General features: G+C 59.8%; 41 protein-coding genes (2 of these 41 only partly in view). 14 read left to right on the top strand and 27 right to left on the bottom strand.

Annotated features, from left to right (window positions below):
* Window positions 1-1527, top strand: the final stretch of a protein-coding gene (locus D8U73_RS20890; protein WP_056855520.1) for an NAD-glutamate dehydrogenase. The gene continues 3369 nt to the left of window position 1, outside the view; the window shows 1527 of its 4896 coding nt (coding positions 3370-4896); its start codon lies beyond the left edge, outside the window; the stop codon is at window positions 1525-1527.
* Window positions 1528-1692: 165 nt separating this feature from the next.
* Here D8U73_RS20890 and D8U73_RS20885 read toward each other — a convergent pair whose 3' ends face one another.
* The 4 genes from D8U73_RS20885 to D8U73_RS20870 all read right to left on the bottom strand — a co-directional run bounded on the left by D8U73_RS20885 (window position 1693) and on the right by D8U73_RS20870 (window position 5079).
* Window positions 1693-2406, bottom strand: a complete 714-nt coding sequence (locus D8U73_RS20885) for an ATPase (protein WP_130905657.1) — start codon at window positions 2404-2406, stop codon at window positions 1693-1695.
* Between the two features lie 228 nt (window positions 2407-2634).
* Window positions 2635-3045 carry a cupin domain-containing protein gene (locus D8U73_RS20880; protein ID WP_130905656.1) on the bottom strand — a complete coding sequence of 137 codons (411 nt, stop codon included), beginning with the start codon at window positions 3043-3045 and terminating at the stop codon, window positions 2635-2637.
* A gap of 182 nt (window positions 3046-3227) precedes the next feature.
* Window positions 3228-3521, bottom strand: coding sequence for an antibiotic biosynthesis monooxygenase family protein (locus tag D8U73_RS20875; RefSeq protein WP_056855518.1), 294 nt, complete (start codon window positions 3519-3521; stop codon window positions 3228-3230).
* A gap of 124 nt (window positions 3522-3645) precedes the next feature.
* On the bottom strand, window positions 3646-5079 hold the full coding sequence (locus tag D8U73_RS20870) for a PLP-dependent aminotransferase family protein (protein WP_130905655.1): 1434 nt from the start codon (window positions 5077-5079) through the stop codon (window positions 3646-3648).
* 205 nt (window positions 5080-5284) lie between these two features.
* Between D8U73_RS20870 and D8U73_RS20865 the strand changes: the two genes are divergently transcribed.
* A complete protein-coding gene (locus D8U73_RS20865; RefSeq protein WP_130905654.1) occupies window positions 5285-5725 on the top strand; it encodes a carboxymuconolactone decarboxylase family protein in 441 nt (146 codons plus the stop codon).
* Between the two features lie 95 nt (window positions 5726-5820).
* Window positions 5821-6315 carry a hypothetical protein gene (locus D8U73_RS20860; protein ID WP_056855515.1) on the top strand — a complete coding sequence of 165 codons (495 nt, stop codon included), beginning with the start codon at window positions 5821-5823 and terminating at the stop codon, window positions 6313-6315.
* Between the two features lie 137 nt (window positions 6316-6452).
* On the opposite strand, the gene D8U73_RS20855 is transcribed toward D8U73_RS20860, so the two are convergent.
* The 16 genes from D8U73_RS20855 to D8U73_RS20780 all read right to left on the bottom strand — a co-directional run bounded on the left by D8U73_RS20855 (window position 6453) and on the right by D8U73_RS20780 (window position 27035).
* Window positions 6453-8819 carry a tetratricopeptide repeat protein gene (locus tag D8U73_RS20855; RefSeq protein ID WP_130905653.1) on the bottom strand — a complete coding sequence of 789 codons (2367 nt, stop codon included), beginning with the start codon at window positions 8817-8819 and terminating at the stop codon, window positions 6453-6455.
* 227 nt (window positions 8820-9046) lie between these two features.
* The gene (locus tag D8U73_RS20850; RefSeq protein WP_130905652.1) at window positions 9047-11560 is read right to left on the bottom strand and encodes a fused MFS/spermidine synthase; all 2514 of its coding nucleotides are present in this window, start codon (window positions 11558-11560) and stop codon (window positions 9047-9049) included.
* Window positions 11561-11747: 187 nt separating this feature from the next.
* Entirely contained in the window at window positions 11748-13328 is a 1581-nt protein-coding gene (locus tag D8U73_RS20845; RefSeq protein WP_130905651.1) for an arylsulfatase, read from the bottom strand.
* A 70-nt stretch (window positions 13329-13398) separates the two neighbouring features.
* Window positions 13399-14427, bottom strand: a complete 1029-nt coding sequence (locus D8U73_RS20840; RefSeq protein WP_056855511.1) for an HAD family hydrolase — start codon at window positions 14425-14427, stop codon at window positions 13399-13401.
* The gene (locus D8U73_RS20835) at window positions 14424-15872 is read right to left on the bottom strand and encodes a BatD family protein (RefSeq protein ID WP_130905650.1); all 1449 of its coding nucleotides are present in this window, start codon (window positions 15870-15872) and stop codon (window positions 14424-14426) included. Before D8U73_RS20835 ends, D8U73_RS20840 begins: the two co-directional genes overlap by 4 nt.
* Entirely contained in the window at window positions 15869-17449 is a 1581-nt protein-coding gene (locus D8U73_RS20830; RefSeq protein ID WP_130905649.1) for a VWA domain-containing protein, read from the bottom strand. Before D8U73_RS20830 ends, D8U73_RS20835 begins: the two co-directional genes overlap by 4 nt.
* A gap of 1 nt (window position 17450) precedes the next feature.
* Window positions 17451-18443, bottom strand: a complete 993-nt coding sequence (locus D8U73_RS20825; protein WP_130905648.1) for a VWA domain-containing protein — start codon at window positions 18441-18443, stop codon at window positions 17451-17453.
* The gene (locus tag D8U73_RS20820; protein WP_130905647.1) at window positions 18430-19011 is read right to left on the bottom strand and encodes a DUF4381 domain-containing protein; all 582 of its coding nucleotides are present in this window, start codon (window positions 19009-19011) and stop codon (window positions 18430-18432) included. Before D8U73_RS20820 ends, D8U73_RS20825 begins: the two co-directional genes overlap by 14 nt.
* Window positions 19008-19943 (bottom strand): DUF58 domain-containing protein, encoded by a 936-nt coding sequence (locus tag D8U73_RS20815; RefSeq protein ID WP_130905646.1) that lies wholly within the window; start codon window positions 19941-19943, stop codon window positions 19008-19010. Before D8U73_RS20815 ends, D8U73_RS20820 begins: the two co-directional genes overlap by 4 nt.
* Window positions 19940-20920, bottom strand: coding sequence for a MoxR family ATPase (locus tag D8U73_RS20810; protein ID WP_130905645.1), 981 nt, complete (start codon window positions 20918-20920; stop codon window positions 19940-19942). The genes D8U73_RS20815 and D8U73_RS20810 overlap by 4 nt, the downstream gene beginning before the upstream one ends.
* 8 nt (window positions 20921-20928) lie before the next feature.
* Entirely contained in the window at window positions 20929-21873 is a 945-nt protein-coding gene (locus D8U73_RS20805; RefSeq protein WP_130905644.1) for a transporter, read from the bottom strand.
* A gap of 12 nt (window positions 21874-21885) precedes the next feature.
* Window positions 21886-23292, bottom strand: a complete 1407-nt coding sequence (locus D8U73_RS20800) for a DUF1254 domain-containing protein (RefSeq protein WP_056855503.1) — start codon at window positions 23290-23292, stop codon at window positions 21886-21888.
* Between the two features lie 27 nt (window positions 23293-23319).
* A complete protein-coding gene (locus D8U73_RS20795; protein WP_130905643.1) occupies window positions 23320-24771 on the bottom strand; it encodes a DUF1254 domain-containing protein in 1452 nt (483 codons plus the stop codon).
* 10 nt (window positions 24772-24781) lie between these two features.
* A complete protein-coding gene (locus tag D8U73_RS20790) occupies window positions 24782-25573 on the bottom strand; it encodes a hypothetical protein (protein WP_056855502.1) in 792 nt (263 codons plus the stop codon).
* Window positions 25574-25871: 298 nt separating this feature from the next.
* The gene (locus D8U73_RS20785) at window positions 25872-26150 is read right to left on the bottom strand and encodes a DUF6124 family protein (RefSeq protein ID WP_130905642.1); all 279 of its coding nucleotides are present in this window, start codon (window positions 26148-26150) and stop codon (window positions 25872-25874) included.
* A gap of 459 nt (window positions 26151-26609) precedes the next feature.
* Entirely contained in the window at window positions 26610-27035 is a 426-nt protein-coding gene (locus tag D8U73_RS20780) for a YciI family protein (RefSeq protein ID WP_130905641.1), read from the bottom strand.
* A gap of 360 nt (window positions 27036-27395) precedes the next feature.
* Here D8U73_RS20780 and tpx point away from each other — a divergent pair, with 360 nt between their 5' ends.
* The 7 genes from tpx (at window position 27396) to D8U73_RS20745 (ending at window position 40479) form a co-directional block, all read left to right on the top strand.
* A complete protein-coding gene (gene tpx / locus D8U73_RS20775) occupies window positions 27396-27896 on the top strand; it encodes a thiol peroxidase (RefSeq protein WP_056855499.1) in 501 nt (166 codons plus the stop codon).
* A 371-nt stretch (window positions 27897-28267) separates the two neighbouring features.
* Entirely contained in the window at window positions 28268-29584 is a 1317-nt protein-coding gene (locus D8U73_RS20770) for an MdtA/MuxA family multidrug efflux RND transporter periplasmic adaptor subunit (RefSeq protein WP_130905640.1), read from the top strand.
* Window positions 29581-32685 carry an MdtB/MuxB family multidrug efflux RND transporter permease subunit gene (locus D8U73_RS20765; protein ID WP_130905639.1) on the top strand — a complete coding sequence of 1035 codons (3105 nt, stop codon included), beginning with the start codon at window positions 29581-29583 and terminating at the stop codon, window positions 32683-32685. Before D8U73_RS20770 ends, D8U73_RS20765 begins: the two co-directional genes overlap by 4 nt.
* On the top strand, window positions 32682-35789 hold the full coding sequence (locus D8U73_RS20760) for an efflux RND transporter permease subunit (protein ID WP_130905638.1): 3108 nt from the start codon (window positions 32682-32684) through the stop codon (window positions 35787-35789). Before D8U73_RS20765 ends, D8U73_RS20760 begins: the two co-directional genes overlap by 4 nt.
* Entirely contained in the window at window positions 35786-37264 is a 1479-nt protein-coding gene (locus D8U73_RS20755; protein WP_130905637.1) for an efflux transporter outer membrane subunit, read from the top strand. Before D8U73_RS20760 ends, D8U73_RS20755 begins: the two co-directional genes overlap by 4 nt.
* 194 nt (window positions 37265-37458) lie before the next feature.
* Window positions 37459-39540 (top strand): EAL domain-containing protein, encoded by a 2082-nt coding sequence (locus tag D8U73_RS20750; RefSeq protein ID WP_130905636.1) that lies wholly within the window; start codon window positions 37459-37461, stop codon window positions 39538-39540.
* Between the two features lie 192 nt (window positions 39541-39732).
* Entirely contained in the window at window positions 39733-40479 is a 747-nt protein-coding gene (locus D8U73_RS20745) for an SDR family oxidoreductase (protein WP_056855600.1), read from the top strand.
* A gap of 126 nt (window positions 40480-40605) precedes the next feature.
* On the opposite strand, the gene mapR is transcribed toward D8U73_RS20745, so the two are convergent.
* The 3 genes from mapR to D8U73_RS20730 all read right to left on the bottom strand — a co-directional run bounded on the left by mapR (window position 40606) and on the right by D8U73_RS20730 (window position 43999).
* Entirely contained in the window at window positions 40606-42015 is a 1410-nt protein-coding gene (mapR, locus tag D8U73_RS20740; RefSeq protein WP_056855493.1) for a GntR family transcriptional regulator MpaR, read from the bottom strand.
* 143 nt (window positions 42016-42158) lie between these two features.
* Complete coding sequence (ccoG, locus tag D8U73_RS20735; protein WP_130905635.1) at window positions 42159-43571, bottom strand: cytochrome c oxidase accessory protein CcoG; 1413 nt, start codon at window positions 43569-43571, stop codon at window positions 42159-42161.
* Between the two features lie 194 nt (window positions 43572-43765).
* Complete coding sequence (locus tag D8U73_RS20730) at window positions 43766-43999, bottom strand: DUF3203 family protein (protein ID WP_056855491.1); 234 nt, start codon at window positions 43997-43999, stop codon at window positions 43766-43768.
* Window positions 44000-44124: 125 nt separating this feature from the next.
* On the opposite strand from D8U73_RS20730, the gene D8U73_RS20725 reads away from it, so the two are divergent.
* On the top strand, window positions 44125-44640 hold the full coding sequence (locus D8U73_RS20725) for an MgtC/SapB family protein (protein ID WP_056855490.1): 516 nt from the start codon (window positions 44125-44127) through the stop codon (window positions 44638-44640).
* Window positions 44641-44760: 120 nt separating this feature from the next.
* Here the strand turns inward: D8U73_RS20725 and D8U73_RS29250 are convergent, their stop codons facing one another.
* Window positions 44761-44928, bottom strand: a complete 168-nt coding sequence (locus tag D8U73_RS29250) for a hypothetical protein (protein ID WP_177336591.1) — start codon at window positions 44926-44928, stop codon at window positions 44761-44763.
* A gap of 204 nt (window positions 44929-45132) precedes the next feature.
* On the opposite strand from D8U73_RS29250, the gene D8U73_RS20720 reads away from it, so the two are divergent.
* The 3 genes from D8U73_RS20720 (at window position 45133) to glgB (ending at window position 52852) form a co-directional block, all read left to right on the top strand.
* Window positions 45133-47127, top strand: coding sequence for an alpha-1,4-glucan--maltose-1-phosphate maltosyltransferase (locus D8U73_RS20720; RefSeq protein ID WP_056855489.1), 1995 nt, complete (start codon window positions 45133-45135; stop codon window positions 47125-47127).
* Window positions 47128-47273: 146 nt separating this feature from the next.
* Window positions 47274-50615, top strand: a complete 3342-nt coding sequence (gene treS, locus D8U73_RS20715; protein WP_130905634.1) for a maltose alpha-D-glucosyltransferase — start codon at window positions 47274-47276, stop codon at window positions 50613-50615.
* A 2-nt stretch (window positions 50616-50617) separates the two neighbouring features.
* Window positions 50618-52852 carry a 1,4-alpha-glucan branching protein GlgB gene (glgB, locus tag D8U73_RS20710; protein ID WP_130905633.1) on the top strand — a complete coding sequence of 745 codons (2235 nt, stop codon included), beginning with the start codon at window positions 50618-50620 and terminating at the stop codon, window positions 52850-52852.
* A gap of 124 nt (window positions 52853-52976) precedes the next feature.
* Here glgB and D8U73_RS20705 read toward each other — a convergent pair whose 3' ends face one another.
* From D8U73_RS20705 to D8U73_RS20695, 3 genes are all read right to left on the bottom strand, one after another.
* Window positions 52977-54044 carry an autotransporter outer membrane beta-barrel domain-containing protein gene (locus D8U73_RS20705; RefSeq protein ID WP_130905632.1) on the bottom strand — a complete coding sequence of 356 codons (1068 nt, stop codon included), beginning with the start codon at window positions 54042-54044 and terminating at the stop codon, window positions 52977-52979.
* Window positions 54045-54356: 312 nt separating this feature from the next.
* Entirely contained in the window at window positions 54357-56906 is a 2550-nt protein-coding gene (locus tag D8U73_RS20700; protein WP_130905631.1) for an autotransporter outer membrane beta-barrel domain-containing protein, read from the bottom strand.
* Window positions 56907-57028: 122 nt separating this feature from the next.
* On the bottom strand, window positions 57029-57671 hold the 3' portion of the coding sequence (locus D8U73_RS20695; RefSeq protein ID WP_056855599.1) for an endonuclease/exonuclease/phosphatase family protein. It continues 158 nt past the right edge of the window; 643 of the gene's 801 nt are visible here — the last part of the coding sequence; its start codon lies off the right edge, out of view; the stop codon is at window positions 57029-57031.

Here is a 57671-nt window from a genome sequence, read left to right as displayed (position 1 = left end):
GATGCACTGCGCGTGAACGGCAACGAACTGCGCTGCAAAGTCGTGGGCGAGGGCGGTAACCTCGGCATGACCCAACTGGGTCGTGTGGAATTCGGTCTCAATGGCGGCGGTTCCAACACCGACTTCATCGACAACGCCGGTGGCGTGGACTGCTCCGACCACGAAGTGAACATCAAGATCCTGCTGAACGAAGTGGTTCAGGCGGGCGACATGACCGACAAGCAACGTAACCAGTTGCTGGCGAGCATGACCGACGAAGTCGGTGGTCTGGTGCTGGGCAACAACTACAAGCAGACTCAGGCATTGTCCCTGGCAGCCCGTCGTGCCTTGCCGCGGATCGCCGAATACAAGCGTCTGATGAACGATCTGGAAGGTCGCGGCAAGCTGGACCGTGCAATTGAGTTCCTGCCGTCCGAAGAAGCCATCAACGAACGCATCGCCGAAGGCCATGGCCTGACCCGTGCCGAGTTGTCGGTGCTGATCTCCTACAGCAAGATCGACCTCAAGGAACAGCTGCTCAATTCGCTGGTCCCGGATGACGACTACCTGACCCGCGACATGGAAACCGCTTTCCCGCCGACCCTGGTGAGCAAGTTCTCCGAAGCCATGCGCCGTCACCGTCTGAAGCGCGAAATCGTCAGCACCCAGATTGCCAACGACCTGGTCAACCACATGGGTATCACCTTCGTTCAGCGACTCAAAGAGTCCACCGGCATGAGCCCGGCGAACGTGGCTGGCGCTTATGTGATCGTGCGCGACATTTTCCATCTCCCGCACTGGTTCCGTCAGATCGAAGCCCTGGATTATCAGGTTTCCGCTGATGTGCAACTGGAGCTGATGGACGAGCTGATGCGTCTGGGCCGTCGCGCCACGCGCTGGTTCCTGCGTGCCCGCCGCAACGAGCAGAACGCTGCCCGTGATGTGGCGCACTTCGGTCCGCATTTGAAGGAACTGGGGCTCAAGCTCGACGAGTTGCTCAGTGGCGAGATCCGCGAAACCTGGCAGACCCGTTACCAGGCTTACGTCGCAGCCGGTGTACCGGAGTTGCTGGCGCGCATGGTGGCTGGCACTTCGCACCTGTACACCCTGCTGCCGATCATCGAGGCTTCCGACGTGACCGGCCAGGACCCGGCCGAGGTGGCCAAGGCTTACTTCGCCGTGGGCAGTGCGCTGGACATCACCTGGTACATGCAACAGATCAGCGCTCTGCCGGTTGAAAACAACTGGCAGGCCCTGGCCCGTGAAGCGTTCCGTGATGATGTGGACTGGCAGCAACGCGCGATCACCATCTCGGTCCTGCAACAGGGCGACGGCACTCAGGACGTGGAAACACGCCTGTCGCTGTGGATGGCGCAGCACGACAGCATGATCGAACGCTGGCGTGCCATGCTGGTGGAAATCCGTGCCGCCAGCGGCACCGACTACGCCATGTACGCAGTGGCCAACCGTGAACTGCTGGACCTGGCGTTGAGCGGGCAAGCGGTAGTGCCTGCTGCTGTCGCGGTAGAACTGGAACCGGCTGCCTGATCAGGCGCTGAATGAAAAAGCCCCGCATTGAGAGATGCGGGGTTTTTTTTGTCCCAAGGTTTTGTGGTGTCAGGTCAGGCCTCATCGCCAGCAAGCCGGCTCCTACGGTGATGTGTTGTTGCAAAACCTGTAGGAGCCGGCTTGCTGGCGATGAGGCCATTCGACTTAATACAATTTCATATTCGGAATGTTGTTTATCATCGACACATTACTTGTCGGGCTAGTCAATAAATTATTGAGCGACTGGTCAAACTTCTGCAATGCCCTTACTTGCACGTTTTGTTGTTCGTTAATGTCAGCAACAATCTCTTCGCTGCGTTTATAGTCGGCCCACACCGGGCTGAGCGCTCTGGCGTCATAGCCTTTCGCGGTGCCGATATAATTGAACTGGTTGTCATAGAAATCGGCACTGACTCTGGATTCGACGTCCGAACTGCGCGAGGTGATCAATTGGCTGCGGCTGTCGATGACGGCCACCACATCCGGTTTCGCAGCCTTGAGGCTTTGCATGTCCGGGTACACCGTGACCGAGCCAAACTGACGCTGTAACGAGGCTTTGACCCAATCCACGGCGAGGTCGGGCTTGGAGGTGGCGACGTAGGCATCGTGGATCTCCTGCACCAACAGGCTCTGGCCGAAACCGGTGCCGGCATTGGCCTGATAATCCTGCAGGTATTCACGGTTGGCCTGGGTGTTGCGGCTGTACACCACGCCCAGGGCAACCTGGCTGCCGTTGGGTATGCGAGTCACATTGCTGCGGCCAACCGGTTGCGTGAAGATTCCGTCCAGCGAGGAAACCGCCGAAGGTGCGGTGGGAACCGAGCAGCCAGACAAAAGAGCAGTTGTAAGGGTTAACGTACTGACAAGTGCAAGTTTCATTGTGTTACTCCAGTGAAACAACATCAGTAAGGAAGTGCAGTGTCCGGCATTGGCCGGCAGTTGTTCCAGACTAAACCGGGAAGCGCAGAAGGAAATAGCCAATATCCATGGTTATTGACAGGCCGCTAGTATTGTTTGGTTTAAACACAGAAAGTTAATTGCTCGAGGAAATAAAAACACCCGAATAGAATTTTTGGACGTTTTTATTTATGGCTATACGCTCAGCGATCAGTTTTTCAAGGGGACCAGCACTTCTTCATCCGGCGACAGCACCATGAACACCAGCAACTTTGCAGGCTCGGTAGCGCTGGCGTTTTTCGAGACCAGGTGCTCGGAGCCGGCCGCTTCGTACCAGTATTCGCCCGCCTTGTAGGTCACTGCTTTCTCGCCTTTGACCTGGGAAGTAATCGACCCGGAAAGGACATAGGCCATGGCCGTACCGTCGTGCCTGTGGGCGATGGACGATTGGCCGGGCTTGTAATCGACTTCGATCATCAATGCTTTTTTGCCCGGTACGTTTTTCAGCATCTGCTCTTGCAGCACCGTGACCTTTTCCGAAGGGTCATGGGCAAAGGCTGAGGCGGAAAAGGCCAGGGCCAGGGCAGCAAGAGGAGTGGCACACAAGCGCAAAACATTCATGTTCATGACCTTCTAAGAGTGGTTGTCGGGATCACAATAAGCTGCGCATCCGGACTGGAAAACAGCCAATTTTCCGGAAGGTCAGGGGACCAATCCTGGGTCTTGAAAGCAAAAAAATCGCAGCCTGCGTCAGCTCCTACTTTGTAGGATCTGCCGCAGGCTGCGATTTTTCGATCTGGCTTTTAGCGAATCGGAAAGCTGTTGAAGTCGACGGCATTGGCCAGTTGGCAGTCGATCAGGTCGATGAAACCCTGCACCTGAGGGCTGTTGAAGTGCGACTGCATGGCCGCTTCCGATTGCCAATGGGCGCTGACGGTCCAGCGATTACTGTCCTCAGGGCAGCGGTCGACCATGTAGGAGTCACAGCCCGGTAGTTCGCGCAGGGTGTCGACAATCTTTTGCAGTTGCTTACCCAGTTCTTCCGAGCGGCCGGCGACGGCCTGCACCTTAACGGTATTGATCACTTTGTAGGACATTGGCTCAGACTCCTGAATCAGGCCGGACGAATCCTGCTCATTGAGGGATAACGCCTATGCAGGATAGGCCTGCCCCCCTGGACAACCAATAGCCAATCGCCGGATAAAGCCGCAGACCAATCCGTCAGGCGACTTGCTGCAAAATGTCCCGCAGCCGGTCCAGAGCGGGGTCGATGTCCAGGGTTTCGATGGCGCCAAAGCCCATGAGCAAGCCGGCCCGTGGCGCTTGCTGGTGGAAAAAGCCTTCGATGGAGTAAAGCCCCACTTCCACTTTTTTCGCCAGTTCGATGACCAGGGGAATATCAATCGGCACTTTGCACATGACCGCCATGTGAAAACCTGCCGTGCTCGGGATCGCTTCGAGCCAGGGCGACAGGTCACCGGCCATGCGCGCCAGTATGCGGTCGCGCCGACCGGCATAAATCGTATGGCAGCGACGGATGTGCTTGAGCAGGCAGCCCTCAGCAATGAATTTGGCCAGCGCCCATTGGGGCAGGGTGGAGGTGTGCAGGTCGGTCAGTTGTTTGGCGCGAACCACCGCCTCGTGGATCGCCGGCGGCAAAATCGCATACCCCAGGCGCAGCTCTGGCAACAGGGTTTTCGAGAACGTCCCGACGTAGGCAACGATCCCGCGCTCATCCATGCTTTGCAGCGAGTCCGTAGGGCGGCCTTCGTAGCGGAATTCGCTGTCGTAGTCGTCTTCAATGATAATCGCCCCCAGTTCATGGGCCTTGGCCAGCAGGGCGACCCGACGCGCCTGGCTCATGGGCATGCCCAGCGGAAACTGATGTGACGGGGTGACGTAAATCAACCGCGTGCCGAGGGGGATCTTGTCCACCTGAATGCCTTCGGCATCCACGGGTACGCCTACCACTGTCGCGCCGTGGGTGCCGAACAGCAGGCGCGCGGGCGGATAGCCGGGGTCTTCCATGGCCACGATACTGCCGGGGCGGGTCAACACCCGGGAAATCAGGTCCAGCGCCTGCTGAGCGCCATTGCACACCACCACGTCTTCGTCCTGACAATTGACCCCACGGGAGAACGCGATGTGTCGGGCGATGGCATTGCGCAGCGCCGGCAAGCCTTCGGGCAGGCTGTAGAAACCCTTGGACGCGGCAATCTGGCGCAAGGCGTGAGCGGTGCAGCGTCGCCAGTCATCCTGCGGAAACTGGCCCTTGCTGGTGGCGCCACCAATGAAGTCATAACGCAACGAACCTTCCAGCGTCGGATGGCGCAGAAACACCGGCAAGTTGCGCCAGGACTCGATCACCTCAAAGCCTGCCAATTCCGTATGGCTTTGCTTGCGCTCGATCTTGGAGGCCCGTGCATTGACGTAGGTACCTTTACCGATCACCCCAGTGAGGAAGTTTTCGTAGGTCAGTTGCGCGTAGGTATCGGAAATGGTCTTGCGTGAAATGCCCAGTTGCTCGGCCAGCAAGCGGCTGGGCGGAAGCTGTGTGCCCGCTGCCAGGCGGCCCGATTCGATGGCGCTGCGCAGTTGGTTGTACAGCTGGCCCGCCAGGTCCTTGCGGCCATTGATGACAACATGAAGTTCCATACCGGCGAGGCTCCGGAGCAGTTGAGGCGCGTGTGCGTGGCGCCAGATTACCCTCATCGGGTGCGGGTGCAGTAGTTGCGTGCTGGAAAAACCGTTAATTGGTCTGGCATCCAGTGGTCCACGGAATTTCCGCAGAATTGGACCTGTAACGCGCACGCAGCAGCGACTACCTTGAAAGGAACATCTCCGCTGCACGAGGCCCGCCATGACCCCCCGCCTGGATTACTACAGTGCTTCACCCAAAGCGATGAAGGCGATGATCGCCATGGAGGCCCTGACCAGCAGCCTGAGCATCGAAGCGCCGTTGCTGCACCTGATCAAGATTCGCGCCTCGCAACTCAATGGCTGCGCGTTCTGCACCGACATGCATTCGGTGGACGCCCGGCGCCTGGGCGAAACCGACAGGCGCTTGTATTCAATCGTGGTCTGGCGCGACAGTAACTTCTTCAACCCGCGCGAGCGCGCAGCCCTGGCCTGGACCGAAGCGGTGACGCTGCTTTCGCAAAATAATGTGCCCGATGACGTCTATGAACAGGCACGGACGCAGTTCAGTGAGGGTGAACTGGTCGACCTGACCATTGCAGTCACCACCATCAACAGCTGGAATCGACTGGCGGTGAGTTTTCGCCAAAGCCCTAATGCGTGATTGCCTGCACCGTTCGCGCTTTTAGTCGTACATCGGCAACGCGCATCTGCCATGCTCAATGTCCGCAGCACCGCTTCAATCAAAGGAACAATGCAATGGACGACGTACAGCAACTGGGCGAGATGCTTCGTCACTACGCAGAAAGCGAAGCGCACAAGAAGCAGTTGTTCGAAGCGCAATCGGCCGAGTGGGCCAAGCGCATTGGTGAACTGTTCGATCAGATCCAGCAGTGGCTCGAACCGGTGCAGGCACCACATCTGTTGGAGGTCAGCCGCGCAGCGTATGTCGCGTCAGGGCCGAGCGTTGCGCTCGAGACTTCGACGTTCAAGACGCAAAAGCTGAGCATCCTGATTGCCGGTAGGCCGGTGGAGTTTGTGCCGGAGGTGATGGGCGCTGGCGGGCAGATTTCGGTGGCGGTGCTGGGCTTTACTGCTGCGCGTGTCGGCAGTGTGTCGCTGGTGTGCCTGCCGCCGGCTTCGAACTGGCAGTGGCGCAAGACCAATGGCCTGAAAGACCCGGACACTTTTGCATTTGATGCGAACTTCCTGGCGCAGCAGTTGCAGAGCCTGATTCCCCGCGATCGCGGCTGAAGCAAGTCTCCCCTGTAGGAGTGAGCCCTGCTCGCGATGCACGCAAGGACGCCGCAGGGGTGTCAGGCTGCCAGCGTTATCGTTGACGTCCATCGCGAGCAGGGCTCACTCCTACAGGGATCTTCAGCGACCAGCGATCACTTCAACGCCGGGTCGCCCATGTTCATTTTCTTCCAGCCTTGCAGCAGCACTTGGGCCTTGGGCTCCTGGCCGTTATTCAGGTAGTACTGAATCAGCGCCAACCGAGCGTTGCGGTTGGCGGGCTGCACTTTCAACAGCCTTTCCAGTTCCTCGCAGGCTTGATCAACCTTGCCGCTGTCGTGAAGCGCCACGGCCAGCACGTAACCGTACTGGGCACTTTGTGGCTCCAGTTGCGCGGCTTTGCGCAGGAACGGCATGGCCTGTTCGGTTTTGCGCGCACGCACCAGCGACAGGCCCTGAGTGTGCTGCAAAAGGGCGGCATTCGGGTGGTCTTTCAGGCTTTGCGCCAGGAGTGCCTGAGCTTCCTGACCACGGCCATTGGCCTCCAGCCATTGCACCAGCGTCACCAGCGCCGGGTAGAAGTCCGGATCGCGCTTGAGCGCAGTACGCAGCAGCCCTTCGACTTCGCCGCCGCGGCCATCGGCCTGGTACAGCATGGCCAGATTGAGGTTGGCTTCGGCACGTTCGGCAAGGCTCTTTTGCACTGCTTCGTACTCGCCAATGGCAGTGTTCCAGCTGTCCTGAGCCGTGCCCATACCGCTGCGCGCCACGCTTAACAAGTCGCGGGCGGCGGCAATGCGCACGGCTTTGACAGGGTCGCTGAGCAACGGCGTCAACAGTGGGGCTCGCTCCGGTGGTGGCAGGAAGGCACTGATCGCACGGATGGCACTTTCGCGCACTTGCGGCGCCGGATTGGCCAAGTCCTTGGTGGCCAGTTTCAGTGCCTGTTCGCTCGGGTACAGAGGCAATTCGCCCAGTAGCGTCGCTCGTTGAATCGCCGGCAGGTTGTTGCGTTGCAGCTGCTCGTACAGCGCTTGCGCTGCACCGGGCTGGCCATTGCGGATCAGCCACAGGTTTTCATCGTAACGCGGGGCCTGCGGCGCACTGGCGTTGGCGGTGTTCCAGAGCTTGAACTGCTCGGTGACCTTGTCACCGGCCTTGCCCTGATGACAGGTCAGGCAGGCGTCCGGGGTGCCGAGTTTTTTCGCTCGCTCCGGGTTGGGAATGCTGAAGCTGTGGTCATGCCGGAAATCGTTGCCCATGTAGAACTTGCCGGGCATATGACAATCGATGCACTGCGAACCCGGCTGGCCCGAGGTGTGGCGAGTGTGTTCGATGGAATCGTAGTTTTTCGCTTGCAGGCCTTTGCCGTCGACACCTTCCACCGGAGTCTTGCCGGCGGTGTTGTGGCATTGCAGGCAGACACCGTTGCCCGGCGCCTTGAGTTCGCTGCTGTGCGGGTTGTGGCAGTTGCTGCAGCGCACGCCTTTGTCGAACATCTTGCTTTGGGCGAAAGAGCCGTGCTCGAACACTTCGTCCTTGATCTTGCCGTCCAGGGCGTACAGCTCGCGGGTCAGGGGGCTTGGCAGGTAATCATCCATCAGTCGGTTACCGGCGCTGAAACCATCACCCAGCGGCGCGCGACGGGAGTGGCAACGAGCGCAGGTTTCGATTTCAACGGTGGCGTCCTTGTCCTTGAGGTCGACGGCAAACCCGGCATGAATCAGGTCGGTTTTCTTTGCTGTCCATTCCAGATGATTGGATGCTGGACCGTGGCAGGCCTGACAGCCGACGCCGAGGCTGTTCCACTGGCTGTCGAAGGTGTTTTTTGCCGTATTAAAGTTACGTTTATAACCAGTGGTGTGGCACTCGACGCACATGAAATTGGCGTTCTGGCTCGGTTTGCTCCAGTGCAACGGGTCCTTGAAGGTCACGCCCTGGCCCGGATAGAGATGAAACCAGCGCTGTTTCTCGGTATCCCAGGCGATGCCGAGCGCTTGCAAGCGACCGTCTCCGACCTCGATCAGGTATTGCTGCAATGGCGCTATGCCAAAGGTGTAGGCGACTTTGAAGTCTGCGTTCTTGCCGTCGATTCCAGGCGTATTGACCCAGAACCCATCGTCCTTGCGCGAGAAACGGGTGGTTTCGTTTTCTGCCTTGAACGTGACGTTGTTGAAGTCACCGAGCAGGGTATCGGCGTTGGCCGGTTGCATCGCCAATTGGTGATGGGAGCCTTGCCAATCCTTGACCTGGGCACTGTGGCAGCCTTGGCATTGCTGTTCGTCGACCATTGTTGCCGGCGCCGTGGCCAGCGGTTTTGGCTGCGGTTTGGCAGGTTGCACGGCGGGCGTGCTGACGGGCGCATAGGTCGTCGGCGCGGGGTTGCTGGCAAACAGGAACCAGCCGATAGCTGCGACCGCCAGGAGCAGGATGCCGATGGTGACGGGGAACAGATAACGATGAATCAGCGTGGGCCGTGAATCAGGACCAGGGTTTACTGCTTTGTTTTTATGTTTCGGCATTGCGACTTCCGTGGTCCAGGTGCGTTTGCCGTCAGGCGTGCGTTCATGCTGGGTGCAGCTTTGCCGTAAGGCCGGCGTGTGTCAAATGATGGTTGTGGTGAATCGGATCGCCCCATCGCTGGCAAGCCAGCTCCCACAGGATTTGCATCGGTCACAACATTCCGGCACGACACAACACCTGTGGGAGCTGGCTTGTCGGGTCGCCGCATCGCAGCGATAGCGATCTCTCATTCCCCGACAAACCACCGGTAATACGGATTGCCGCCATCGCCACGCATGACTTCGCGGATATCCCGGCTCCAGGCGTCGCGATCGCCCTCATAGGCATGCAGGCTGGCCCGGTAGAACTGCATCAGGCGTTGTTGATGAGTGTTCATCCGCTCGGTAAACCCTTGGTCGGCATTCAACAACGGTGGCGCGGTGTGCAGGTCCAGCAGCGTCGGCAAGACACGGGTGATTTCCTTGGCCCGTACCCACGGCGCGTATTCGATTCGTGGTTGATCGTCGGTCACCGGTGGCGCACTCGCGGCGAATCGCTCAAGCCCGGCGCGATCTGTGACCCAGGTGGCCAGCAGCGCGGCCGCCGAGCCGATGCCCACGTCCTGTAATGTGCTGCGTACACTGTTCTGTTGGAAGCGTTCGCTGATTTTTGCCGCGTCCAGTTCCATCGGTTCCATGGAACCTACCAGCAGCATTTCATGAAACTCACTGGTCCACAGGCTGGCGTAGGGGTAAACGTCGAGGAAGCTGCGTACCAGCGAGCGCGAATCGTCGATGTTTTGGGTCGGCAATGGCAGCCATTGTGCGACCAGGCCTTGTTTGTTCAACCGACTGGCAGCCAGTTGGTAGAAGTCGCGGGAGTACAGATTCACTACGCCGGCCGCGGAGGGTGGGGGCGGCTCGAGGGTAATGAGGTCATAGCGTTGCGGGTTGCGCAGCAGTTCCTGGCGACCGTCGCGCAGCCGGACGTCGACGGCGGGATTGGCTGCCGCGTTGAAGTTGCCCTTGAACAACGGTGCCGCCTTGACCACCGCGGGCAGCAACTCGGCGACCACCCGATGCTCAAGACCCGGGTACTGCGTCAACGCGCCCGCGGTAATGCCAGTGCCGAAGCCGATCACCAAGGCCGAGCGGGGTTCACCGTTGTGGATGAGCAACGGCAGCAGCGCCTGAATCCGCATGTAACGCAGGGAGGGCATGGCGTCGCCGGTATTGGATACGCCCTGGATATACAAACGCTCGAAGGTCCTTTGTCCCTTGCCTTGGGTGACCACGGCAACGGTGCCGCCGCGGCCTTCCTCGTAGTACGCCAGCGTGCCGTTACGCGCGCCGGGAAGTAGGCTGGCCAGTTTGTCTATCGGTGTCAGCAGTGCCAGAGCCAGCGAAATCAGACCGACAGCAATCACCCCCTGACGCCGACCTTTCTTCACGCCGTGACCCTTGCGCACCGCAAAGTAGCCAATCGCGGCAGCGATAATCGCCAGCAACCCAAGGGTTCGCACCAGGCCCAGCAGCGGGATCAGCACGAAACCGCAGAGCATGACGCCGACGATCCCGCCCAGGGTATTGAACGCCACCACTTCACCGACGTTGCGCCCCACGTGATCGTGTCCGACGCTCAAACGCAGCGCCACGGGAAACGCCGCGCCGAGCAGTACGGTCGGCACGAACACGATGCACACGGCCGCCACTGCGAAGCGTGCGCTCATGCCCAGCAATTCGCTGGCTCCCAACGACAGCACCCAGGCTTCGACAACGCTTTGGGCGAGTACCAGCCAGCGCCCGAGCAAGGCAATTTCCAGTAGCGCGATCAGCCCGGCCCCGGCGATCAGCAGACCAAACACTCCCCAGGGATCGCGCAAGCGATCAACCCGACGGGAGAGCAAGGCGCTACCCAAAAACAAACCGGTGAGGTAGGTCGCCAACACCACGGCGAAGGCGTAGGTGCGCGTACTCATGAATTGCACGATGGATTGCGACCAGACCACTTCATAACCGAGGGCCACGCCACCGGCGATTGAATAGAGCCACAAAGCGAGGCGATCCGGCGCTGTTTTAGTGTGGTGTGTGACGGCCGTTTCCACGGACTGCGAACAATGGCGCTGGAACCACAAGGCACCCGCAGCGGCCAGCAGATTCAGCATCGCAGCGGCCAGGGCGCTGCCGCGTACACCGAGGGTGGCAATCAACACGAAAGCGGCGAGCAGGGTGCCCGCGATGGCGCCCGCGGTGTTTGCCGCATACAGGTGCCCGCCAGACTTGCCCAGGTGCTGCGGATCGGTTGCAAGGGAACGCACCAACACCGGCAACGTGCCGCCCATCAGCAACGCCGGAATACCCACCAGTGCAAACGGCAACACCCAGGCCAGCAGACCGACATGCTGCTCCAGCCAGGCAAACGGACTGGCCGCCAGACTCATGGCGAACGTAGCGCCAACGCCCAGTACGGCAACCAGCACTTCCAGCCCTGCATACAGCAGAACCGGTTGTTGCAGGCGATCCGCCCAACGACCGAACAGCAAGCCACCCAATGCCAACCCGGCAAAGAATGCACTGATCCCGGCAGTAATGGCATACACCTCGACGCCCACCACCAGTGACAGTTGTTTGATCCATAGCACCTGATACACCAGCGCTGCGGCACCGGAAACGAACAGCAACAGGGCAGGGATCAACAGTGCCGGAGAGGCGACTTGCGGGGCAGGCATGGCCGACGACTTGCTGGCGACACGTGAGGACATTGCGAATTGCCTTGTACAAAATTCGAATTGAACGACCTGATCGTTCCCACGCTTTGCGTGGGAATGCCTCAATGGACGCTCCGCGTCCACTTCGGCAGGGGACGCGGAGCGTCCCTGGTTGCATTCCCACGCAAAGCGTGGGAACGATCGCCGCTCGCCGATAAAGGCGAGCGGCGCGACAGCGGTCTTACTGTGCAGCTTTTGCTTTTTCAGCGATCTTGGCATCTACCGCAGCACGGATCTGGTCAATGCTGAAGCTTGCCGGTTTCTGGCTGGGTGGATACTCGACGAATGTTTCGAGGAACGCGGCCGACTTGCCTACCGCAATTGCAGTCAGATAAACGTTCTTTGTGGTCCAGTCGTAGTATTGATCGGAAACCACGTCGGCCCTTTCAAACGGGTCCATACGCAGGTTGAAGATTTTCGGCACGCGCAGACAAACGAAGGGCTCGCTCCAGACTTTAAAACCGCCCGGTGCGCGCTGCTCGCAAAATACCGCCTTCCAGTTATCGAAGCGCATCGACACCAGCATTCCGTCGTCGTTGAAATAGTAGAACTCCTTGCGCTCGCCTTTAGGCTGTTGGCCGGTCAGGTAAGGCAACTGGTTATAGCCATCCAGGTGCACTTTGAAGTTCGCGGCGCCCGAAGTGGGTGCCCAACCTTTGAGCAACTTGTTCTTCACGTCCGTTTCACCGGCTGCCGCGAGCAGCGTCGGGAACCAGTCCATGCCCGAGAACATCTCGTTGGACACTTCACCGGCCTTGATCTTGCCCGGCCAGCGGATGATCGCCGGCACGCGATAGGCGCCTTCCCAGTTGGAGTTCTTCTCGTTGCGGAACGGCGTGGTCGCCGCGTCCGGCCAGGAGAACTGGTTGGGACCGTTGTCGGTGGTGTAGACGACGATGGTGTTGTCGGCGATTTTCAGGTCGTCGAGGGTTTTCAGCAGTTTTCCGACGTCGCCGTCGTGTTCGAGCATACCGTCGGCATAGTCGTTGCCGGGCATGCCGCTCTGGCCCTTCATCGACTCGCGCACGTGGGTGAACAGGTGCATGCGCGTGGTGTTCATCCAGACGAAGAACGGCTTGTCGGCCTTCGCTTGTTTCTCGATGAACGCCTGTGCTGCGGCGGTGGTTTCGTCGTCGATGGTTTCCATACGCTTGGCGGTAAGGGCACCGGTGTCTTCGATCTTGCCATCGGCAAAACTGTGGATCACGCCGCGCGGGGCGTTGGCTTTGACGAACGCGGCATCGTCTTTGGGCCAGTAAGGACGCTCCGGTTCCTCTTCGGCGTTGAGGTGGTACAGGTTGCCGAAGAACTCGTCGAAACCGTGGTTGGTCGGCAAGTATTCGTCTTTGTCGCCCAAGTGGTTCTTGCCGAACTGACCGGTGGCGTAGCCCTGGGACTTCAGCGCCTGGGCGATGGTGATATCGCGTTTTTGCAGGCCTACGGGGGCGCCAGGGATGCCAACTTTCGACAGACCGGTACGCAAGGGAGTCTGCCCGGTAATGAACGACGAGCGCCCAGCAGTGCAGCTGTTCTCCGCGTAATAGTCGGTGAACATCATGCCTTCCTTGGCGATGCGATCAATGTTCGGAGTCTTGTACCCGACCACGCCCATGGAATAGGCACTGATATTGGTCTGGCCGATGTCGTCGCCGAAAATCACGAGAATATTGGGTTTATCGGCGGCCACGGCGGTTGCCGAGATCGCCATTACCGATGTCGCCACCAGGGCGAGTTTCGGTAACCAGTTGCGTATGCGAGTCATCTGACTAGCTCCTTTCACTTACGTCGCTCGGTGCGACAAACGTTTATTGCGGTCCTGCGTTACGCTTTTTTTACTGCACTTGCCCGGTAGTGGTGGTATCGAACGGATAGATACGACGCCATTCGGCTGCCATGTCGACGACGGTCCAGCCACGTTTGTTTGCTTCGTCCAGTGCCTTGTCCAGACGGCCGATCTGCGACTGGCGGTCGTAAGCCCACTCGCGTTTGGCGTCGGTGTGGTGCACCAGCCCCATGAATCGTTTGCCCGGCCCGGCGGCCGTCCACTGCAGCATCTGCAAGTCACCGTCGGAGTTGCCGAAGGCGAGAATCGGTCGTCGGCCGATCACGGCGTCAATGCTCACCGGTTTGCCCGGGCCGTCATCGTTGTGCGCCAGTTTCGGCGTGCGCAGGATCGACGCCTTGCCATCCTTGTACTCAAACGTGGTGACAAAGGTGGTGCCGATGACTTGCTCGGGTGGAATGCCATAGACCTTTTCGGCGAACGCACGCATGAACGCGGTGTCGCCGCCGGAGACGATGTATGTTTTGAAATTCTGGCTGCGCAGGTAGTCGAGCATTTCCAGCATTGGCTGGAAGATCATTTCTGTGTACGGCTTGCCGGTTTTCGGATGGCGGGCCTGGGTCAGCCAGGTTTTGGCGTAATCGTCGAAGGCCTCGGTGGTCATGCCGGTGTGGGTGGCGCCGAAGATCTTCATCATGCCTTCCAGGCCGGTGGCGGCCAGGGCCTTGTGATCGTTTTCCAGCACGGCCTGGAACGGCTGGGTGGTTTTCCATTCCGGGTGCTGCGCCGCCGTGCGCTTGACCTCTTCGAGGGCGAACAGCAATTCGAAGTACATCGGTTGCTCGCTCCACAGCGTGCCGTCGTTATCGAACACTGCGATGCGGTCCTCGGGTTTGACGAAGTCCTTGCTGCCCTGATCGGTGACGGCCTGGACGAATTCGATGATGTTCTTTTTCGATGGGCCGTCGTTCCATGACGCCAGCGGCTCGGCGGCCTGTACCAGCAACGGCAGGCTCAAGGCCAGCGCCAGCAGGAACTTGAGCCCTTGAATTTGGCGCAACGAACTCGGACTAGTCATGGGAAATCCTTCTCGAGAACGGGGTTGAGTGGTCGCAATGCAGTAGCGACTGATTCTTTGTTGTGTTCGGCCTGACTATGCAGCGTAGTCAAGGATTTCTTCAGTTGGAGCACTGCCTGATCTTTGGCCGGTTCTCGGCCGTAGCAGGCCCGCAGAAACGCTTGCAGGCGCGGGCCGAGGCCAGTGAGCTTCAAGCCCTTGCGGCTGCGGCGCGTCCACAGGTACAGCGCGCTCAGTTGCGGCGGCTTGCCATCAAGTTGCGCCGGTATTTGTTCCCAGGCGTAATCGGCAGAGGCCAGCCAGGCCTTGTGCCGAGCCTGACGTCGAGCCTTCCAGCCGAGGTACGCGCGCCAGGCGTAGGGACGGGCAAACCAGCCCAGCACAAGCAACCCCGACAGCAGCGCGAGCAGGCCGAAGGCAAAACCCGAAAGGTGAAGGCGATTGCCCTGACCGAGTGTTTTCAAGTCTTCAGTGATCGAGAAAACCGGTTTGTAGGCACTGTTGGCGGCGGCATCGAAACTGATCGCCGGCACTTGCGCAGTGCGGATCTGACGAGTGCTGGCGTCCCACCATTTCACCGCGATGGGCGGGAGACTGTAATGGCCTTCGACGTCGATCCGGTAGGTCACGGTATCGATGCGCTGCCCGCCGTTGAAGTGGCCACGACCATCATCCAGATTGCTGACCTGTGGCGATTTCGCGTAACGACTCAGGCCGCGTACATCGCCCAGTGACGGCGTTGGCAATGACATGCCCAGCGCGCCATCCGCTTGTAGCGTCAGTTCTCGGGTGATGCTGTCGCCGACCTTCAGTGGGGCGGTCGAATTCACGACCTTTTGCGTGAAGCGCAAGCCTTGCGCCACCAGCACCGGCTCGCCGACGTCAAACCCTGGTGGTTGTTTCGCCGTGAAATGCAGGGGCAGGCTGCGGGCGCTCAACTCGGCACTGGCCTGACCCGGTGTGGCGCGAACGGTCAAAGCCGGAACGTCGAAACCCTGCGCCACGTTCGGGGTGATCAGGTAGCTGTAGCGCAAGCCGCTGAAGGATTGGCCATCAAGGGTCTGATTGATGTGTTCGGCATGGCCGTCAGGCGGCAGCACCAGTGCGCCGGGCAGCTTCAGGTCGGGCAGGGTGGGCGCACGGGTGAACCAGGTGTCGGTCAGGACATCGAGTTGCAGTTCGATCAGGCTGCCGACCATCGCCGGTTCATTGGGTTGCAGGCTGGCCTGGACCCGCAGTTCGGGTTCGGCGGCGAGGGCGTTGAGGGTGATTAACAGGGTGCCGAATAAGGTGGTGATTGCTCTGGCGCTATCGCTGGCAAGCCAGCTCCCACAGGGTTTTGTGTGGTTTTGGAATCTAATGAACGACGCAAAACCTGTGGGGGCTGTGGTGCGACGATTCGACTTGCCAGCGATGGAGGTGACTCGGTTTTTCAGGAAGGTCATGGTTTGACCCCCGCCTGATCCTGCAAACTGAATTTCTGTTTGAGGAATTTCGCCGGCGATGTCGTCAGGTTCTGCAACCATTGTTCATCCGAAGCCGCCTGTTCGGTTTGCACCGGTTTTTCCTGACCCTTGCCCGGCGCCTTGTCCATTTTGATTTCGTCGGGTTTGACCTCGGGGGCATTTTTCTGCGCGTCTTCGGTGTCTTTCTGCAAGGCGATCGCCAAGGCCAGGTTGGCCGTTGCCTCAGGAAACTGCGGTTGCAACTTCAACGCCTGGGTGTAGGCCGCGATGGCCTCGTCGAACTTGAAGCGCCGCACGTAAATGTTGCCCAGATAGAAATAGGCTTGTGGCGTTTGCAGGCGCGCGAAACTGACCAGTGCCAGGTCGAAGTCGGCGGCATTGTAAGCGGCGATACCTTTCCAGTACGGGTCGACGAAATGCGCGGCTGCCTCGGGGAAATGCCCGTGTTCGAAGGCCCAGCGGCCTTGCTGGTCCGGGGTGAAAAACGCATCAATCAGTGGATTGGCCTGCGCGGGGGCCGGTTGCAGGCCAATACCGACGGCCAATAAGAGTCCGCCCATCCAATTCACGCTCCAACCCTTGCGCACGCAGAAGAACCCGATCAGCAACAGTGGCCAGCACAACCAGTACCCAGCGTCTTTCCAGTGCAACTCACGCTGTTCATCGCTCGCAGTCTGGAAATGTTGTTGGGCATGCAGGTCGACCCAATCCAGATCGTCGTTGTTGAGGGTCAGGCTGCCCAGCGGCGCATCCACCGCAGACGCCAACTGCTTGAGCGCTGCCTGATCGAAACGGCCGAGTTGCGGGCGACCATTGCTGTCGGTGCGCGGTTGGCCGCTGGCATCGCGGATAATGCCGCCATCCTCACTGCCGACGGCGAGGACCAGTACCTGGAGAGCACCGCCGTCGAGTTTCTTGTTCAGGTCATCGAGCGTCGATGTGTCTGCGCCGTCGGTGATCAGCAGCAACGTGCCGGGGGTTTTTTCAGCAGCCAGCAGACGTTTGGCCTGGTCGATCACGGCGCCGACGTCCTTTCCGGGTTTGCTGATCAGGTCGGTGCTCAGTGCTTGAATGAACGTGTCGAGCAGGGCCGGGTCGTCGGTGGCCGGCAACACCAGATGGGCGCTGCCGGCGTAGGCGATCAGCGCATTGCGCGCGCCGGCCCGACGCTGGATCAGGTCATGCAGCTTGTGTTTGGCCGCTTCCAGGCGTGTCGGTTGCACATCATTGGCGTCCATCGAAGGCGACAGGTCAACGGCGATGATCAGCGGTGCACGGTTTTCCAGGAAATCCGGGCGATCCTGCTCCCAGGTCGGCCCCGCAGCGGCAACCGCGCCGAGCATCAGCATTGCGCTGACCAGGTGCACCGGGCGCAGCCAATGCTGGTCTTGCGGGGTGATCAACAAGTGCGGCAACAAGTGCGCGGCAATGTTGCTGCGCAAACGCCGCTGCATGTCTCGGCTGCGGCGCCACAGCCATGGCATTAATGCCGCGAACGGCAGCAGCAACAGCCAAAGCGGGCGCAGGAAGTGCAAGTCGCCGAGGTTGATCTCCATCTCAAACCTCCTGCCGCTGACGCACAATAAACAAACGTGGACGCAGCATGGCGAACAGGTGATAGAGCGCGAGTACCGCGATGGCCATCCCGAGCGGCCACCAGAACAGATCGCGTTTGGGTTGGTGGCTGAAGGTTTGCACTTGGTGCGGGGTGAGTTGATCGAGGGTGCTGTAGACCTGAGCCAGGGCATCGCGATCTTCGGCACGGAAGAACTTGCCACCGGTGGCTGTGGCAATCTGCTGCAAGCCTTGCAAATTGACCTTGGCTTCGCCCTCGGCGCCCGGGTCGCCGATGCCGATGGTGTGGATCACTACGCCTTTGGCAGCAGCCATTTGTGCTGCGTGATCCGGTGTGATGGCGCTGCTGGTGTCGTTGCCGTCGGTGAGCAGAATGACGACTTTTTCCTGTTCATGGGCCTGGTCCAGCAGCTTCAGGCTCAGGCCTATGGCGTCACCGATTGCGGTGTTGGGCCCGGCCATGCCGATGCCGGTATCGTCCAGCAACAGCGACAGGCTGGCATGATCGAGGGTCAGTGGTGCCTGCGGGTAAGCGCCGCTGCCAAACACGATCAGGCCCAGGCGATCCTCTTTGCGTTTGTCGATAAAACCATGCACCACGTCCTTGACCGCTGCCAGGCGATTGATCTTCTGGCCGTTGGCATCCGTGAAATCGGTGGTTTCCATGGACTGGGAAATGTCGATGGCGAGCATCAGGTCGCGCACCGGTTGCTGGCGCTCGATAGGTTTTTCCACGTACACCGGGCGGGCGGCCGCCAGCAGCAACAGCGCCCACACCAGCAGATTGAGCAGCAACTGCCAGTGGTTGGTGCGAGTTCCGGCCTGGCTTGGCGCCTGGCCAACCGCACGGCTCATGGCGCCGAAAAACGGCACCCGGACCGCGCTGCGAGCTTCGCGATAATCAGGCAGGTAGCGATAACCGAGCCACGGCAAGGGCAGCAGCAATAACAGCCACGGGTATTCAAGCTGCCACATGATGCCGCTCCACCCAGAGTTTGCAGGTGTCGAACAACTGCTGGCGTTGTTCGGGGGGCAGGGCGCGCAACACCGCATCCGGTGCATAGGCAAGCAGGGCCAGTTGCTGACTGAAATCGGCGGGGAGTGGCTCTTTACTGTGCCGTTGCAAAAAAGCCAGCCAATCCTCTTTTCCAAGCGCAGCAGGCCCCTGTAGGAGCATGGCTTGCCCGCGATGAACGATGACGCGGTTGGTCTGGGGGACCGAGGCGTCTGCATCGCGGGCAAGCCTCGCTCCTACAGGGTTTGTGCGGGGCATTGAGATGGCCACGCGCTTGAGCAGTTCTGGAAGCTCGCGCAATGCGTTCAGGTCATCACTGCGCTTTTGCAACTGCGCCAACCGCACCAGGGCTTCACGCCGATAGCGATCACGCCGCCAATGCCAGTAATGCCGCGCACTCAGCAGCACAACTGCAACGACCAACAGCGCCAGCAACACCCACCAACCCAACGTCTGCGGCGCATAACTGACCGGTGCCGGCAAGGCGATTTCCTTGAGCTGCTCGATGCCCGGAATATTCGGGTTCATCGCCGCGTCCCCGACTGCTTGCCCAACTCGGCGCGCAATTGTTCGTGAGCTTCAACGGCGGTGCTGAACATCATCAGTGGCACCTGACTGCGCTGCAGCAGCGTGGCCACATCCTTAAGCCGGCCGCTGAGAAAGTCGCCCAACGGCTGGTGCACCTGACGGCGTTCCACCGCCAGTTCAACCTGGAGCTGGCCTTGGGTGATCAGCAGCCGGCCATTTTTCGGCAGATTCAAGGCCAAGGGATCGTAGACCTGCATGGCGATCACATCGTTGTGCGCCGCAAGCTGCCGCATCAGCTGCAAGGTTCGTTCGCCGGCACCGGCAAAGTCACTGACGATGCAGATCAGGTGATCGTGACCGGCCACGGCCAGGCACTGTTGCAAGACCTTGTCGAGCTGGTCTTGACCTTCAGCGTCCGGGTTGGCGGCATTCAACGCCTGATTCTGTTCGGCGATGCGGCTGCACAACGCTTCGATGCGTTTGCGGCTACGCAGCGGCGCGATGCTGTCGATGCGCCGGTCGTTGAACACCAGCCCGCCGACCCGGTCGCCGGCGTTGAACACCATCCACGCCGCCAGCGCGCCCAGCTCGGCGGCGACCGCGGATTTGAAGCTGCGTTGCGAACCGAAGAACATGGACATGCGTTGATCGACCAGGATCAACGCCGGGCGATCGCGCTCTTCGGTGAAGGTGCGCACCACCGGTTTGCCGGTGCGCAGCGAGGCGCGCCAATCGAGGTGTCGTAAATCATCCCCCGGCTGATAGCGTCGCAGCTCATCGAAGTTCAATCCGCGACCGCGCAAGCGCGACGCGTGATTGCCGGCCAGAATACTGCCCTGCGGTTGGCGGGCAGCAAAACTCAGGTCGCGAGCCTTGAACTCCACGGCCATCAATTGCGCCAGAGAAACGTAGACCCGCCCATCAGCATTCATGCAGGAATCGCGACTTTATCGAGCAAACGGTCGAGCACTTGATCGGCAGTCACTCCATCGGCCACCGCGTCGTAGCTCAGTTGCAGGCGATGACGCAGCACTGGGTGCACCACGGCGCGTACATTATCCGGCGAGACGAAGTCCTGGCCTTGCAACCACGCATCGGCCCGGGCGCAACGGTCCAGGCCGATCCCTCCGCGAGGGCTGGCACCGATGGCAATCCAGCGGCCGAGGTCGGCGTCGTAATCGGCCGGGTGGCGCGTGGCGTTGATCAGGTCGATCAGGTAGCGGTCGATGGCGGGGGACACGTGCACCGCACTGACTTCCCGGCGCGCGGCAAAGATCACCTCTTGCGACAGCTCGAAGCCTTTGACCGCGGGGGCTTTGGCGCCGAGGGCCTGTTCTTCCTCACGCAGCAGGCGCAGTACCTGGCTTTCGTTTTCCGCGCTCGGGTAATCCAGCAGCACTTTCATCAGGAAACGGTCCATCTGCGCTTCCGGCAGCGGATAAGTGCCTTCCTGTTCGATCGGGTTTTGGGTGGCAACGACGATGAACAGTTCCGGCAAGGCATGGCTGTTGCAAGCCACGGTGATCTGCCGTTCTTCCATGGCTTCGAGCAACGCGGCCTGGACTTTGGCCGGGGCGCGGTTGATTTCGTCGGCCAGGATCAGGTTGCCGAACAGCGGGCCGGGTTGGAACTGGATCTGGTTTTGCCCGTCGACCTGATGCAGCACCTCGGCACCGGTGATGTCCGATGGCAGTAAGTCCGGGGTGAACTGGATGCGGCTCATCTTCGCGTCCAGGTGCTTGGCCAGCGCTTTTACCGTGCGGGTCTTGGCCAGCCCGGGCAGGCTTTCCAGCAGCAGGTGCCCGTTGGCCAACAGGCCGAGGAGGATTTGCCGGATCACCTGGTCCTGGCCGAGCACTGCTTCGGCGATGCTGGCTTGCAGGGCGTTGAGGTCATTGAGCGCAGTCACGCGGCCTCCTAGAAAAATGCCAGTGTCATGTTGACGGCGATGCCATTGCCTTCCGGCCGGTTCTTGGTGTCGAACTCCGGCACCCAGCGCAGGCTCAGGTTGGCTTCGGCGTCGGCAAACTTGCCGGTCCAGCCCACGACAGGACCGGCGCCCACCGAGCGCCCGCGAAAACCGCTGGTGGCGCTGCCGCTATCGTCGTTGATCTGCTGGATGTAACCGGCGGCCACACCGGCAGCCCAGCCATTGCCGAAGCCGTGGGTCCAGAGCGCGTCGAAGGTGAATAGATCGCCGTTCTGGTAATCCGTGGCGTCGTTTTCGCTGTAGAACTCCAGACCGCTGGACAGCGTAAACTCGCCACCTTTGCCATCCAGATGAGTGAACGCCACGGTAGGCATGAAGGTGTAGGTGTTCTGCCCGGGGTTGGCCAAGCGGTCGTCGTTATAGGCGCCGGTCGGCAAGTAGATCGGCAGCGAGAACGAGATGTGGTTGACCTCGTCGAAGTGATAGCCGGCGGCGATCGGTGTCACCAGCATGTCGGCAAACTGGGTGCCTGTGTCTTCTGTCCCCAGGGTTCTGCCGCGAGGACCTGTGATGTTGGCGGTGACGTCGGTGTACTGCACGGGCACGCCGATGGCCGAGGCGTAGTTCCAGCGTCCCTTGCCGGTATCCCAGACATGGGTGAAGTTGGCCATGGTGTAGGAAACCTTCATGTCCAGCCCGGTACTCAACGCGCCGACAATCGGCACTTGGGTGTTGCCCTTGAGATCGCCGTCATACCAGATGCTGGTCAGCGACATGACCCAGCCCGGTTCGGGCGGCACGATCCCGGCATTGGAAAAAACCTGCTGCCCGGTGATCGGCCGGCCGACGCCGCCTTCAACGGCCAACACCAGCGGACTGCCGCCGATCATGCACAGCGCCAACAATGGGCGCACAACACAGGGCTTGATCATCACTGACTCCGCTTATTGATCTTGTTGGTTGACGGGTGTCAGCAACGGCATTTTCCATTGGCCGCTGTTGACTTCCGGTTTCGGCAAGTAGAGGCGCAATACGCCATAGAACGGGCCGTTCGGTGCTGGCAGCCAGTTGCTTTCCAGCTCTTTGGCCGGTGCCTTGTTTTGTATGTAAAGGGTCAGGCCGCCGTCCGCGTCGAGCTTGAGGTCCGGCAGCATGCGCGAGTTGATCAGGTAGCGATTGAGCGGATTGGCCACCAGCAGTTTGTTCCTGCCGTCGTACATCGTCAGCGACCAGAAAGCGTCGGCCGGGGGCAGGGCACCTTTATCGAAATGCAAGGTGTAGTCGTGCTTCGAGGCATCGACAGGGTGGTTGTCCTTGTCGACGAAGTAACCGATGTAATTCGCCTCTTCAGCGGAATTGCCGAATATCCCCATGTTGGCGCCCGCGTAGCGGTACAGGTAGTTGCCCTTGAGGTGGTCGCGGGTGCCAAAAAAATCGCCGCTGGTGACTTCGTGGGTATCGACTCTGCTTTTCTTGAATTGGGCGAACTCTGCTTTCGCGTCAGCGATGCCATCTTCCAGGGCCTGGCGTTGATCGGCGCTCAGTTTGCTCAGGTCGAATGGTTTGCCGGCTTCGATGCCAATGGTTTTGAAACGTGCAAGAAGATCCTTTTCAACGTCCTGGGGCGGGGTGAAGGCCAGCATGAAATTCAGGTAGCGGAACAGGTCCGGGGTGTCGCTCATGGTCGGCGCGGGTTTGGGCCAGGCGATTTTCGCCGGGGCCGGCGGCGCCTTGTGCTTGTCGTAATGACTCAGGGTTTCGACCTTGTAACCCTTCTGGATCTGCTTGACCTTGGCCAAGTCCGCGTCGTCGAACAGCTGGGTGCGATACAGCGCGTAGGCGATGTTGCTTTCACTGCGCAGCAGCCGATCGATGTTCAACGGTTGCTTACCCTGCCAGTCGGGGCCGGCGATCATGAAATGGCCACCGTTATTGCCAGTGCTGCGGGTGCCCAGGTAGGCGAAGTTTTGCGTATAGGCGTCAATCAGCTGCACGGAGTAATAACGGTGCTCTTCGACGGGCGGAAGCGTCAGTACCAGCGGTTCTGCGCGCAAGTCCATCCACACGAAGGAGTAGGGCGTGTCAGCATTTGGCGTGACGAACGCGGTGTCCTTGGCGGTAAAGGCCTTGGCGGTGTTGCCGATCTGATTGAACGGTGCCTTGTAGTTCGCGCTCGTCTCGTCTACGGCCTGGGTGTAGAGCGTCTTGTACATCTCCACCACCGGGAAACCGTATAAATAGGCTTCCTTGGCGATGCCTCTTGCTTGTTCCGGGGTGGCTGTGAACTCGGCCCAGGCACTGGTGCTCAGCGCCAGGGTCACTACGGTCAACAGCACGTTACGTTGATTCATCATGCGTCCTTGTTGCAATCGCGGGCGTTATTCCACGTTTGTGATGTCGTCGAGTTTCCAGCTTTTGTCGAAATAGGCCTCGGTCGGCGCGTACAGACGGAAGTAACTGAACCAGTGCTTGCCCGGCAGGGTTTGTACCCAATTATTCTCGAAGCCTTTTGGTGCGGTCGGGCCGAAGTACAGGTCGACGGACCCATCGGCGTTTTTCTTCAGGTCCTGGCGCGAGGAGAGGTCGGCCTTGCGCTGCGGATTGTCGATCAGGCAGCGACTGTCGATGTCGTACACGGTCATCGACCAGAATTGCTTGGCCGGAGGATTGGCGCCGACGTGCAGGCGATAGTTTTTCCCGCCGTCGAGCCATTCACCCTTGGCGTCGGTGTAGGCGCCCAGGTAGGTCTGACCGAGGCCCGGGGTTTTCGAGACCATGCCTTTGGTATTGGTGACCGCTTCGTAGAACCACGCACTGCGTTCCCACAGCTGGTCGTAATAGGCCACGCGTTGCGATGGCTCGGCGATGTTCAGCACCGTGTCCCATTGCCGATCAGGCCAGTACTGTGCATCCGGGAAACGCTTGGCGAAGGTGTTGGCCTTGGCGATCAGCTCACCGACCTGTGCCCCTTGCTCAAGTGCCTTGCGCTGGTTGTCATTGGGGTTGAACGGCTTGTCTTTCTCGATGCCGAGGCTGGCGAGCATGGCCATGTAAAAGCGGTCGCGTTCGTTGACCGGTTCTTTCTGGATGATCTGGTGCAGGCGCTGCCAATACGCCAGGCCGCGTGGCTGGGTGCCGGACCAGGCTTTGCCGCCGGGAGTGAGCAGTTTGGTCTTGGTCGGCTCGGCACGTTGGGCGTAGGGGTACATCTTGAATTGTTCGACCAGTGCCTTGCCCTTGGCCGGGTCCGGATCGAGCACACGAAAACCCACCAGCACGTTCATGGTTTCCGATTTGGCCAGGTAATACTTGCCAGCATCGGCCGGCGGCTCGGCGCCCGGTGGCAGCACCAGGTATTTGCCGCCCTTGCCTTTATCCGGGCCGGTCTGGCCCATGTCGATGATCGCCCGCTGCCAGAAATCACCGATGCCGCCCGCCGTTGGGCCTGACGGCAATTCAATGACCAGCGGCCCGGTTTCATTCAAATCGACAAAGCCCAGGATATACGGCGTGGTGGCATTGGCGGTGATCACACCGAGCTTGTCTTCGTAGCTGTTGAGTACCATCAGGTCGCCACTGTGGGCGCCGAGTTTGTCGCGAAACTCTGCCTGCCATTGCGCGTAAGACACCAGTGGTAAGGCCCACAGGTAACTCTGGGTGGCCTGCTGGAAATCCAGTTCAGCGTACAGTTTGGCGACGGAGTCGTGGGCCGGCAGCTCGCCTTCCATGCTGATCTTGCCGATTCGCGTGTCCAGCTCCTGCGCACCGACCCCACAACTGACGAACATGGTCATCAGGCTGAAACCGGCGGCGCGAAGTGCAATGTGCATATAAAAATCCCTATTTGCCGAACGTGACATTGAGGCCGGCGTACAGCGTGAATTTCGGCAGGCCATCACCTTTGTGATCGACGGTCCACTGCGGCTCGATGAACGCGTTGAGGATATTGGAACCGGACTTCCAGACTTTGCCGCCACCCAAACCGAGTGGGATGTAGTGGGTGTCGTTTTTCAGGTCGAAGGTCCAGGTACCGGTTGAACGCAGGTACCAGCCTTTTTCCAGGTTGTGAATGATGAAAGGCTGCAAGGTTGCGCTTTCGACGTGGGGCCGGTCGCTGTCACCTGCGAAAGAGCTCTGGTATTGCACCAGCGCACCCAAAAGGCCCCGGGGCGAGGAATCGATGGCGACGGCGGCCAGACCACCTTGCCATTTGCCGGTGCCGAGCTCGTCCTGATCGGCGGTGGGCGCGGTGATCATCGGGCCAACACCCAATTGCACACCCTCGGTCTTGAGCAGAAAGATATCGAACAGGTTGAGGTCGCCCTCACCGGTGCTGTAGCCGCTGCTGGGGTCGGGGCGAGTGCTGATCGGCGCAGTGGCACGTATCAACTGCGGGACACCGATGAAGTCGTTGGGCGCAATCGGCAGCGTGCCACGCACCAACAGATCGTTGGTGTGGATATTGGAGTCGTAAAACTTCGGGGTGTAATAGTCCTGCAGACTCATCCCCGGTGCGATGTTCAGGGGGTTGTTGCTTTTGTTGGCGGTCTCGGCGTCATCCGCGTGCGCGTAAATAAAAGGCACGAACGAAAACGCCAAAAGAAAGGCGTGCTTCCCCAATGTGTTTGACATGATTCCCCCGGCTCCCTGGTGGCTCACTTGGATGACTCGGCACTTGATGGCCGTTACTGCGTAATCCCTTTCCTTCAAGCCCGTAGGACACGTCCTTGAAGGTAGCAGCAATATGAGGGAAATCCAGCCAAAAGTGTTAACTATTTAGTTTTTTGTACAAGTTTTTTGATTTTCTTGTGTACTAAAAAGTTAATAAAAATCAGTGGGTTGAAGGCGGGCGGGGTTGCTGGAACTAGAAAACCCGCAGTCTGTAATGAAACAAACGGCGGGTTTCACGGACGTTGTAGTTCAGTGTGAATCAGGGCGGGTCGAGGTTGTCCAGCACCCGGTTGACTGCCAGCTCCCCGAGCATGATCGATTGCTGAATCCCCAGCAGCGTATTGCTCTGCGAGCCTTGCAGATATCTGGCGAAATCACTGGCCATGACATTCGCCGAGGCCAGCGATTCACAGGCATATGCCAGCAGGGTTTGATTGTCGATGTCGGGGGCGATGAGGAAGATGTTGCTGGGTTGGTGGGGAGATTGGCTGGAGGTGTCTGGATCGGTGTCCGGTGGAGTTGAGCTCGATTTGGTCATGGCAACGTACCTCTAAAAGTAGGGGGCGCAACCATCTCGCTACTAAACGAAAGGGTGGCAGCTATGCGCAAGTTAGTAGACCGGTACGTTGCCAAACCCGGTGCACCCGAAGATGCCATGCGCACAGCCGCCATCAAATACAGGTGAATACCTGACCAGATGACACTCATGCAACCGTTAGCAACAAGCCGGGCTACTAAACCCGGTCACTGACAATCAGCGACGCCAATCAAGTTACCGACGGCCTCTGGGACGCACAAGCCGGCGGATTCTGGCGTAGTTGTAGGCAATGCCGCAAGGCGCTGTAGCCTCCCGGAAGCTGGCATTTTGATGCAAAACATCACGCTCACTGACGCTGAGCAAAAGTAAGCGGTTTAGCAGAGGTAGAGCCCGTCGGAGATCACGTCCACTCGGGACGTGATCATGCCAGCGCATCATGGCAACTCACTTGAAAATGGCTCAGGACTGCTTGCCCTTGCCAAACGCCCGCTCTTCCTGCTCCCGCAATTCCGGCGTCAGCTCTGCACCGAAATCCTCCATTTCAAATACCTGGCGAATCTCGATTTCCGATTCGGTGCCGGGCATTGGGTTGGGGCAGCGCTTGATCCATTCGACTGCCTCTTCTTTTGATTTCACCTGCCATAGCCAGAAACCGGCGATCAGTTCCTTGGTTTCGGCAAAGGGGCCGTCGATGACCGTGCGTTTATCACCCGCGAAGCGCACGCGGGCGCCTTTGCTGCTCGGATGCAGGCCTTCGCCAGCGAGGAGGATTCCGGCCTTGGCCAGTTCTTCGTTGTAGTTGCCCATGGCGGTCAGCAGTTCGGTGCTGGGCATGATGCCGGCTTCGGAATCCTGGCTGGCTTTGATGATGATCATGAAGCGCATGGTGGTTTCTCCGCATGATTTGAACGATTCGCTTAATGGTCGAATGGTGAGGACGCAAATCGACAGCGCGTCCAAAAAAACTGAAAGAACCTTAGGCGCGGCATTGCGATGCGTAGCGATTATTTATGTAACACCGCGATTCCCTGTGGGAGCTGGCTTGCCAGCGATAGCAATCGGCCGGTCACAGCGGTGTTGAATGTACGGCCGTCATTTCGGGCAAGCCCGGCTCCCACAGGGTTTGGTGGTGACTGGCAAAGCAATACTTCACGATTTGTATCCGGGGTAGGTCACCGGGCCATTTCGTGGTTAACTTCGACCTCTTCAAAATTCTCTACCACAACGTTCAGAAGGACTCCGTTCATGGCTCAAGTCACTCTTAAAGGCAACCCGGTTCAAGTCAACGGCCAACTGCCTCAAGCCGGTTCCAAGGCGCCAGCCTTTTCTCTGGTTGCCGGCAATCTGTCCGACGTCACCCTGAAAGACTTTGCCGGCAAGCGCAAAGTGCTGAACATCTTCCCAAGCGTCGACACCCCGACCTGCGCCACGTCCGTGCGCAAGTTCAACGCCCAGGCCAACGATGTCGCCAACACCGTGGTGTTGTGCATCTCCGCCGACCTGCCATTCGCCCAGGCGCGTTTCTGCGGTGCCGAAGGCCTGGAAAACGTCCAGAACCTGTCGACCCTGCGCGGTGCCGAGTTCATCGAAAACTACGGCGTGGCCATCGCTGACGGCCCACTGAAAGGCCTGACTGCCCGTGCCGTGGTGGTTCTGGACGAGAATGACAACGTGCTGCACAGCGAACTGGTCAAGGAAATCGCTGAAGAGCCGAACTACGAAGCAGCGCTCGCTGCCCTGAAATAAGCATACCTTTACAAAGTTTAACGCCTCCTAATCTCCACAATGCTGTTCAGTTAAGAGATAGAGCGAGTAATCAGTAACCTGTGGAGGGGGAGCTTGCCGGAGCGCCGCATCGTCCCGCTGGACCGCTTAGCAGTCCCATTTTTGGGGCCGCTTCGCGCTCCAGCGGGAGCAAGCTCCCTCGCCACAGGTGCAGTGTTCGTCCTTAACTGAATAGCATTACCCCTCTGTCCAGGCCGTTTTCATTTGTGTTTCAGTGTCTTGGATAAATCTTCTGTTACGTAAGCCGAAGGTAAATTGCCGGTAAAGGCACTTTGCTTAATCCCCGCCAGTGCTTATCGTTCAGCCTCATGTAAAACAAGCCCACGCGCCCAATGGTTGATCATTCAATGCAATCCTCTGCTTCCCGTAGTCCTCGTCGCTGGCTGTTCGGCCTGCTTGTCCTGCTGGTCATCGCTGGCCTGTGCTGGAAATTCTGGCCCGGCAGTACTGCGCCCAAAGAGGGGGCGGGGCAGAAAGCCGTGGCCGGACACACAGGCCGTTCGGGCGGTATGCGTCCGGGGTTCGGCGGGGCGTCCGGGCCCGTTCCGGTGCGTGTGGCGCCGGCGGTCACCGGTGACTTCCCGCTGTATTACAAGGCGCTGGGCACGGTCACCGCGCTGAACACGATCAATGTGCGCAGCCGCGTGGGCGGTGAGCTGGTCAAGATCCATTTCGAGGAAGGGCAGATGGTCAAGGCCGGCGATCTGCTGGCCGAGATTGATCCGCGTCCTTACCAGAACGCGCTGCTCCAGGCCGAAGGCACCTTGCTGCAGAATCAGGCGCAACTGAAGAACGCCCAGGTCGACGTCGAGCGCTATCGCGGCCTTTATCGCGAAGACAGCATCGCCAAGCAGACTCTGGACACCGCCGAAGCACTGGTCGGCCAGTACCAGGGCACGGTCAAGACCAATCAGGCGGCAGTCAACGACGCCAAGCTCAATCTCGAATTCACCCGGATCCGGGCGCCCATCGCCGGGCGCGTCGGTTTGCGTCAGCTCGATGTCGGTAACCTGGTAGCGGCCAATGACACCACGGCGCTGGCGATCATCACCCAGACGCAACCGATCAGCGTGGCATTCACCTTGCCGGAGAACAGCCTCGATGTAGTGCTGGCGCGCTATCGCAGTGGCGCAAAATTGCCAGCCGAAGCCTGGGATCGCGGCGACACTAAATTGCAGGCCACCGGCGTGTTGCAGAGCCTGGACAACCAGATCGATGTCACCACCGGCACCCTGAAGTTCAAGGCGCGTTACGACAACCGTGACCAGGCGCTGTTTCCCAACCAGTTCGTCAATGTGCGCCTGCTGGCCGACACCCTCAAAGGCGTGGTGCTCGCACCTTCGGCGGCGATTCAGTTCGGCACCAACGGCACGTTCGTCTATGCCCTGGACGGCGACAAGAAGGTCAAGATTCGTCAACTGAAGATCGGTGCCAGCGACGGTGAGAACACCGTTGTCACCGAAGGCCTGGCCGCCGGTGATCGCGTGGTGCTGGAAGGCACTGATCGCTTGAAGGACGGCAGCGATGTGGAAGTGGTCAACGATCCGCAGCAAGTGCCGACCAGCCCAGCCGGCCATCTACAGGGCAAATCCGCGGCTACCACGACTGAACCGGCACCAGCCGACAAGGCGAAAAAGGACGGCGCATGAATCTCTCGCGGCTGTTCATCCTTCGTCCGGTAGCGACGACCCTGAGCATGCTGGCCATTATTCTGGCCGGTGTGATCGCCTATCGGTTGCTGCCCGTGTCGGCCTTGCCCCAGGTCGACTACCCGACCATTCGGGTCATGACGCTTTATCCCGGCGCCAGCCCGGATGTCATGACCAGCGCCGTGACTGCGCCCCTTGAACGCCAGTTCGGGCAAATGCCCGGTCTGACGCAAATGGCTTCCACCAGTTCTGGCGGTGCGTCGGTCCTGACCTTGCGGTTCAGCCTCGACATCAACATGGACGTGGCCGAGCAGCAGGTGCAAGCGGCTATCAACGCCGCCACCAATCTGCTGCCCTCGGACCTGCCGGCGCCGCCGGTGTACAACAAGGTCAACCCGGCCGATACGCCGGTGCTGACCCTGGCCATCACGTCCAAGACCATGCTGTTGCCAAAGCTCAATGACCTGGTCGACACCCGCATGGCGCAAAAGATTGCCCAGATCAGTGGCGTCGGCATGGTCAGCATTGCCGGTGGCCAGCGTCAGGCTGTGCGAATCAAGGTCAACCCCGAGGCGCTCGCCGCCAACGGCCTGAACCTGTCCGACGTGCGCACGTTGATCGGTGCCTCCAACGTCAACCAGCCCAAGGGCAACTTCGACGGCCCGACCCGGGTGTCGATGCTTGATGCAAACGATCAACTGACCTCGCCCAAGGACTACGCCAACCTGATCCTCGCTTACGCCAACGGTGCGCCCCTGCGCCTCAAGGACGTGGCGGAAATCGTCGACGGTGCCGAAAACGAGCGTCTGGCCGCGTGGGCCAACGAAAACCAGGCGGTGCTGTTGAACATCCAGCGCCAGCCCGGAGCCAACGTCATCGAAGTGGTCGACCGGATCAAGGCCTTGCTGCCGAGCATCACCGACAACCTGCCGGCTGGTCTCGATGTGGTGGTGCTCACCGACCGCACCCAGACCATCCGTGCCTCGGTCAAGGACGTGCAACACGAACTGCTGATCGCCATTGCGTTGGTGGTCATGGTCACGTTCCTGTTCCTGCGCCGGGCCAGTGCGACGATCATTCCGTCGGTGGCCGTGCCGCTGTCGCTGATCGGCACCTTCGGCGTGATGTACCTGGCGGGGTTCTCGGTCAATAACCTGACCCTGATGGCCCTGACCATCGCCACCGGTTTTGTGGTGGACGATGCGATCGTCATGCTGGAGAACATTTCCCGGTTTATCGAGGAGGGCGACAGCCCACTGAACGCCGCGCTCAAGGGCGCAAAACAGATCGGCTTCACCCTGATTTCCCTGACCCTGTCGCTGATCGCCGTACTGATTCCGCTGCTGTTCATGGCCGATGTGGTAGGGCGCCTGTTCCGCGAGTTCGCCATTACCCTGGCGGTCGCCATCCTGATTTCGCTTGTGGTGTCCCTGACCCTGACGCCGATGATGTGCGCGCGCCTGCTCAAGCGCGAGCCCAAGGAACAGGAACAGGGTCGTTTCTACCGGACCAGCGGCGCGTTCATCGACTGGATGATCGCGGCGTACGGGCGCAAGTTGCAGTGGGTGCTCAAGCACCAGCCGCTGACGCTGATGGTGGCCATCGGTACCTTGGCGCTGACTGTGTTTCTGTACATGGTGGTGCCCAAGGGCTTTTTCCCGGTGCAGGACACCGGGGTGATCCAGGGCATTTCCGAGGCGCCGCAGTCGATTTCCTTCGCGGCGATGAGTGAGCGTCAGCAAGCGCTGGCCAAGGTCATCCTCGCGGATCCGGCGGTCGAGAGCCTGTCGTCCTACATAGGGGTGGATGGCGACAACTCGACACTCAACAGTGGCCGCTTGCTGATCAACCTCAAATCCCACAGTGACCGCGACCTGAGCGCCACTGAAGTGATTGCGCGCCTGCAACCGGAACTGGACAAACTGGTGGGCATCCGCCTGTTCATGCAGCCGGTACAGGACCTGACCATCGAGGACCGGGTCAGCCGCACGCAGTACCAGTTCAGCATGTCCTCGCCGGACTCCGAACTGCTCAGCCTGTGGAGTGGGCGTCTGGTGGAGGCGTTGGCACAACAGCCTGAACTGACTGATGTCGCCAGCGATTTGCAGGACAAGGGCTTGCAGGTCTATCTGGTGATCGACCGTGATGCGGCGTCGCGGCTCGGCGTGTCGGTGTCGAACATCACCGATGCGCTGTATGACGCCTTCGGTCAGCGGCAGATTTCCACGATCTACACCCAGGCCAGCCAGTATCGGGTGGTGCTGCAATCGCAATCCGGCGAGAAAATCGGCCCGCAGGCGCTGGACCAGATCCACGTCAAGACCACCGATGGCGGGCAGGTGCGCTTGTCCAGTCTGGCGCGCATCGAAGAGCGCCAGGCGCAACTGGCGATTACCCACATTGGCCAGTTCCCGGCGGTGATGATGTCGTTCAACCTCGCGCCCGGCGTGGCGTTGGGGCATGCGGTGGAGATCATCGAGCAGGTGCAAAAGGACATCGGCATGCCGATCGGTGTGCAGACCCAGTTCCAGGGCGCTGCCGAGGCGTTCCAGGCTTCGCTGTCGAGTACTTTGCTGCTGATCCTGGCGGCGGTGGTGACCATGTACATCGTGCTGGGCGTACTCTACGAGAGCTACATCCACCCGATCACCATTCTCTCGACCTTGCCCTCGGCGGCGGTCGGCGCCTTGCTGGCTTTGATCCTGAGCGGCAATGACCTGGGGATGATCGCGATCATTGGCATCATTTTGCTGATCGGTATCGTCAAGAAGAACGCGATCATGATGATCGACTTTGCCCTCGATGCCGAACGCAATCAGGGCATGGACCCGCAGACAGCGATTTATCAGGCGGCGCTGTTGCGGTTCCGGCCGATCCTGATGACCACGTTGGCGGCGTTGTTTGGTGCCGTGCCGTTGATGCTGGCCACCGGTTCCGGCGCAGAACTGCGCCAGCCGTTGGGTCTGGTGATGGTGGGTGGTTTGTTGCTGAGCCAGGTTCTGACGCTGTTCACCACGCCGGTGATCTACCTGTATTTCGACCGTCTTGGCCGGCGCTGGGGGCGCAAGCCTGAGCCTGCGGACGCGGTAGAGCAGCCATGAACCTCTCCGGTCCTTTCATCAAGCGCCCGGTGGCGACCATGTTGCTGAGCCTGGCGATCATGCTGCTGGGCGGTGTGAGTTTCGGCCTTCTGCCAGTGTCGCCGTTGCCGCAAATGGACTTTCCGGTGATCGTGGTTCAGGCCAGTTTGCCTGGCGCGAGCCCGGAGGTCATGGCGTCGACCGTGGCCACGCCGCTGGAGCGTTCCTTCGGCGCCATCGCCGGGGTCAACACCATGAGCAGTCGCTCCAGTCAGGGCTCGACCCGGGTGATCCTGCAATTCGATCTCGATCGCGACATCAATGGCGCGGCGCGGGAAGTGCAAGCGGCGATCAATGCTTCGCGCAACCTGTTGCCCAGCGGCATGCGCAGCATGCCGACGTACAAGAAGGTCAACCCGTCCCAGGCGCCGATCATGGTGCTGTCGCTGACCTCTGATGTACTGGAAAAGGGCCAGTTGTACGACCTGGCTTCCACCATCCTGTCCCAGAGCCTGTCCCAGGTACAGGGCGTGGGTGAAGTGCAGATCGGCGGCAGTTCCCTGCCGGCCGTGCGTATCGAACTCGAACCCCAGGCGCTCAACCAGTACGGCGTCGCGCTGGACGATGTACGTAAAACCATCGCCGATGCCAACGTACGCCGGCCCAAGGGCTCGGTGGAAGATGCCCAGCGCCTGTGGCAGGTGCAGGCCAACGACCAATTGGAGAAGGCCAAGGATTACGAATCGCTGATCATCCACTACGCGGACGGTGCAGCCTTGCGCCTGAAGGATGTGGCCAAGGTCAGCGACGGCGTCGAGGACCGCTACAACAGCGGTTTTTTCAACAATGACGCGGCGGTGCTGCTGGTGATCAACCGCCAGGCTGGCGCCAACATCATCGAGACGGTCAACGAGATCAAGGCCCAGTTGCCGGCTTTGCAGGCGGTGCTGCCGGCCAGTGTCAAACTGAACCTGGCCATGGACCGTTCACCGGTGATCAAGGCCACCCTGCACGAAGCGGAAATGACCCTGCTGATCGCCGTGGCTCTGGTGATTCTGGTGGTGTTCCTGTTTCTCGGCAATTTCCGCGCTTCGCTGATTCCGACGCTGGCGGTGCCGGTGTCGCTGGTCGGTACGTTTGCCGTGATGTACCTGTACGGGTTTTCCCTGAACAACCTGTCGTTGATGGCACTGATTCTGGCCACCGGCCTGGTGGTTGACGATGCCATCGTAGTGCTGGAGAACATTTCCCGGCACATCGACGCCGGCATTCGCCCCATGAAAGCGGCGTACCTGGGCGCGCAGGAAGTCGGCTTCACCTTGCTGTCGATGAACGTATCGCTGGTGGCGGTGTTCCTGTCGATCCTGTTCATGGGCGGGATTGTCGAAAGCCTGTTCCGCGAATTCTCCATCACGCTGGCGGCGTCCATCGTGGTGTCGCTGATCGTTTCCCTGACCTTGACGCCGATGCTCTGCGCGCGTTGGTTGAAGCCGCATACGCCGGGCCAGGAAAACCGACTGCAACGCTGGAGCCAGCGGGCGAACGAGTGGATGGTCGGCAAATACGCGACCAGCCTGGACTGGGTGCTGCGTCATCGACGCCTGACGTTGCTTAGCCTGTTTGTGACAATTGGCGTGAACATCGCGTTGTATGTGGTTGTTCCAAAAACATTTATGCCGCAGCAGGATACCGGCCAGCTGATCGGTTTCGTGCGCGGCGACGATGGCCTTTCGTTCTCGGTGATGCAGCCGAAAATGGAAACTTTCCGCCGCGAGGTGTTGAAGGACGAGGCGGTCGAAAGCGTGGCGGGCTTCATCGGGGGCTCGAACGGTACCAACAACGCCTTCATGCTGGTGCGCCTCAAACCGATCAAGGAACGCGGGATCTCCGCACAAAAGGTCATCGAACGCCTGCGCAAGGAAATGCCCAAGGTGCCCGGCGCACAACTGATGCTGATGGCCGACCAGGACCTGCAATTCGGTGGTGGCCGCGAGCAATCCTCGTCGCAATATTCCTACATCCTGCAAAGTGGCGATCTGGGCTCGCTGCGCGAGTGGTATCCGAAAGTCGTCACCGCGCTTAAAGCGCTGCCGCAGCTGACCGCGATTGACGCCCGCGAAGGCCGGGGTGCGCAGCAAGTGACGTTGATTGTCGATCGTGACCAGGCCAAGCGCCTGGGTGTGGACATGGACATGGTCACGGCGGTGCTCAATAACGCCTACAGCCAGCGGCAGATTTCCACCATCTACGACAGCCTGAACCAATATCGGGTCGTGATGGAGGTCAACCCGAAATACGCCCAGGATCCTATAACCCTCAATCAGGTGCAGGTGATTACCGCCGATGGCGCACGGATCCCGCTGTCGACCATCGCTCGCTATGAAAACAGCCTGGAAGACGATCGGGTCAGCCATGAAGGCCAGTTCGCTTCGGAAAGCATCGCCTTCGACATGGCCGAAGGCGTAACCGTGGAGCAGGGCAGCGCCGCCATCGAGCGGGCGATTGCCTCGGTGGGTTTGCCTGAAGATGTGATCGCGAAAATGGCCGGTACCGCCGATGCCTTTGCCGCCACCCAGAAAAGCCAACCGTGGATGATCCTCGGCGCGCTGGTGGCGGTGTATCTGGTCCTTGGCGTGCTGTATGAAAGCTATATCCACCCGTTGACGATTCTCTCTACGTTGCCGTCGGCGGGTGTCGGCGCATTGCTGTCGATCTACGCGCTGGGTGGCGAGTTCAGCCTGATTTCCTTGCTGGGCCTGTTCCTGCTGATCGGCGTGGTGAAAAAGAACGCGATTCTGATGATCGACCTGGCGCTGCAACTGGAACGGCATCAGGGCATGGCGCCGCTGGAGTCGATTCGCAACGCCTGCCTGCAACGTTTGCGGCCGATTCTGATGACGACGCTGGCCGCGATCCTCGGTGCATTGCCGTTGCTGCTGGGGCGTGCCGAAGGCGCGGAAATGCGTCAGCCGCTGGGTCTGACCATTATCGGCGGGCTGATCTTCAGCCAGGTGCTGACCCTTTACACCACCCCGGTGGTTTACCTCTATCTCGACAAACTGCGCCATCGCTTCAACCACTGGCGTGGGGTGCGTACCGATGCTGCTCTGGAAACTCCGCTATGACTGACCGTTCGCTGTTCAACCTGGCTACACCGCTGATCACCGCCCGAGGCTCGCGATTGTTGGGCCTGTCGCTGTGCGCGGCCCTGCTCAGCGCCTGCGCCATCGGTCCGGATTACCAGCGCCCGCAAACCGCCGAACCTGCGCAGTACAAGGAAGCGGCAGGCTGGCGTCAGGCCAGTCCGAGCGATTCCCTGGCTCGCGGTGCGTGGTGGGAGTTGTATGGCGATCAGCAGCTCAATGGCCTGATCGAGAAACTCAACAGCTCCAACCAGACTGTCGCGCAATCCGAAGCCCAGTATCGCCAGGCCCAGGCATTGGTGCGCAGCGCCCGGGGCGCGTTTTTTCCAACGGTTGACCTGTCGCTGGGCAAAAACCGCTCCAGCCAGGGCACCGGCAGCAGCAGTTCCAGCCTGACCAGTTCTTCCAGCGGTATTCGTGACACCTACACCGCTCAGGCCGGGGTGAGTTGGGAAGCGGACGTCTGGGGCAAACTGCGCCGTGGTCTCGAAGCCGACACGGCCAATGCCCAGGCGAGCTTTGCCGACCTGGCGGCGATGCGCTTGAGCCAGCAATCGGAGCTGGTGCAGAACTATTTGCAATTGCGGGTGATCGACGAGCAAAAGCGTCTGCTGGAAGCCACGGTCGAGGCCTATCGACGCTCTCTTAAAATGACCGAAAACCAATACCGTGCCGGTGTTTCCGGCAAGGATGCGGTGGCGCAGGCGCAGACCCAGCTCAAGGGCACCGAAGCGGACATGGTCGATCTGATCTGGCAGCGTGCCCAGTTCGAAAACGCCATTGCCGTGCTGGTCGGCTTGCCGCCAGCAGAGTTCAGCCTGGCAGAAACCCCCAACATCCCGGCGCTGCCCGAGGTGCCACTGAGCCTGCCTTCGCAACTGCTGGAGCGGCGCCCCGACATTGCTTCGGCCGAGCGCTCGGTGATCGCCGCCAACGCCAACATCGGCGTGGCGAAGGCGGCGTACTACCCGGACCTGACCCTGAGTCTGAACGGCGGCTACAGCAGTAGTACTTCCAAAGATCTGTTCAGCGTACCGAACCGCTTCTGGTCGGTGGGGCCGCAACTGGCCATGACGTTGTTCGATGGCGGGCAACGCTCTGCTGAAGTGGACCGCAGTGAAGCCGCCTACGACGAAACCGTGGCCAAGTACCGCCAGACCGTGCTCGATGGCTTTCGTGAAGTGGAAAACTATCTGGTCCAGCTCAAGGTATTGCAGGATGAGGCCGTCGTGCGGCAACAGGCGCTGGATGCCGCGCGCGAGTCGTTGCGCTTGACCCAGAATCAGTACAAGGCCGGTGTGATCGCTTATCTCGATGTGGTCGTGGTGCAAGCGGCGGCCTTGAATAATGAGCGCAGTAACCTGGATTTGTTGCAGAGCCGCTTGATCGCCAGCGTGCAGTTGATTGCTGCACTGGGCGGCGGCTGGGACGGGCAGGTGTCACCGCAGAATCTGTAGGAACAGCAGGGGGGGGGGAATCCAGCGTTCGAATCCACCGATTCAGAGCGCTTACTTAGGATCAAACAAGCGTTTCATCGCCTTGATGGCCTTTTGCTAATTTTGTGAGTGCGTTCTCATTTGGAATCAGTACAATCGCCCTTTTTGCGCCCCCGAGAATGGAAGCGATACGGCGGTGATTTCGAGAACTTTCCATGCTCATCGGTAGCTACTCCCCCACACTGGTCATCATTTCGCTTTGCGTGGCCATTCTTGCCTCGTACACCGCCCTCGACCTGACCGGCCGTATCGCCACGGCCAAGGGCCGGGCCGTGCACCTGTGGACGGCGGGGGGCGCGTTTGCCATGGGTGTGGGGATCTGGTCGATGCACTTCATCGGCATGCTGGCCTTCGATTTACCCATCGACCTGGGCTACGACATCGCCATAACGTTGCTCTCGCTGCTGATCGGCATTCTGTCCAGCGGCTTCGCCCTGTGGCTGGTCAGTCAGCCGCAATTGCCGCTGTGGCAATTGGGGTTCGGTGCGCTGGTGATGGGGGCGGGAATCAGTGCGATGCACTACACCGGCATGGCCGCCATGCGCATGCAACCGGGAATCGACTACGACCCGACGCTGTTCAGTACGTCGTTGTTCATAGCGGTCGCCGCGTCCGGTGCGGCGTTGTGGATTGCCTTCCACTTGCGTCGGAACACCCCTCACGTGCGGCTGATTCGTGGCGGGGCGGCGGTGATCATGGGGATTGCCATTGTCGGCATGCATTACACCGGTATGGCGGCTGCACAGTTTGCCGATGGCAGCTTCTGTGGCGCGGCCACCGATGGCCTTAACGGCGAGGGCCTGGATAATCTCGTACTGATCACTACTCTGGCGGTGCTGAGCATTGCCTTGCTGACTTCGATTCTCGATGCCCGCCTGGAAGCCCGCACCGCAAGCCTGGCCCAATCCCTGACCGAGGCCAATCGTGAACTCACACAATTGGCTTTGCATGACACTCTGACTGGTCTGCCGAACCGGGTCTTGCTGGCCGACCGTATCGATCAGGCGATGTCGCGGGTCAACGGCGAGGGCGGTTGCTTTGCCCTGATGTTCATCGATCTGGACGGCTTCAAACCGGTCAACGATGCGTTCGGTCATCACATGGGCGACCAGCTGTTGCGTGAAGTCAGCCTGCGCCTGCGCGAAGACCTGCGCAGCCAGGACACGCTGGCGCGAATCGGTGGCGATGAGTTCGTGTTGCTGGTGCAGTTGACCGAACCGAACGACGCGGTGGGGCTGGCGGCACGTCAGGTCAGCTTGATTTCCCGGGCTTTTCGCGTCGCTGAACATGATTTGCAGATCTCCGCCAGCGTGGGCATCGCCCTGTATCCGGGTAATGGCCAGAGTGCCCATGAATTGCTGATGAACGCCGACGCGGCGATGTATCACGCCAAAGGCGCGGGTAAAAACGGTTACAGCTTCTTTGACGCTTCGATGAACAGCAACGCGCGCAAGCAACTGCAATTGTTGCAAGACCTGCGCAATGCCGTGGAGCATCAACAATTCTGCTTGCATTACCAACCCAAGTTCGACGCCAGCAACGGACGGCCGGTCGGTGCCGAAGCGCTGTTGCGTTGGGAACATCCGACCCAGGGCATGTTGCTGCCGGACAAGTTCATCGAACTCGCGGAAAAGACCGGGCTGATCATTCCCATTGGCGAATGGGTACTCAACGAAGCCTGCCGTCAGATGCGTGAGTGGTATGTGCTGGGCTACACCGATTGGCGTATCGCGGTAAACCTTTCTGCGTTGCAGTTCTGCCATGCCGGACTGGTGCAAAGCGTCGCCAAGGCGCTGGCCACGCACCATTTGCCGGCCAACAGCCTGACCCTGGAAATCACCGAAACCACGGCCATGAGCGATGCCGACGCGAGCATGACGGTGTTGCAGGAACTGTCGGACATGGGTGTCGACCTGTCCATCGATGACTTTGGTACCGGTTACTCGAGCTTGATGTACCTCAAGCGCCTGCCGGCCAATGAATTGAAAATCGACCGGGGATTCGTACGTGACCTGGAGCGCGACAGCGATGACGCGGCGATCGTTTCCGCGATTGTCGCCCTCGGTCAGGCGCTGGGTTTGCGCATCGTCGCCGAAGGCGTGGAGACGGGGGTACAGCAGGACTTCCTGACCCAGCTCGGCTGTGATTCGCTGCAAGGCTATCTGCTCGGTCATCCGTTGCCGGCGCAACGTTTCATGGTTGAAATCCATCGTGCGGAGCAATTGGAACTCTCCTGACCTGTGGCGAGGGAGCTTGCTCCCGCTGGGTCGCGAAGCGGCCCTCGGTAACGCTCAGTTCAGTGAATGCTGCGCAGTAGAGCGGAGCGCTAGCTCCCTCGGCACATCGGTTGGCAGCAGGTTCATGCAAAAACCGCGAAGGACAGTTATTCTTCCCCTCGACCGCTTACGCTTGAAATGGGGAAAGCCTGCATGGTTAAAGTCATCGTCATCACTGGTGGCAGTCGTGGCATCGGTGCCGCCACCGCCCTGTTGGCCGCCGAACAAGGCTATCGGATCTGCATCAACTATCAGTCCGATGAACAAGCTGCGCAGAGCGTGCTGGAGCAGGTTCGTGCCCTCGGTGCGCAAGCCATTGCGGTTCGCGCAGACGTCAGCATCGAAGACGAAGTCATCGCCTTGTTCAATCGAGTGGACACCGAACTGGGCCGGGTTACGGCGCTGGTGAACAACGCTGGCACCGTCGGGCAAAAGTCCCGGGTCGACGAAATGTCCGAATTCCGCATTCTGAAAATCCTCAAGACCAACGTTCTGGCCCCTATGCTGTGCGCCAAGCACGCCATCCTGCGCATGTCGCCCAAACACGGCGGGCAAGGCGGCAGCATCGTCAATGTGTCCTCGGTCGCCGCCCGTCTGGGCGCACCTAATGAATACGTCGACTACGCGGCATCCAAGGGCGCACTCGACACTTTCACCATCGGCCTGTCCAAGGAAGTCGCAGGCGAGGGAATTCGTGTCAACGCGGTTCGGCCCGGATACATCTACACCGATTTTCACGCCTTGAGCGGCGATCCGGACCGGGTCAGCAAACTTGAGTCGGCCATCCCCATGGCCAGGGGCGGGCGCCCGGATGAAGTGGCCGAGGCGATTGTGTGGTTGTTGTCGGACAAGGCATCGTATGCGACGGGGACGTTCGTCGATCTGGGCGGTGGCCGTTAAGCGTAGAGTTGAGTTGATTGCACTGGCCTCATCGCCAGCAGGCTGGCTCCCACAGGGTTGAGTGTTGCACCCTATTGTGGGCGCCAGCCTGCTGGCGATGGCGTCAGTCGAGACACCATCAACCCATCAGAACGACCGCACAATCCGCCCCAACGTCTCCATCGCCTTTTCCGATTCCTCGGTCCACGGGCTCCCATAATTCAATCGAATACAGTTCCTGAACCGCTGCGCTGGCGAAAAGATCGGCCCCGGCGCAATGCTGATGCCTTGCGCCAACGCCATCTGAAACAACTTCAACGAATCCATCTGCGCCGGCAGTTCCAGCCATAGAAAATACCCGCCAGCTGGCTGGCTGACACGAGTCTGTGCGGGAAAATAGCGTGTAATGGCCGCCAGCATGGCGCTCTGTTGATCTTCCAGCGCATGGCGCAATTTGCGCAGATGCCGGTCGTAGCCGCCGTGTTGCAGGTAATCGGCAATGGCGGCCTGGGCCGGCATCGATGCACACAGCGAGGTCATCAGTTTCAGCCGTTCGATTTTCTGCGCATAGCGGCCGGCAGCGACCCAGCCGATGCGGTAGCCGGGGGCAAGGCTTTTGGCGAACGAGCCGCAATGCATCACCAGGCCTTCGGTATCGAACGCCTTGGCGGGTTTCGGTGCCTGCTGACCGTAATACAGCTCGGCATAGACATCGTCTTCTATCAGTGGCACCTGATGACCGCGCAGCAATTGCACCAGTTGTTGTTTCTTGGCCTCAGGCATGGTCGCGCCCATGGGGTTCTGGAAACTGGTCATGCACCAGCAAGCCTTGATCGGGTAACGATCCAGGGTTTGCGCCAAAACCCCAAGATCGATGCCGTCACGGGGATGCACCGGGATTTCCACGGCTTTGAGTTTCAACCGTTCCAGTATTTGCAGGCAGGCGTAGAACGCCGGGGCTTCGATGGCCACCAGGTCGCCGGGCTGGGTCACCGCTTGCAGGCACAGGTTCAGCGCCTCGAGGGCACCGTTGGTGATCAGCAGTTCCTCCATGGGCAGCATCAGTCCGCCAACCATGTAGCGCAGGGCAATCTGCCGGCGTAGCTGCGGGTTACCCGGCGACATGTCGGTGACCACCATGCGCGGGTCCATTTCCCGGGTGGCGCTGGCCAGCGAGCGCGACAGGCGTTGCAGCGGAAACAGGGTCGGGCTGGGGAACGCCGAACCAAATGGCACGGTGTTCGGGTCTTTGATCGAATCAAGGACCGAGAACACCAGTTCGCTGACGTCGACCTCGGTGGATTCGTTGACCTGGCTGCTGATCACGGGTTCGGAAAACGGCCGCGGTGCGTGGGCATTGACGAAATAGCCGGAGCGCGGGCGGGCGCGAATCAAGCCACGGCGCTCAAGCAGGTAATAAGCCTGGAACACCGTGGACGGGCTGACCCCGTAGGTCTGGCTCGCATAGCGCACCGACGGCACGCGCTGGCCGGGACCCAGGACGCCGGTGCGGATCAGTTCAGCGATGTCATCGGCGAATTTTTCGTAGCGTTTCATCGGTATCCCGCGATCGAATCAATCAACTGTGGCGAGGGAGCATGCTCCCGCTCGGCTGCGCAGCAGTCGCCAGTTCTTTGGGGGGCGCTTCGCACCCCAGCGGGAGCAAGCTCCCTCGCCACAAAGGCCTGCATCTTAAAGGATCAACGGTTCATCGGCGCTACAAACCGGCTCTTCGCTACGCTGTAGATTGCCGGTTCATCACCGTCGACAATTTTGAAACTGATGCTCTGCGAACTGCTGGTCGGCCGCTCGGCAGTCATGGCCACCGAGACCGGCACGTCGACAATTTCACCGGGTGCCAGGCTCAAGTCGGTCGTGCCCTGCAACTGGAAGCCGTCAGCGTTGACGAGGGTCAATTGGTAATCCTGGCGCTGCTGGGTTTTGTTGATCACTTTCAGGCTGTAGATGTTTTCGATCTGCCCCTGACTGTTCTCGCGGAACAGGCCACGGTCCTTGCTGACATCCAGCGAGACCATAGGCCGCTCGATCAAGGCGAATACCAAGGCCGCGATCATGACCAACAGCACGGCGGTGTAGCCAATCAGCCGTGGCCGTAGCAAGTGGGTCTTGCCACCCTGCAACTGGCGTTCGGAGGTGTAGCTGATCAAGCCGCGCGCGTAGCCCATTTTGTCCATGATCGAATCACAGGCATCGATGCACGCCGCGCAACCGATGCACTCCATTTGCAAGCCGTCGCGGATGTCGATGCCGGTGGGGCAGACCTGCACGCACAACTGGCAATCGATGCAATCGCCCAGGCCGACCTCGGCCGGTTTGACTTCACGCTTGCGCGGGCCACGATTTTCGCCCCGGGCGACGTCATAGGAAATGGTCAGGGTGTCCTTGTCGAACATCACGCTCTGGAACCGTGCATACGGGCACATGTGCATGCACACCGCTTCACGCAACCAACCGGCATTGATGTAGGTGGCGCCGGTGAAGAAGACGACCCAGAACAAACTGACACCGCTCATCTGCAGGGTCAGCAGTTCTTCGGCCAGCGGCCGGATCGGCGTGAAGTAGCCGACGAAGGTCAGGCCGGTCAGCAGGCTGATGGCCAGCCACAAGGTGTGCTTGGCTGAGCGACGCATGAGTTTGTTCAAGCCCCAGGGCGCGGCTTGCAGTTTTATGCGCTGATTGCGCTCGCCTTCGGTGATTTTTTCGCACCACATGAAGATCCACGTCCAGGAACTCTGTGGACAGGTGTAGCCGCACCAAACGCGGCCGGCGAATACGGTGATGGCGAACAGACCGAACGCAGCGATGATCAGCAGTGCCGACAGCAGAATGAAGTCCTGCGGCCAGAACGTGGCGCCGAAGATATGGAATTTGCTTTCGCCAAGATCCCAGAGCACCGCCTGACGTCCACCCCAGTTCAGCCATACGGTACCGAAAAACAACAGGAACAGCAGTCCTGCACCGCTTATGCGCAAGTTGCGGAAAAGGCCGGTGAAGCTGCGTGTGTGAATCAGGTTGTCGCTGGATTTGACCTTCATCTTTGCACGTGAAGGTTCGAATGTTTCAACGGTTCGGACGGGGATTCTCTCGCTCATGGTCTTTCGCTCATCAGCCTCCATCAGGCAGGCGCACTATGAGCGTCGATCTGTTTGCATAACAGACTCAGGTATTGCAATAAAAAGCAGATCAGATGAAGGACGAGCAATGACCTGCGACAAGTTGAAGCACTCGTCCAGGCGCGGCGCAAACGCCCCTGTCAGACGCCTGCGGCTGTGGTCGACAGGATCGGTCAGATCACCGAATCACTGTCCGTGGCTTTCAAGTGACGGCGACCATCGACAGCACCTGCTACGGTCAATGCATCAGCCTCGGCTTCAGTGATGTAAATGCGCTGACCGTCGATGTCCACCGCCGACATGGCTTTTTCGCCGTCCGTGACGATCGTCACATCGGGGCACAGGCGAATTTCCTCACCGTTTTCAGTGGTAAAGAAGCAGGTTTCGTTTTCGATACGTACGGTCATGGCGATGTCCCTGTTTTTTTGCGAGTACTGAAACTTTAGGGCGTCTGCACTGGATATCGTTCTGTGCAACCGATTAATGGTCGCCATGGTCCATGCTCCATGGATCGTTCAAAAGGAAAAACAACATGAATGCCTGGTGGCATGAAGTCTGGGTGACCCTGCAAGCGGAGTTCGCCGACATTGGCGACGCGTCACAGCTGACACGCGTTACCGTGCGCCTGGTGACGGCGGCGGTGCTCGGCGGGATTCTCGGTTTTGAACGTGAGCACAAGGGCAAGGCAGCGGGCGTTCGTACCCACATGCTGGTGGCCATCGGTGCGGCGCTGTTTGTGCTGGTACCGCAGATGTCCGGCTCGCAAGCCGATGCCATGAGCCGCGTCATGCAGGGTGTGATCGCCGGGATCGGCTTTCTCTGCGCCGGCACCATCCTGAAAAATGAGGAAGGTGATGAAGGTCACGTCAAAGGCCTGACCACCGCCGCCGGTTTGTGGATGACCGCTGCCATTGGGGTGTCGGCCGGGTTGGGGAGGGAAGCAACGGCGGTACTCAGCACTTTGCTGGCGTTGGGGATTCTGAGCGCGATGCCCCGAGTGGTGAAAATCTTTGAGAAGAACAACGACCACAATGATCAACAGAATTAACGGAAGGAGCGAGCCTGGGCGCGTTGGTCCTGAGTATTGCGCGGAGCATCAGGCTTCCCGCGTCATTGTTGACAATCATCGCGAGCAGGCTCGCTCCTGCAGGTAAACGGCGATTGGTCGTTATTCCGGTGTAACGATGACAGGTGGCATGGTCGTCGGTGGTTCTTCCCTTGGAGGAGGGTTCGTTCCGGGTGGGTCTTGCTCGGGCACCGGTTGCGGGTCGCTCGGCGGTATTACCGGGTTGTCGATGTTCGGATCGGGTGTTTCAGCCGGGAATGGATTGTTCATCGTTCCTGCCTCCAGTGGCACATGGCGTGAGTCGTGCTTAAGTTGTTGACCACCGACTGAGGGATTTGATTCCGGCCAAATGCCGATGAACTTTTCCCGGCGATGGTTGCTCGGAACCTAAGTGAGTTGATTGCCGGGCGGATGGCCCGACGGGATGACAACCAGACACTTGAGCGTCCATGGGGCGTAAAGGAGAGATGCTCGATGACGGCTGAAAAACCGACAGAACTGAGCTACAACCCGCACATGCCATTGTCGCAAGCGCTGCTACTGCCGCGCATTGTCATTGAAAACACCATGCCGACGCTCGAAGGTGGCCAGTTTGCGGTCAAGGCCGTTGTGGGCCAGGACGTGGTGGTCACCAGCAAAGTGTTCGCCGACGGTCACGACAAACTGGCGGTGCGTGTGCGCTGGCGGGCCGAAAGTGATGACACCTGGCAAAGCGAAGTCATGGCCGATCTGGGCAATAACGGCTGGCAAGGCAGCTTTCGGGTGCCGAGTCAGGGCCGTTATGTGTTTTGCATCGAAGCCTGGATCGATCAGTTCGCCAGTTTTCGCTACGAGCTGGAGAAAAAACACGCCGCCGCAGTGCCGGTCAGCCTGGAGTTACAGGAAGGGCGCCTGCACGTCCAGCAAGCGGCCGAGCGCAGTGAAGGGCAACTGAGCGAACAACTCGCCGCGTTGCACCATGAATTGTCGGGCCTGCTCGAAACCGAGCAGGTCGCATTGTTCCTGCACCAGCGTAGCGCCGACTTGATGGCTCAGGCCGATCATCGTGCCTACCTGAGTCTGAGCGCTGAATTTCCGATAGACGTTGAGCGCGAGCTCGCACAGTTCGCCAGTTGGTATGAGTTGTTCCCGCGCTCGATCACCGACGATCCTAATCGCCACGGCACTTTTAATGACGTGCACTCACGTCTGCCAATGATTCAGGACATGGGCTTTGACGTGCTGTATTTCCCGCCGATCCATCCGATCGGTCGCAGCTTTCGCAAAGGGCCGAACAATTCCCTGACCGCCGGACCTGACGATCCCGGCAGCCCCTATGCCATTGGCAGTGAAGAAGGCGGGCACGAGGCGATCCATTCGCAATTGGGTACCCGCGAGGATTTCCGGCGACTGGTCGCAGCTGCCGCAGAGCACGGCCTGGAAATCGCCCTCGACTTTGCCATTCAGTGTTCCCAGGACCACCCATGGCTCAAGCAGCATCCGGGCTGGTTCAACTGGCGGCCCGACGGCACGATCAAATACGCCGAGAACCCGCCGAAAAAATACCAGGACATCGTCAACGTCGATTTCTATGCCGCTGATGCGATTCCCAGCCTCTGGATCGAATTGCGCGACATCGTCCTGGGCTGGGTCGAGGAGGGGGTAAAGATTTTTCGCGTGGACAACCCGCACACCAAACCGTTGCCGTTCTGGCAATGGCTGATCGCCGATGTACGGGCGCTGTATCCGGAGGTGATCTTCCTTGCCGAAGCGTTTACCACGCCGGCGATGATGGCCCGACTGGGCAAGGTCGGTTACTCCCAGAGCTATACCTATTTCACCTGGCGCAATACCAAGACCGAGTTGGCGACATATTTCACTGAACTCAATGAATCGCCCTGGCGCGAATGCTACCGGCCGAATTTCTTCGTTAACACACCGGACATCAATCCGGCATTCCTGCATGAATCCGGGCGCCCCGGTTTTCTCATCCGTGCTGTGCTGGCGACCATGGGTTCTGGCTTGTGGGGCATGTATTCCGGTTTTGAACTGTGCGAATCGGCACCGGTGCCGGGCAAAGAGGAGTACCTCGACTCCGAAAAATACGAAATCCGCCCACGGGATTTCACCGCCCCAGGCAACATCATTGCCGAAATCGCCCAGCTCAACCGCATCCGCCGGCAGAACCCGGCATTGCAGACGCATTTGGGCCTGAAGGTCTACAACGCCTGGAACGACAACATCTTGTATTTCGGCAAGCGCAGTGCCGATGGCAGCAATTTCATTCTGGTAGCGGTCAGCGTTGATCCGCATAACGTCCAGGAGGCGAATTTTGAATTGCCGCTGTGGGAAATGGGCCTGCCCGACGACGCCAGTACCCAGGGCGAGGACCTGATGAACGGCCATCGCTGGACCTGGCATGGCAAATATCAATTCATGCGGATCGACCCGGCCTACCAGCCGTTCGGGATCTGGCGGATTACCGTCTAGCAAATGATCGTTCCCATGCTCCGCGTGGGAATGCGTCCAGTGACGCTCCGCGTCACTGGACGCAGAGCGTCCCTTGAGGCATTCCCACGCAGAGCGTGGGAACGATCTGCTTCAGGGAGTTCTCTCGTATTCAACAGGAGTTTCAAATGGCGAAGAAACCCAAGGCAGCCACCTTCATCAAGGACCCGCTCTGGTACAAGGACGCGGTGATCTATCAAGTACACGTTAAATCTTATTTCGATTCCAATAACGACGGGATCGGCGACTTTCCTGGCCTGATCGCCAAACTCGACTACATCGCCGAACTCGGCGTCAACACCATCTGGCTGCTGCCGTTCTATCCCTCACCACGCCGCGACGACGGCTATGACATTGCCGAATACCGCGGTGTCCACAGTGATTACGGCACCATGGCCGATGCCAAGCGCTTTATTGCCGAGGCACACAAGCGCGGTCTGCGGGTGATAACCGAACTGGTCATCAACCACACCTCCGATCAGCACGCCTGGTTCCAGCGCGCCCGCAAGGCCAAGAAAGGCTCGGCGGCGCGGGACTTCTACGTGTGGTCGGATGACGATCAAAAGTACGACGGCACGCGCATCATTTTTCTCGACACCGAAAAGTCCAATTGGACTTGGGACCCGGTGGCCGGCCAGTACTTCTGGCACCGCTTCTATTCGCACCAGCCCGATTTGAACTTCGACAACCCGCAGGTCATGAAGGCCGTGCTGTCGGTGATGCGTTACTGGCTGGACATGGGTATCGACGGTTTGCGCCTCGACGCGATCCCGTACCTGATCGAGCGTGACGGCACCAACAACGAAAACCTTCCTGAAACCCACGATGTGCTGAAACAGATCCGCGCCGAAATCGATGCCAATTACCCCGACCGCATGTTGCTGGCCGAGGCCAATCAATGGCCAGAAGACACCCAGCTGTATTTCGGCGACACCGACAAGAAAGGCCTGAACGGCGATGAATGCCACATGGCGTTTCACTTTCCGCTGATGCCGCGCATGTACATGGCGCTGGCCCAGGAAGACCGCTTTCCGATCACCGATATCCTGCGCCAGACCCCGGAAATCCCGGCCAACTGCCAATGGGCGATTTTCCTGCGCAACCACGATGAGCTGACCCTGGAAATGGTCACCGACAAAGAGCGCGATTACCTCTGGAATTACTACGCGGCCGACCGTCGGGCGCGGATCAACCTGGGGATTCGCCGCCGGCTGGCGCCGCTGATGGAACGTGACCGCCGCCGGGTGGAGCTGCTCAACAGTTTGCTGCTGTCGATGCCCGGCACGCCGACCCTGTATTACGGCGACGAGATCGGCATGGGCGACAACATCTACCTCGGCGACCGCGACGGCGTGCGCACGCCGATGCAATGGTCCATTGACCGCAATGGTGGTTTCTCTCGCGCCGATCCGGCCAGCCTGGTGTTGCCGCCCATCATGGACCCGCAATATGGCTACTTGTCGGTCAATGTCGAAACCCAGGCCGGCGACCCGCATTCGTTGTTGAACTGGACCCGACGCATGCTGACCGTGCGCAAGCAATCCAAGGCGTTTGGTCGTGGCACGCTGAAAATGCTCTCGCCGACCAACCGTCGCGTATTGGCCTACACCCGTGAATACACCGGGCCTGACGGCAAGCACGAAATCATTCTGTGCGTGGCCAACGTGTCGCGCAGCGCTCAGGCGGTGGAGCTGGACCTGTCGGCCTACGTTGGCATGGTTCCGGTGGAAATGCTTGGCGGCAATGCCTTTCCGCCGATCGGCCAGTTGAATTTTCTCCTGACCCTGGCGCCCTACGGTTTCTATTGGTTCGGACTTGCCGCCGAAAACCAGATGCCCAGCTGGCACGTCGAGCCGGCGCAAAGCCTGCCGGACTTCACCACGCTGGTGCTGAAAAAACGCATGGAAGAACTGCTCGAAGCGCCATCAAGGGGCACGCTGGAACAGAGCATCCTGCCGAGCTGGTTGCAGAATCGTCGCTGGTTTGCCGGCAAGGATGCGGCTATCGACAAGGTCGAGCTGGCTTACGGTGTGCGGTTTGGTGACGCTCAGCATCCGGTGTTGTTGAGTGAGATCGAAGTCACCAGCGGCGGCCAGACCAGCCGCTATCAATTGCCGTTCGGCTTCATCGCCGAAGACCAGGTAGGCGCGGCGTTGCCTCAACAACTGGCGCTGTCGCGGGTGCGCCGAGGGCCTCAAGTCGGCTTGATCACCGATGCGTTCAGTCTGGAAAGCTTTGTCCGCGCCGTATTGCAGGGCATGCATAACAACATGGTGTTGCCTTCGGACGGTGGCGAGATCCGCTTTGAACCGACCGCCGAACTGGCCAAGCTGGGCCTGACGGCGGAATCCGAAGTGCGGTATCTGTCGGCGGAGCAATCCAACAGTTCGGTGGTGGTCGGCAACAGTCTGGTATTGAAGCTGATCCGCAAGGTGGCGTCGGGCGTGCACCCGGAACTGGAAATGAGCGCTTATCTGACCGCCGCCGGCTTCAGCAACATTTCGCCGCTCTTGGGCGCGGTGGTTCGCCGGGACGCCGCAGGCGAAGACAACCTGCTGATGATCGCCCAAGGCTACTTGAGCAATCAGGGCGATGCCTGGGAATGGACCCAGAACAACCTCGAACGGGCACTGCGCGATGAGTTGGCGGACGCTGTGTCGGAACAGGAACAGCATTACAACGCCCTCGGCGAGCTGAAGGATTTCGCCGGCATGCTCGGCCAGCGCCTGGGCGAAATGCATCAGGTACTGGCGGCACCGGGCAACAACCCGGACTTCGAACCGCAAATCACCACGGCAAAAGAGGCGCTGGCGTCGGCCAAGGACGTCGCTGCGCAAATCGAGCACGCACTGAAATTGCTCAAGCAGCATCAAAACGAACTGAACCCGACAGACAAAACCTTGGTCAGCCGTTTACTGGACAACAAAAAAGCCATCCTCGCCCATGTGCAGGCGCTGGCCAAAAAGACCGCCGGTGGCCTGCGTATCCGCGTGCATGGTGACTTGCACCTGGGGCAAGTACTGGTGATCAAGAGCGATGCCTACCTGATCGACTTCGAAGGTGAACCGGCACGACCGCTGCATGAACGAAGGGGCAAGCACAGCCCGTACAAGGATGTCAGCGGGGTACTGCGTTCTTTCGATTACGCAGCGGCCATGACCATCAACGTGCACAACGTCGACAACACGGCGCAGGCCCAGGCCGCGCGCGAGCGCGTAGCGACTCGCTATTTGACCGAAGCCAGGCAGGCATTTGTCGACGCTTATCGGCTGGCGGCAGCTACGCTTGACCATGCATGGCAAGATCCAGAAGGCGAGGACGCCGCATTGGCGTTGTTCGGCCTGGAGAAGGCGGCGTATGAAGTGGCCTACGAGGCGGAAAATCGCCCCGGTTGGTTGCCCGTGCCGTTGCACGGTTTATATGGATTATTGAGTGGGCTTAAACCCTTTTCCGATCTTGGTGGAGAGTAGTCATGAGTTTCTCGAACAAGGAACAGGGTCAACATCACAAAGAAGCACTGCTACCCAGGGCGCGGGATATCGACGCGTTGGTACGTGCCGAGCATCATGATCCCTTTGCCATTCTTGGCCCCCACGGCGATGGCGTCGGTGGGCAGTTCATCCGGGCCTACCTCCCGGATGCCTTGAGCGTACACGTGGTCGCCAGAGAAACCGGTGAAGAGCTCGGTCAACTTGAAGTTACCCAGACCCCCGGTCTGTTCGTCGGGCATTTCGAGCGTGCGCAACCCTATCTGTTGCGCACTCGTTGGGCCGGTGGCGAGCAAACCGCCGAAGATCCATACAGCTTTGGTCCACTGCTTGGCGAAATGGATTTGTATCTGTTCGCCGAAGGCAATCACCGCGACCTGAGCAGTTGCCTCGGCGCGCAGCTGAAAACTGTGGACGGCGTCGACGGCGTGCGTTTCGCAGTGTGGGCGCCGAATGCCCGACGGGTGTCGGTTGTTGGGGACTTCAACGTCTGGGACGGGCGTCGCCATCCGATGCGCCTGCGCCATCCCAGCGGTGTCTGGGAATTGTTCATTCCGCGCCTGCAAGCGGGCGAGGCGTACAAATATGAAATTCTTGGCAAAGACGGCATTCTGCCGTTAAAGGCCGACCCCATGGCGCTGGCCACCAGCCTGCCGCCAGATACCGCCTCGAAAGTCGCTCCTCCCTTGCAGATCGACTGGCAGGATCAGGACTGGATGCTGTCCCGTGCCGAGCGCCAGCGTCCGAGCGAGCCGTTGTCGATTTACGAACTGCACGCCGGGTCCTGGCAATGCGAACTGGATGATCTGGGCGAAGTGGCCCGCCAGTACACTTGGCCCGAACTGGCTGAGCGGCTGATTCCCTATGTCAAGGAACTGGGTTTCACTCACATCGAACTGATGCCGATCATGGAGCACCCGTTCGGCGGGTCTTGGGGCTACCAACTGCTGTCGCAATTCGCCACCAGTGCCCGTTACGGCACGGGCGACGAGTTCGCAGCGTTCGTCAATGCCTGCCACCAGGCGGAAATTGGCGTGATTCTCGATTGGGTGCCGGCGCATTTTCCGACCGATACCCATGGCCTGGCGCAATTCGACGGCACTGCGCTGTACGAGTACGGCAACCCCCAGGAAGGCTTTCACCAGGATTGGGACACGCTGATCTACAACCTCGGGCGCACCGAAGTGCACGGCTACATGCTCGCTTCAGCACTGCACTGGCTCAAGCATTTTCATGTCGATGGCCTGCGGGTGGATGCGGTGGCGTCGATGCTCTATCGCGATTATTCGCGCAAGGCGGGCGAGTGGGTGCCCAATCGCCATGGCGGTCGGGAGAACCTCGAGGCAATCGACTTTCTGCGCCACCTCAACGACGTCGTAGCGCTGGAAGCTCCCGGAGCATTGGTGATTGCCGAAGAGTCCACGGCGTGGCCGGGTGTCAGCCAGAGCACGCAACAGGGCGGACTGGGCTTCGCCTACAAATGGAACATGGGCTGGATGCACGATTCACTGCATTACATCCAGCAAGATCCGGTGTATCGCGCCCATCACCATAACGAACTGAGCTTCGGCCTGGTGTATGCCTGGTCAGAACGCTTCATCCTGCCGATTTCCCATGACGAAGTGGTGCATGGCAAACATTCGCTGATCGACAAGATGCCCGGCGACCGTTGGCAGAAGTTCGCCAACCTGCGGGCCTACCTGAGTTTCATGTGGGCGCATCCGGGCAAGAAACTGCTGTTCATGGGCTGCGAGTTCGGCCAGTGGCGCGAGTGGAACCACGACCAGCAACTGGACTGGTACCTGCTGCAGTATTCCGAACACAAAGGCGTGCAGAAACTGGTCGGTGACCTTAACCGTCTGTACCGCGATATTCCGGCGCTGCATGAGCAGGACGATGTGCCGCAAGGCTTCCAATGGTTGATCGGCGACGATGCGATCAACAGCGTGTACGCGTGGCTGCGCTGGAGCAAAGAGGGGCGGCCGGTGTTGGTGGTCGCCAACTTCACCCCGGTACCGCGCGAGGCTTATCGCATCGGCGTACCATTTGCCGGGCGCTGGACCGAGTTGTTCAACAGTGATTCGGCAACCTATGCCGGTTCCAACTACGGCAACAACGGTGGGACGTCCACCGAGGAAATCTCGAGCCATGGGCAGAATCTGTCGCTGGTGTTGAATTTGCCGCCGTTGGCGGTGTTGATGTTGAGTCCGCAGGGCTGATCCGAAATTGCGTCGTTCCAATCGCGGGCAAGCCCGCTCCCACAGGTTCAGTGGTGATCCTTGTGGGAGCGGGCTTGCCCGCGATGGCGTCAGATTGAACCACGCATTTCTTGAGGTCTGATCCTCACCACCGCATCCGCACACCCAGGCTGCCAATGATCCCGTTCAAATCATTGTCGTCGACATCACTGCTGTAGTCGGCGCTGACATACAGGCTCACCGCCGGTGTCACCCGTGCCACCAAGCCCAGGCCCAACTCGACCGTCGACGATTTGCGACTGCTGCTGATCTTGTCGACCTCATCAAGGGTCACGGTATTGCCGGTGTAGACCGTGTGCCAGACGTTGGTTCGCACATAAGGTTCGACCGGCAGGCCGTTGATGTCGTAGCTACCTTTCAATTTCGCACCGACCCGTCCGCTCCACGACGTCAGATCGCTGGAGGACGCATTGCCCGAACCGGCATAGGGCGTGTCCAGGGTGATTCGCTGATTGATCAACTGCGCCTGGGGTTCGACCACCCAGTTTTCGCTGATGCCAATCGGGAACCCGCCTTCGACCGACAGCGTCACCGCGCTGCCTTCGGTGGCCTGGCGCGCACCTTGTTCGTTGCGGCTGAAACCGTTGACCCGCCCGCCACTGGCCGACAGATCGACGTGCCAGCCTTGTGGGCCGGTCAGGCTGTAGTAAGCGCCCAGGCTTTGCCCTTGCAGATTGAGAGTGTCGCTGTGCGGGTCGGACATGCCACGGTTGGTCAACAAGCCATTGCTGTTGCCCTGGATCTGACTGGTGCCGCCGATCAGGCCGACCCGTTGGGTATGGCCGCTGTTGCTCTGCAATGTGAGGATCGCCGGGCTTTTGAGTTCGCCTGAGCCGACGTAGGTAAAGCCTTGGGCGAGGGCATCGGTTTGCGCCTGGCGCGAGGTCTGCCCGTAAATCTGATCCCAGGCATAGGGCGTTGCGTCTTCGGTGGTGACGTGGCTACTTCGTATGTCGGGATGGGGGCTGAATCGGCCGGGGTAAGTGGTAGTGAGAGCAGGCAAGGCAAGCGCGGGAATGTCCTGGCGATACCACGGCGTCGCCTCTTCCTCGGCCGGTTGGGCCTGTACTTCCATGGAGGAGCACAGCAGGAGTGAACTCGAGACAGTGCAAAAAGTGATTTTGATCTCTTGTTGGGTGAATGAAGTTCTCATGGCGGGCTACCTTGCAATCGCGTGCCGTACTTGCCTTGGCGTCTCTCCTACCCCGAACGAGGGGCGACCGAATGAGTGGGGCAAGCCGGGGGCCGCCCGTATGCGCGGGTGTCCTGGGGGCTTGCCCCTGATTGTGTTTCCGGGGGTAGTAACGTGAAGTCAAGTGGACCGCCGCCACTGCGTCAAGAAAATGGCCGATAAGTGGTATGGGTATTTCAGGTCTTATAAGTGACTGATTTATGGCGCGTCTCTAAGTACTTGTTTAATTGCAAAATCGTCAAGAAAGTCACCCTATAGAGCCTTTGCTCGATCCTACCAACTCACTCTGAAGCCCAGGTTGCCAGCCATGCCTCGCTGCTGATTGCTGTCTACATTGCTGCTGTAATCAATATTGCCGTACACGCTGACGCCGGGTGCGAGCGACAGAGTTGCGCCGACGCCAAGATCCGCCCATGAAACTTGCTGCTCGGTATCGATATCAGTGGTATTGGCAAAAGTGACCGTGTCGGTGCCTGAAAAAGTGTGCCACAGATTCGCCCGCAGATAGGGTTCCAGCGGTAGGCCGCTGACGTCGTAGTGCCCCTTGAGACGCGCACCGAGCCGGCCGGTCCAGGAGGGGTCGGTATCGAACTCCACATCGGAGACACCGTCGTTCTGACTGTCGAGTTCGATGCGTTGATGGATGATCTGCGCCTGGGGTTCAATGATCCAATCGTTCGCTATCGGGAATGGATAACCGGCCTCTACGGACAGGCTCAGGGCGTGTCCATCGTTATCGAGCTTGAGGCCGCGTTCGGAATGGCTGTCTCCATCGAGCCAGGTGTACATCGCCACGGCATCGAGGTACGCATTGCCAGGATCGGTCAGTGTCCAGTAAGCACCCAGGCTGTCGCCCTCGAGTTCGACCTTGCCGGCGCGTTTGTCTTCAAAGCCCTGGTTGAACCCGTCGACATCACCCTGCAAGCGGCTGTGGCCGACGAAGAAGCCACTGCGTTGGATTTGCCCGCCAGACAACTGCGAACCGAAAAGGTCATTGCCAACCTGGAAACCGTTCAGCGAGCCGTCGAGTTTCGGTGTCACAGTGCCGGCCCAGGTCTGCTCGAAGTTCTTGCCATAGACCCGACCCCAGCCCGCACCGAAGGCGCCGGTCTCGGTCAGCAGGCGCTGCTCGCCCTGACGATCGTGAAACGTCCCGAGAGCGTTCAGGGTCAACTGCGCCGCTGCAGGTGGCAGCACCGACCATACAGGCACTTCCGGACGATACAGGGGAATGGGCGCGGCGCCGGGTGCGGGAGTAGGCAACGAAGGACTACCGGCCGCAGCCACTGGCGCGGCTATCAACGGCACCAGAATCGGTGGCAGGGTCGGGTCGGGGTTGGGTACCGCGACCAGTGGCGCTGCCACCACCGATGACCGCAAGTACCAACTGTTTTCGCTGCCAACCGTTACGCCGCCCTTGTACAGGACGTAATCGAACGCACCTGCCGACACCGGTGTCTTCAGGCTGAAGGCATCATTGTTGCTGACAGCGGTGCCTTGGGCCTGAACCAGTTGAATGCCGTTTTGCAGGGTTTCTGCACCTGCGCCCTCCAGGTTGCTGACAGTGATGGCAGTCGTGCCGGTCAAGGTACCGTCATTGACCACCAGTTTGTCGCTGGGCGAGTTGTCGCCGCCGAGTACGCTTTGCACAAACAACTGGCCACCATTGCCTGCGTAGTTGCCCTGCACGGTCAGGGTGTCGCTGGTTCGGCTGTTGCCACTGCTGAGGTCAATGATCCCGGCGTTGTTCAACGTGGCTCGCTGGCCGGCAGTAAATGGCGTAATGCTGCCTTGGGCAGATGTGATGACGCTGCTGCCGTCAATGTTGAACGCGCCGCTGCCACTGGCACTGTCGCCGAGCATCAGGTTGCCGTCGACGTCGAACTGCGAGCCGTTGCTCAGGTTGATCGTTTCCCAATTTGCGTAACGCGCGGCGCCCGCAGTGGTGGTGCGGTCAAAGGTCAGCACGTCGTTGTCGGTGCCACCGTTGAGGCCCGGGGTCAGGGACAGGGAGCTCTCCAACAGATTGCGCAGGGTTGCGCGGTCGTTGCCAGCCTCCATCAAAATCTGCGAACGGATAATGCCACCACCGTCCCAGACAAACGTGTCATCGCCGGTGCTGGTGCGGATGTCGCCGACGATTTCGCCGCCCGTCACGGTAATGCTGTCGTTGCCGCCGCTGACGCTGATGTTGCCGCCAATCCGGCCGCCCGAGACGATGATGGTGTCGGTGCCGAACCCGGTGACCAGGTTACCGATGATTTGCCCCCCAGACATGTCGAACAGATTGTTGTCGAGCTTCATGTCGACCCGGCCGATGGTTCCACTGGTCATCTTCGCGGTATCACCGTCCTCGAAGGCACCCGTTATCGTGCCGCCGGTCATCAGGAAAAAGTCGCGGTTGTCACCTTGGGCCAGTGACTGGATCGTGCCACCGGTCATGGTGAAATTGTCGATGCCGCTCCCTTGATTGACGGCTCCGGTCACTTGTCCGGCGCTGATGTTGAAGAAATCTGCGCCATCGCCCTGATCGACGCTGCCGACAATCCGACCGGAATCCATGTTGACGGTGTCGCTACCGGCCCCGAATGTAACGTTGCCATTGATCGTTGCTGTACCGTTGGCGGGAAGGTTCAACGTGTTATTGCCGGCCAGATCGCTCAGTGGGCCGCCAATGCCACTGTCGCACAAATGAGTATCGTCACCGGCGGTAGGAGTAAGGACACAAGCTGCCTGGGCGGGATGGGGCCATCCGAGGAGCAGCCAGATGGAAAAGGCACAGGCGCTGTAACGGTATTTGGGCAGATCGGCAGCCAATGTCATGCAAATCCCTCGCATCGAATGAATCCGGACGACACGACCGTAACAGCCGCCTGAGCGCACGGCTACTGTCACAAATGACAGGTCGGACGAATGATTCAACCCTCGAGGAACACATCAGCGGGTCACAAGTGGACTTCCACCGCCAGCGGTAAATGGTCTGACAGATGCGTCCAGGGCTTGCTGCCGAGAATTTTCGGGTCGTGGCTGCTGGCATTGCGCAGATAGATACGGTCCAGCCGCAGCAGAGGGAAACGTGCCGGGTAGGTCTTGGCCGGGCGGCCGTGGTGCCGCTCGAAGGCTTCGTGCAGATAGTCGCGGCGGGCGAGGGCGGCGTTGCCTTGCAATTGCCAGTCGTTGAAATCGCCAGCGATGATCACCGGTGCCTTGTCTGGCAACGATTCAAGCAATTGGCAAAGCAACTGCAACTGCAACTGACGATGGCTTTCCAGAAGACTCAGATGCACGCAGATCGCGTGGACTTCAGCGTGGCCGGGCACATCGAGCACGCAGTGCAGTAAGCCGCGACGTTCCGGACCGGTGATGGAAACGTCGAGGTTGCGGTATTCGCGAATCGGGTACTTCGACAACAGGGCGTTGCCGTGGTGGCCATCGGGGTAGACCGCGTTGCGGCCGTAGGCAAAATCGCTCCACATGCTGTCCGCGAGAAACTCGTATTGCGAGGTCTGTGGCCAATTGTGGTAACGGGTGGAATGGCCGTCATGCTCGCCGACGACTTCCTGGAGAAACACCAGGTCCGCCGAAGTA

Source organism: Pseudomonas sp. Sample_22, from assembly GCF_004307635.1.
GTDB lineage: Bacteria > Pseudomonadota > Gammaproteobacteria > Pseudomonadales > Pseudomonadaceae > Aquipseudomonas.
The sequence above is the reverse complement of the archived record's forward strand: the minus strand, read 5'-3'. Positions and strand labels throughout refer to the sequence as shown.

Bases quoted from the DNA above. Each gene is read 5' to 3' on its own strand.
- D8U73_RS20885 (WP_130905657.1), bottom strand. From the start codon at position 2,406: ATGAAACTTGCACTTGTCAGTACGTTAACCCTTACAACTGCTCTTTTG.
- D8U73_RS20880 (WP_130905656.1), bottom strand. From the start codon at position 3,045: ATGAATGTTTTGCGCTTGTGTGCCACTCCTCTTGCTGCCCTGGCCCTG.
- D8U73_RS20875 (WP_056855518.1), bottom strand. From the start codon at position 3,521: ATGTCCTACAAAGTGATCAATACCGTTAAGGTGCAGGCCGTCGCCGGC.
- D8U73_RS20870 (WP_130905655.1), bottom strand. From the start codon at position 5,079: ATGGAACTTCATGTTGTCATCAATGGCCGCAAGGACCTGGCGGGCCAG.
- D8U73_RS20865 (WP_130905654.1), top strand. From the start codon at position 5,285: ATGACCCCCCGCCTGGATTACTACAGTGCTTCACCCAAAGCGATGAAG.
- D8U73_RS20860 (WP_056855515.1), top strand. From the start codon at position 5,821: ATGGACGACGTACAGCAACTGGGCGAGATGCTTCGTCACTACGCAGAA.
- D8U73_RS20855 (WP_130905653.1), bottom strand. From the start codon at position 8,819: ATGCCGAAACATAAAAACAAAGCAGTAAACCCTGGTCCTGATTCACGG.
- D8U73_RS20850 (WP_130905652.1), bottom strand. From the start codon at position 11,560: ATGTCCTCACGTGTCGCCAGCAAGTCGTCGGCCATGCCTGCCCCGCAA.
- D8U73_RS20845 (WP_130905651.1), bottom strand. From the start codon at position 13,328: ATGACTCGCATACGCAACTGGTTACCGAAACTCGCCCTGGTGGCGACA.
- D8U73_RS20840 (WP_056855511.1), bottom strand. From the start codon at position 14,427: ATGACTAGTCCGAGTTCGTTGCGCCAAATTCAAGGGCTCAAGTTCCTG.
- D8U73_RS20835 (WP_130905650.1), bottom strand. From the start codon at position 15,872: ATGACCTTCCTGAAAAACCGAGTCACCTCCATCGCTGGCAAGTCGAAT.
- D8U73_RS20830 (WP_130905649.1), bottom strand. From the start codon at position 17,449: ATGGAGATCAACCTCGGCGACTTGCACTTCCTGCGCCCGCTTTGGCTG.
- D8U73_RS20825 (WP_130905648.1), bottom strand. From the start codon at position 18,443: ATGTGGCAGCTTGAATACCCGTGGCTGTTATTGCTGCTGCCCTTGCCG.
- D8U73_RS20820 (WP_130905647.1), bottom strand. From the start codon at position 19,011: ATGAACCCGAATATTCCGGGCATCGAGCAGCTCAAGGAAATCGCCTTG.
- D8U73_RS20815 (WP_130905646.1), bottom strand. From the start codon at position 19,943: ATGAATGCTGATGGGCGGGTCTACGTTTCTCTGGCGCAATTGATGGCC.
- D8U73_RS20805 (WP_130905644.1), bottom strand. From the start codon at position 21,873: ATGATCAAGCCCTGTGTTGTGCGCCCATTGTTGGCGCTGTGCATGATC.
- D8U73_RS20800 (WP_056855503.1), bottom strand. From the start codon at position 23,292: ATGAATCAACGTAACGTGCTGTTGACCGTAGTGACCCTGGCGCTGAGC.
- D8U73_RS20795 (WP_130905643.1), bottom strand. From the start codon at position 24,771: ATGCACATTGCACTTCGCGCCGCCGGTTTCAGCCTGATGACCATGTTC.
- D8U73_RS20790 (WP_056855502.1), bottom strand. From the start codon at position 25,573: ATGTCAAACACATTGGGGAAGCACGCCTTTCTTTTGGCGTTTTCGTTC.
- D8U73_RS20785 (WP_130905642.1), bottom strand. From the start codon at position 26,150: ATGACCAAATCGAGCTCAACTCCACCGGACACCGATCCAGACACCTCC.
- D8U73_RS20780 (WP_130905641.1), bottom strand. From the start codon at position 27,035: ATGCGCTTCATGATCATCATCAAAGCCAGCCAGGATTCCGAAGCCGGC.
- tpx (WP_056855499.1), top strand. From the start codon at position 27,396: ATGGCTCAAGTCACTCTTAAAGGCAACCCGGTTCAAGTCAACGGCCAA.
- D8U73_RS20770 (WP_130905640.1), top strand. From the start codon at position 28,268: ATGGTTGATCATTCAATGCAATCCTCTGCTTCCCGTAGTCCTCGTCGC.
- D8U73_RS20765 (WP_130905639.1), top strand. From the start codon at position 29,581: ATGAATCTCTCGCGGCTGTTCATCCTTCGTCCGGTAGCGACGACCCTG.
- D8U73_RS20760 (WP_130905638.1), top strand. From the start codon at position 32,682: ATGAACCTCTCCGGTCCTTTCATCAAGCGCCCGGTGGCGACCATGTTG.
- D8U73_RS20755 (WP_130905637.1), top strand. From the start codon at position 35,786: ATGACTGACCGTTCGCTGTTCAACCTGGCTACACCGCTGATCACCGCC.
- D8U73_RS20750 (WP_130905636.1), top strand. From the start codon at position 37,459: ATGCTCATCGGTAGCTACTCCCCCACACTGGTCATCATTTCGCTTTGC.
- D8U73_RS20745 (WP_056855600.1), top strand. From the start codon at position 39,733: ATGGTTAAAGTCATCGTCATCACTGGTGGCAGTCGTGGCATCGGTGCC.
- mapR (WP_056855493.1), bottom strand. From the start codon at position 42,015: ATGAAACGCTACGAAAAATTCGCCGATGACATCGCTGAACTGATCCGC.
- ccoG (WP_130905635.1), bottom strand. From the start codon at position 43,571: ATGAGCGAGAGAATCCCCGTCCGAACCGTTGAAACATTCGAACCTTCA.
- D8U73_RS20730 (WP_056855491.1), bottom strand. From the start codon at position 43,999: ATGACCGTACGTATCGAAAACGAAACCTGCTTCTTTACCACTGAAAAC.
- D8U73_RS20725 (WP_056855490.1), top strand. From the start codon at position 44,125: ATGAATGCCTGGTGGCATGAAGTCTGGGTGACCCTGCAAGCGGAGTTC.
- D8U73_RS29250 (WP_177336591.1), bottom strand. From the start codon at position 44,928: ATGAACAATCCATTCCCGGCTGAAACACCCGATCCGAACATCGACAAC.
- D8U73_RS20720 (WP_056855489.1), top strand. From the start codon at position 45,133: ATGACGGCTGAAAAACCGACAGAACTGAGCTACAACCCGCACATGCCA.
- treS (WP_130905634.1), top strand. From the start codon at position 47,274: ATGGCGAAGAAACCCAAGGCAGCCACCTTCATCAAGGACCCGCTCTGG.
- glgB (WP_130905633.1), top strand. From the start codon at position 50,618: ATGAGTTTCTCGAACAAGGAACAGGGTCAACATCACAAAGAAGCACTG.
- D8U73_RS20705 (WP_130905632.1), bottom strand. From the start codon at position 54,044: ATGAGAACTTCATTCACCCAACAAGAGATCAAAATCACTTTTTGCACT.
- D8U73_RS20700 (WP_130905631.1), bottom strand. From the start codon at position 56,906: ATGACATTGGCTGCCGATCTGCCCAAATACCGTTACAGCGCCTGTGCC.